48 protein-coding genes (2 of these 48 cut by a window edge) are annotated in these 57,164 nt (G+C 67.0%); 19 read left to right on the forward strand and 29 right to left on the reverse strand.

Translation table 11 applies throughout. The features are described from left to right. On the reverse strand, positions 1-911 hold the 5' portion of the coding sequence (locus ATO4_RS03130) for a glutathione S-transferase family protein (RefSeq protein ID WP_083589958.1). 82 nt of this gene lie to the left of the window's left edge; the window shows 911 of its 993 coding nt (coding positions 1-911); its start codon is at positions 909-911; its stop codon lies beyond the left edge, outside the window. 344 nt (positions 912-1,255) lie between these two features. On the opposite strand from ATO4_RS03130, the gene ATO4_RS03135 reads away from it, so the two are divergent. The 4 genes from ATO4_RS03135 to ATO4_RS03150 all read left to right on the forward strand — a co-directional run bounded on the left by ATO4_RS03135 (position 1,256) and on the right by ATO4_RS03150 (position 5,151). Then, on the forward strand, positions 1,256-1,756 hold the full coding sequence (locus tag ATO4_RS03135; protein WP_083589959.1) for an N-acetyltransferase: 501 nt from the start codon (positions 1,256-1,258) through the stop codon (positions 1,754-1,756). Positions 1,757-2,012: 256 nt separating this feature from the next. Next, positions 2,013-3,005 carry a tripartite tricarboxylate transporter substrate-binding protein gene (locus ATO4_RS03140; protein WP_083589960.1) on the forward strand — a complete coding sequence of 331 codons (993 nt, stop codon included), beginning with the start codon at positions 2,013-2,015 and terminating at the stop codon, positions 3,003-3,005. 154 nt (positions 3,006-3,159) lie between these two features. After that, on the forward strand, positions 3,160-3,591 hold the full coding sequence (locus tag ATO4_RS03145) for a tripartite tricarboxylate transporter TctB family protein (RefSeq protein ID WP_083590172.1): 432 nt from the start codon (positions 3,160-3,162) through the stop codon (positions 3,589-3,591). Positions 3,592-3,603: 12 nt separating this feature from the next. Beyond that, the gene (locus ATO4_RS03150) at positions 3,604-5,151 is read left to right on the forward strand and encodes a tripartite tricarboxylate transporter permease (RefSeq protein WP_083589961.1); all 1,548 of its coding nucleotides are present in this window, start codon (positions 3,604-3,606) and stop codon (positions 5,149-5,151) included. 416 nt (positions 5,152-5,567) lie between these two features. On the opposite strand, the gene ATO4_RS03155 is transcribed toward ATO4_RS03150, so the two are convergent. Further along, positions 5,568-6,128: an HNH endonuclease gene (locus ATO4_RS03155; RefSeq protein ID WP_083589962.1), complete on the reverse strand. Its 561-nt coding sequence runs from the start codon at positions 6,126-6,128 to the stop codon at positions 5,568-5,570. 93 nt (positions 6,129-6,221) lie between these two features. Next, complete coding sequence (locus ATO4_RS03160) at positions 6,222-6,986, reverse strand: DNA-3-methyladenine glycosylase (RefSeq protein ID WP_083589963.1); 765 nt, start codon at positions 6,984-6,986, stop codon at positions 6,222-6,224. Positions 6,987-7,135: 149 nt separating this feature from the next. Between ATO4_RS03160 and gluQRS the strand changes: the two genes are divergently transcribed. Beyond that, entirely contained in the window at positions 7,136-8,083 is a 948-nt protein-coding gene (gene gluQRS, locus ATO4_RS03165) for a tRNA glutamyl-Q(34) synthetase GluQRS (protein WP_083589964.1), read from the forward strand. Here gluQRS and ATO4_RS03170 read toward each other — a convergent pair. From ATO4_RS03170 to glgX, 3 genes are all read right to left on the reverse strand, one after another. Continuing rightward, positions 8,052-9,017 carry an AEC family transporter gene (locus ATO4_RS03170; protein ID WP_083589965.1) on the reverse strand — a complete coding sequence of 322 codons (966 nt, stop codon included), beginning with the start codon at positions 9,015-9,017 and terminating at the stop codon, positions 8,052-8,054. The genes gluQRS and ATO4_RS03170 overlap by 32 nt on opposite strands. Before the next feature lie 390 nt (positions 9,018-9,407). Continuing rightward, positions 9,408-10,409, reverse strand: a complete 1,002-nt coding sequence (locus ATO4_RS03175) for a GSCFA domain-containing protein (protein ID WP_176222840.1) — start codon at positions 10,407-10,409, stop codon at positions 9,408-9,410. A gap of 241 nt (positions 10,410-10,650) precedes the next feature. Then, entirely contained in the window at positions 10,651-12,729 is a 2,079-nt protein-coding gene (gene glgX / locus ATO4_RS03180; protein WP_083589967.1) for a glycogen debranching protein GlgX, read from the reverse strand. Positions 12,730-12,935: 206 nt separating this feature from the next. On the opposite strand from glgX, the gene ATO4_RS03185 reads away from it, so the two are divergent. The 7 genes from ATO4_RS03185 (at position 12,936) to ATO4_RS27585 (ending at position 17,609) form a co-directional block, all read left to right on the forward strand. Then, positions 12,936-13,340, forward strand: a complete 405-nt coding sequence (locus ATO4_RS03185; RefSeq protein ID WP_083589968.1) for a toxin-activating lysine-acyltransferase — start codon at positions 12,936-12,938, stop codon at positions 13,338-13,340. Beyond that, positions 13,337-14,134, forward strand: coding sequence for a hypothetical protein (locus ATO4_RS26845; RefSeq protein ID WP_139802220.1), 798 nt, complete (start codon positions 13,337-13,339; stop codon positions 14,132-14,134). Before ATO4_RS03185 ends, ATO4_RS26845 begins: the two co-directional genes overlap by 4 nt. Before the next feature lie 383 nt (positions 14,135-14,517). Continuing rightward, a complete protein-coding gene (locus tag ATO4_RS03190; protein WP_083589969.1) occupies positions 14,518-14,784 on the forward strand; it encodes a hypothetical protein in 267 nt (88 codons plus the stop codon). After that, positions 14,784-15,008 (forward strand): type II toxin-antitoxin system RelE/ParE family toxin, encoded by a 225-nt coding sequence (locus ATO4_RS03195; protein ID WP_245308538.1) that lies wholly within the window; start codon positions 14,784-14,786, stop codon positions 15,006-15,008. The genes ATO4_RS03190 and ATO4_RS03195 overlap by 1 nt, the downstream gene beginning before the upstream one ends. Before the next feature lie 163 nt (positions 15,009-15,171). Then, entirely contained in the window at positions 15,172-16,713 is a 1,542-nt protein-coding gene (locus ATO4_RS03200; protein ID WP_083590173.1) for a peptidase S10, read from the forward strand. Positions 16,714-16,870: 157 nt separating this feature from the next. Further along, positions 16,871-17,086 (forward strand): hypothetical protein, encoded by a 216-nt coding sequence (locus ATO4_RS03205; RefSeq protein WP_083589970.1) that lies wholly within the window; start codon positions 16,871-16,873, stop codon positions 17,084-17,086. Between the two features lie 307 nt (positions 17,087-17,393). Beyond that, entirely contained in the window at positions 17,394-17,609 is a 216-nt protein-coding gene (locus tag ATO4_RS27585; RefSeq protein ID WP_176222841.1) for a hypothetical protein, read from the forward strand. A gap of 146 nt (positions 17,610-17,755) precedes the next feature. Here ATO4_RS27585 and ATO4_RS03210 read toward each other — a convergent pair whose 3' ends face one another. The 19 genes from ATO4_RS03210 to ATO4_RS03295 all read right to left on the reverse strand — a co-directional run bounded on the left by ATO4_RS03210 (position 17,756) and on the right by ATO4_RS03295 (position 41,158). Then, the gene (locus ATO4_RS03210) at positions 17,756-17,938 is read right to left on the reverse strand and encodes a CsbD family protein (protein ID WP_083589971.1); all 183 of its coding nucleotides are present in this window, start codon (positions 17,936-17,938) and stop codon (positions 17,756-17,758) included. A gap of 273 nt (positions 17,939-18,211) precedes the next feature. Next, positions 18,212-19,840 (reverse strand): alpha-D-glucose phosphate-specific phosphoglucomutase, encoded by a 1,629-nt coding sequence (locus tag ATO4_RS03215; RefSeq protein WP_083589972.1) that lies wholly within the window; start codon positions 19,838-19,840, stop codon positions 18,212-18,214. A 3-nt stretch (positions 19,841-19,843) separates the two neighbouring features. Next, positions 19,844-21,289, reverse strand: coding sequence for a glycogen synthase GlgA (gene glgA / locus ATO4_RS03220; protein ID WP_083589973.1), 1,446 nt, complete (start codon positions 21,287-21,289; stop codon positions 19,844-19,846). A gap of 7 nt (positions 21,290-21,296) precedes the next feature. Continuing rightward, positions 21,297-22,571, reverse strand: a complete 1,275-nt coding sequence (glgC, locus tag ATO4_RS03225) for a glucose-1-phosphate adenylyltransferase (protein WP_083589974.1) — start codon at positions 22,569-22,571, stop codon at positions 21,297-21,299. Positions 22,572-22,854: 283 nt separating this feature from the next. Next, complete coding sequence (locus tag ATO4_RS03230) at positions 22,855-25,341, reverse strand: glycogen/starch/alpha-glucan phosphorylase (protein WP_083589975.1); 2,487 nt, start codon at positions 25,339-25,341, stop codon at positions 22,855-22,857. Then, positions 25,341-26,999, reverse strand: a complete 1,659-nt coding sequence (gene pgi, locus ATO4_RS03235; RefSeq protein WP_083589976.1) for a glucose-6-phosphate isomerase — start codon at positions 26,997-26,999, stop codon at positions 25,341-25,343. Before pgi ends, ATO4_RS03230 begins: the two co-directional genes overlap by 1 nt. 406 nt (positions 27,000-27,405) lie before the next feature. Then, entirely contained in the window at positions 27,406-28,764 is a 1,359-nt protein-coding gene (locus ATO4_RS03240) for an NAD-dependent succinate-semialdehyde dehydrogenase (RefSeq protein WP_083589977.1), read from the reverse strand. Positions 28,765-28,922: 158 nt separating this feature from the next. After that, complete coding sequence (locus tag ATO4_RS26855) at positions 28,923-29,162, reverse strand: hypothetical protein (protein WP_139802222.1); 240 nt, start codon at positions 29,160-29,162, stop codon at positions 28,923-28,925. Between the two features lie 383 nt (positions 29,163-29,545). Next, positions 29,546-29,785 carry a hypothetical protein gene (locus ATO4_RS03245; RefSeq protein ID WP_083589978.1) on the reverse strand — a complete coding sequence of 80 codons (240 nt, stop codon included), beginning with the start codon at positions 29,783-29,785 and terminating at the stop codon, positions 29,546-29,548. Positions 29,786-29,947: 162 nt separating this feature from the next. Then, positions 29,948-30,442, reverse strand: a complete 495-nt coding sequence (locus ATO4_RS03250; protein ID WP_083589979.1) for an ureidoglycolate lyase — start codon at positions 30,440-30,442, stop codon at positions 29,948-29,950. Next, positions 30,442-31,461, reverse strand: a complete 1,020-nt coding sequence (gene alc / locus ATO4_RS03255; protein ID WP_083589980.1) for an allantoicase — start codon at positions 31,459-31,461, stop codon at positions 30,442-30,444. The genes ATO4_RS03250 and alc overlap by 1 nt, the downstream gene beginning before the upstream one ends. Continuing rightward, positions 31,458-32,918: an allantoinase PuuE gene (puuE, locus tag ATO4_RS03260; protein ID WP_083589981.1), complete on the reverse strand. Its 1,461-nt coding sequence runs from the start codon at positions 32,916-32,918 to the stop codon at positions 31,458-31,460. Before puuE ends, alc begins: the two co-directional genes overlap by 4 nt. A 91-nt stretch (positions 32,919-33,009) precedes the next feature. Next, on the reverse strand, positions 33,010-33,468 hold the full coding sequence (locus tag ATO4_RS03265; RefSeq protein WP_083589982.1) for an NfeD family protein: 459 nt from the start codon (positions 33,466-33,468) through the stop codon (positions 33,010-33,012). A 5-nt stretch (positions 33,469-33,473) separates the two neighbouring features. Further along, positions 33,474-34,499 carry an SPFH domain-containing protein gene (locus tag ATO4_RS03270; RefSeq protein WP_083589983.1) on the reverse strand — a complete coding sequence of 342 codons (1,026 nt, stop codon included), beginning with the start codon at positions 34,497-34,499 and terminating at the stop codon, positions 33,474-33,476. Between the two features lie 203 nt (positions 34,500-34,702). Further along, positions 34,703-36,244 (reverse strand): alpha/beta fold hydrolase, encoded by a 1,542-nt coding sequence (locus tag ATO4_RS03275; protein WP_083589984.1) that lies wholly within the window; start codon positions 36,242-36,244, stop codon positions 34,703-34,705. Further along, positions 36,241-37,482 (reverse strand): Coenzyme F420 hydrogenase/dehydrogenase, beta subunit C-terminal domain, encoded by a 1,242-nt coding sequence (locus ATO4_RS03280; RefSeq protein ID WP_083590174.1) that lies wholly within the window; start codon positions 37,480-37,482, stop codon positions 36,241-36,243. The genes ATO4_RS03275 and ATO4_RS03280 overlap by 4 nt, the downstream gene beginning before the upstream one ends. Positions 37,483-37,741: 259 nt before the next feature. Further along, positions 37,742-38,803, reverse strand: a complete 1,062-nt coding sequence (hemH, locus tag ATO4_RS03285) for a ferrochelatase (RefSeq protein WP_083589985.1) — start codon at positions 38,801-38,803, stop codon at positions 37,742-37,744. A gap of 370 nt (positions 38,804-39,173) precedes the next feature. Beyond that, the gene (locus ATO4_RS03290; protein WP_083589986.1) at positions 39,174-39,539 is read right to left on the reverse strand and encodes a hypothetical protein; all 366 of its coding nucleotides are present in this window, start codon (positions 39,537-39,539) and stop codon (positions 39,174-39,176) included. A 173-nt stretch (positions 39,540-39,712) separates the two neighbouring features. Then, a complete protein-coding gene (locus ATO4_RS03295; protein WP_083589987.1) occupies positions 39,713-41,158 on the reverse strand; it encodes a homospermidine synthase in 1,446 nt (481 codons plus the stop codon). A 428-nt stretch (positions 41,159-41,586) separates the two neighbouring features. Here ATO4_RS03295 and ATO4_RS03300 point away from each other — a divergent pair, with 428 nt between their 5' ends. From ATO4_RS03300 to ATO4_RS03325, 6 genes are all read left to right on the forward strand, one after another. Further along, on the forward strand, positions 41,587-42,498 hold the full coding sequence (locus tag ATO4_RS03300) for a class I fructose-bisphosphate aldolase (RefSeq protein WP_083589988.1): 912 nt from the start codon (positions 41,587-41,589) through the stop codon (positions 42,496-42,498). A 91-nt stretch (positions 42,499-42,589) separates the two neighbouring features. Next, complete coding sequence (locus ATO4_RS03305) at positions 42,590-43,075, forward strand: thioredoxin family protein (protein WP_245308539.1); 486 nt, start codon at positions 42,590-42,592, stop codon at positions 43,073-43,075. A 145-nt stretch (positions 43,076-43,220) separates the two neighbouring features. Beyond that, a complete protein-coding gene (locus ATO4_RS03310; protein WP_083589989.1) occupies positions 43,221-43,997 on the forward strand; it encodes a tellurite resistance TerB family protein in 777 nt (258 codons plus the stop codon). 232 nt (positions 43,998-44,229) lie between these two features. Next, a complete protein-coding gene (gene putA / locus ATO4_RS03315; RefSeq protein ID WP_083589990.1) occupies positions 44,230-47,358 on the forward strand; it encodes a bifunctional proline dehydrogenase/L-glutamate gamma-semialdehyde dehydrogenase PutA in 3,129 nt (1,042 codons plus the stop codon). 356 nt (positions 47,359-47,714) lie between these two features. Continuing rightward, positions 47,715-49,394 (forward strand): formate--tetrahydrofolate ligase, encoded by a 1,680-nt coding sequence (locus tag ATO4_RS03320; protein ID WP_083589991.1) that lies wholly within the window; start codon positions 47,715-47,717, stop codon positions 49,392-49,394. A 22-nt stretch (positions 49,395-49,416) separates the two neighbouring features. Continuing rightward, positions 49,417-50,502: an ABC transporter ATP-binding protein gene (locus ATO4_RS03325; RefSeq protein WP_083589992.1), complete on the forward strand. Its 1,086-nt coding sequence runs from the start codon at positions 49,417-49,419 to the stop codon at positions 50,500-50,502. Between the two features lie 37 nt (positions 50,503-50,539). Here ATO4_RS03325 and ATO4_RS03330 read toward each other — a convergent pair whose 3' ends face one another. From ATO4_RS03330 to ATO4_RS03340, 3 genes are all read right to left on the reverse strand, one after another. Beyond that, a complete protein-coding gene (locus tag ATO4_RS03330) occupies positions 50,540-52,153 on the reverse strand; it encodes an iron ABC transporter permease (RefSeq protein ID WP_139802245.1) in 1,614 nt (537 codons plus the stop codon). 94 nt (positions 52,154-52,247) lie between these two features. Beyond that, complete coding sequence (locus ATO4_RS03335) at positions 52,248-53,231, reverse strand: ABC transporter substrate-binding protein (protein WP_083590176.1); 984 nt, start codon at positions 53,229-53,231, stop codon at positions 52,248-52,250. Positions 53,232-53,561: 330 nt separating this feature from the next. Next, a complete protein-coding gene (locus ATO4_RS03340; RefSeq protein WP_083589994.1) occupies positions 53,562-55,175 on the reverse strand; it encodes a glucan biosynthesis protein in 1,614 nt (537 codons plus the stop codon). 485 nt (positions 55,176-55,660) lie between these two features. Between ATO4_RS03340 and ATO4_RS27590 the strand changes: the two genes are divergently transcribed. After that, the gene (locus tag ATO4_RS27590) at positions 55,661-56,005 is read left to right on the forward strand and encodes a DUF2147 domain-containing protein (protein WP_176222842.1); all 345 of its coding nucleotides are present in this window, start codon (positions 55,661-55,663) and stop codon (positions 56,003-56,005) included. 18 nt (positions 56,006-56,023) lie between these two features. On the opposite strand, the gene ATO4_RS03350 is transcribed toward ATO4_RS27590, so the two are convergent. Further along, positions 56,024-57,164: the 3' portion of an amidase gene (locus ATO4_RS03350; RefSeq protein ID WP_245308540.1), read on the reverse strand. The gene runs 338 nt beyond the window's last position; only the last 1,141 of its 1,479 coding nucleotides appear in the window; its start codon lies off the right edge, out of view — the gene reads right to left on this strand; the stop codon is at positions 56,024-56,026.

A 57,164-nucleotide genomic window follows, 5' to 3' on the forward strand; every position in this document is an offset into this window, starting at 1 on the left:
TTGATGGTCTTGTGGCTGGTGTAATAGTGGCCCTTGATGTGCTCGAAATTCACCGTCTCGGCGATGCCGGGCCACTGGTAGAGCTCGCGCATATAGGCGTCGATCGCCGGATAGTCGGCGATGCGGCGCTGGTTGCACTTGAAGTGGCCATGATAGACCGCGTCGAAGCGGATCAGCGTGGTGAAGAGCCGCCAGTCGGCTTCCGTCGGCGCCTTGGAGGCGACCAGATAGCGCTGGCCCGACAGCCGCTCTTCCAGCCTGTCGAGGGTCTCGAAGAGTTCGTCGAAGGGCTTTTCATAGGCGGCCTGGGTGGTGGCGAAGCCGCATTTGTAGACGCCGTTGTTGACGGCGTCGTAGACGACCGCGTTGATCGCGTCGATCTCGGCCAGATGGTCCTGCGGCGTGACGTCGACGGAATTGTCGGCGAAGGCCGCAAAGCCGGTGTTCAGGATGCGGATGATCTCGGCGGACTCGTTGTTGACGATCGTGCCTTCCCGCTTGTCCCACAGCACCGGAACCGTGACCCTGCCGGTATAGGTCGGCTCGGCCTCGAGATAGACCTCGTAGAGCCGCTCTTTGCCGAGGACGCCGTCGGGGATGGCGCCGGGACGCTCGGAGAAGACCCAGCCCTCCTCGCCCATGTGATAGTCGACGACGGAAAGCGATATGACCTCATCGAGCTTCTTCAGCTTGCGGGTGATGAGTGTCCGGTGCGCCCAGGGGCAGGCGAGGGAGACGTAGAGATGATAGCGTCCGGCCTCGGCCGGAACGGCTCTCCGGCCGTCCGGGCCGGGCGAGCCGTCGGGGGTGATCCAGTCGCGGAAGGTCGTCGTCGTCCGCTTGAACTCACCGCCCGTCTTGTCGGTGTCGTACCACTTGTCCTGCCATTTGCCGTCGACGAGAAGTCCCATGGCGATCTGCTCCCGATTGTCCGGATGGATGGGCTGGCGGCGAAGGCCGCGCCGCCCGCAATGTCGTGCAGGTCTAACCCGGCGGCAACGACGGGCGTTCCGCGTTTCGGCGCGACAGTGCGTCACCTGCGAGGCGAGCCAGATGCGGCAACTGGTGGACCGCGCGGCGCGAAGGTGCTAACGGCGACGTCGCACATCCAGGGGAACGGCAGCAATGACCATCCAGCGACGACGAATGAGGCCGAGCGCACACCCGCGCTGACCACCCGTCGCCAGCTGCCGGTCGTCATCGGACGGGCATGCGAGCGGCGAGCCCGCTCGACACCCGCCTTCCGGATGCTTCCATGTTCCATCTCGACGACGTCAGGTTCCTGCCTGAGCAGTTCGACCACCACGCGGCCATCGAGGCGATCGCCGCCGAGGCCTTCGGGCCGGGCCGCTTTGCCCGGGCGGCCGAGCGGGTGCGCGAAATGGCCGCCCACGCCGCAGCCCTGTCCTTCGTCGCCGAGCATGAAAGCGCGATCATCGGCTCGGTCCGGCTGACGCCGATCCGGGTGGGCGCCGCACCGAGCCTGCTACTGGGGCCGCTGGCGGTGCGCCCGGATTACAAGAACCGGGGGGTCGGCAAGGCGCTGATGCGGCTTGCGGCGGAGGCAGCGCGGGAGGCGGGCGAGGGCTCGATCATCCTCGTCGGCGATCCGCCCTACTACCAGCCGCTCGGCTATCGCCCGCTGCCCCTGAACGCGGTGATCATGCCGGGACCCGTCGATCCGCGGCGGGTGCTGGGGCTCGAACTTCATCCGGGCGGGCTGGACGGCCTCGAGGGGCCTGTACGGGCCCGCTGAATCCCGCCAGGGCTGCGGGCCAAGGCTTTCCGCGAAGGATCCGGCGCCTTCCGCGCCGCGATCCCGGCTTCCCCAGCAGGCTGCCGGCGCACCTTTGGTTGGATATCTCATCAAAGATGAGAAAAGACTTGCATCCGCGTTGCGGATAAGGTCGCTTGGGACACGGCCCCGCCGGCTCGACATCGCATCGCGATCCGATCCATGATGTCGTCACCGGCCACGAAGAGCCGTCATGCTCCAGGGAGGACCAGATCTTATGCTCACATCTCGTTTGCGCGTCTGCGCGCTCGCGGCCGCGATGCTCTTGCCCGTCGCCGCGCCATCTGCAGCTCAGGACTTCACGCCGTCCAACCCGGAATGCATCGCCCCGGCGGCGGCCGGTGGCGGCTGGGACTTCACCTGCCGTCAGGTCGGCAAGGCGATGCAGGACCTCAAGCTCATCCCCGGCACCCTGCAGGTGACGAACCTTGCCGGCGGCGGCGGCGGCGTCGCCTATGCCGAGGTGGTCAACAAGCGCAATGACAGCAACGACGTCATCGTCGCGGCGTCGACGGCGACCTCGACGCGTCTCGCCCAGGGCGCCTATCCCGGCAACACCATGGACCAGGTCCGCTGGCTCGGCTCCGTCGGCGCCGACTACGGCGTCATCGGCGTCGCCAAGGACAGCCCCATCAAGGACCTCAAGGAGCTGATGGAGAAGGTCAAGGCCGATCCGACGTCGGTCTCCTTCGCCGGCGGCTCGGCGGTCGGCGGCTGGGATCATCTCAAGGTCCTGCTGCTCGCCAAGAAGGCCGGGATCGACGACGTCCGCAAGGTCAAGTACGTCGCCTTCGACGGCGGCGGCGAGGCCATGACGCAGCTGCTCGGCGGCTCCGTCCAGGCCTTCACCGGCGATGCCTCGGAGGCCAAGGGCTTCGTCGATTCGGGCGACCTGAAGGTTCTGGCGGTGCTGGCGCCGGAAAAGCTCCCCGGCGACTTTTCCAGCTTCCCGACCGCCAGGGAGCAGGGCTTCGACGTCACCGGCGCCAACTGGCGCGGCTTCTACGGCCCCGGCGGGATGAGCGAGGCGTCCTACGACTTCTGGGTCGACGCTCTCCAGAAGACCTACCAGTCCGACGAGTGGAAGACGATCATGGAACAGAACGGTCTCGCGCCGCTCGACTATTCCGGCGAGGAGTTCCAGAAGTTCGTGGCGGCGAGCGTCGCCGAGATCGAGGGCCTGTCCAGGGAAATCGGCCTGATCCAGTAGGCCTGATCCAGTGCGTTCGGCATCGCGCGTTTCTGAGCGATGCCGTGACGATCCGCGCCGGCGCGCCGCTCGAGAGGCGATGCGCCGGGGCCTCGACCATCGATGGGCCCTGGGCGGAGCCGTGCGCTGCGCCGTCCGATCACGGAGCTTCGACATGACCGATCGCATCTTCGGCGGTCTGATGGTGGCGCTCGCCGCCTTCTTCATCTGGGCGGCATTCCAGATCCAGCTGTCCTTCATCACCGATCCGCTGGGCCCGCGGGCCTTCCCCGTCGTGATCGGCGTCGTCCTCGGCCTCACCGGCCTGATCGTCGCGCTGCGGCCGGACCCGGAGCCGGACTGGCCGGCACTGCCGCGCATCCTCGAGATCGTCGCGGCTGCGGTGGTGTTCTTCGCCTATGGCCAGCTCCTGTCGGAACTCGGCTTCCTGATCTGCACCTTCGTCGCCGGCGGCTATCTGTCCTGGCGGCTCGGCGCGCCGCCGCTGAAGGCGGTGGCGGCGGGAGCGGCGATTTCCATCGGCATCTATGTCGTCTTCCACCTCATCCTCGGCCTCGCGCTGGCGCGCGGCCCGTTCGGCATCTGATCGGGGGCTTCGATGGACACCTTCACCCAGCTCGCCCATGGCTTCGCCATCGCGCTGACCTTCGAGAACCTGTTTCTCGCCTTCGTCGGCTGCATCCTCGGAACCATCATCGGCGCGCTGCCCGGCCTCGGACCGGCGAACGGCGTTGCCATCCTGATCCCGCTCGCCTTCAGCCTCGGCCTTCCCGCGACGCCGGCGCTCATCCTTCTGACCTCGGTCTATTACGGCGCCATGTATGGCGGGCGCATCTCGTCGATCCTCCTCAACATTCCGGGCGACGAACCGGCGATGATGACCACCCTCGACGGCTACCCCATGGCCCAGAAGGGACAGGCAGGCGAGGCGCTGGCGATCTCCGGCATCGCCTCCTTCGTCGGCTCGTTCTTCGCCACCTGGGGGCTCGTCTTTCTCGCGCCGTCCCTCGTCGCCCTGGCGCTGCTCTTCGGCCCGGCCGAGTATTTCGCCCTCTACCTCCTCGCCTTCGCAACGCTCGGAGGCCTTGCCTCCGCCAACCAGGCGAAGGCCGCGCTGGCGGCTGCCCTCGGCCTCGGCATCGCGATGATCGGCGTCGACGGCCAGACCGGCGTGCCGCGCTTCTCCTTCGGCGAAGTGCATCTCTATGACGGCATCGACTTCCTGGTGGCGATCGTCGGCCTCTTCGCCGTCGCCGAGGTCTTCGTCTTCCTCGAGCACAAGGGCGAGCGTGAGGCCGCCGACGAGGGCGACAAGCTCTCGGTCACCGGCCGCACCATCCCGCCGGTCTCGATGCTGAAGGAGACCGCCGGCTCGATGGGGCGCGGCACGATCGTCGGCTTCTTCGCCGGCGTCCTGCCGGGCGCGGGAGCTTCGCTCGGTTCCTTCCTCGCCTATGGCTTCGAGAAGAAGCTGAAGAACAAGAACGACACCTTCGGCAAGGGCGATCCGCGCGGCGTCGCCGCGCCCGAGGCCGGCAACAACGCCTCGGCCGGCGGCGCGCTGGTGCCGATGCTGGCCCTCGGCGTGCCGGGCTCCGGCACGACGGCGGTGCTGCTCGCCATGCTGATGACGCTCAACGTCCAGCCGGGTCCGCTCTTGTTCCAGCAGAACCCGGACGTCGTCTGGGGCCTGATCGCCGCCCTGTTCATCGGCAACATCATGCTCCTGATCCTCAACCTGCCGCTGGTCGCCGTCTTCGCGCGGGTGCTGCTCATCCCGGTGCGATACCTGATGCCGGCGGTGGCGATGATCTCCTTCGTCTCGGTCTACGGCATTTCCGGATCGAGCTTCGACGTCATGATGATGGTGATCTTCGGCCTTCTCGGCTGGCTCTTGCGCAAGATGGAGATCCCGACCGTGCCGGTGATCCTCGGCATCCTGCTCGGCAACGCCATGGAGGTGAATCTCAGGCGCGAGCTGACGATCTCCGACGGCAATCTGATGGCGCTGTTCGATTCGCCGCTGGCGATCGTCCTGTGGCTGATGGCGATCGGCGGGTTCCTGATCCCGATCTTCGCCGGACGGTTCTTCCGCCGGCCGGAGAGTGTCACGGAGAAGGAGGCCGAGGCCAATGTCGGGGATTGATAACGGGGGCTCCATGGCATGGGCCGGGCGCAATGCGTCGCCCGGTCACTCAGGCTTGTGGCCGACCGTCCTGCAGGCTTAAGTTGATCGAAGAGGGCGCGAGCAGCAGCGTCATTCCCAGCCGGCGCATCGCGGAGGATGAGCCATCGCGGCCGAGGCAACGGCTTTGCTCTCTTGAGGAGTGACGGCGATGTGGATGATTCCGCTGAGCGTCACGCTTAGAATGAAACGGACCCGGACCGGCTGGGAAGTCGTTATCCGGGGCCATCTGGTGTTCTAATCGAAGGGTGTCGGAGTTACCGCTCCGGCACCCACTCCGAAAACATAGTCGAATTCGCTCCCCACGACAACGCCGGCACATTGCCCGGGGCTCCCGCCGATCGCTCTCCGGCCGTGCCACCAGGCCGCCGCGCTGGTCATTCCGGATCGAGTTCGGAATCCCAGTACAGGTAGTCGAGCCAGCTCTCGTGCAGGAAGTTCGGTGGAAACAGCCGGCCGTTGTTGTGCAGATCGTGGACGGTCGGCTGGAACGGCGTCTGGTGCGGGATCATGCCCGCTTCCCGCGGCATCAGGCCGCCCTTCTTCAGATTGCAGGGGGAGCAGGCGGCGACGACGTTCTCCCAGGTGGTCAGGCCGCCCTTCGAGCGGGGGACGACGTGGTCGAAGGTCAGCTCATGGGGCGAGCCGCAATACTGGCACTGGAATCTGTCGCGGAGAAAGACGTTGAAGCGGGTGAAGGCCGGGTTGCGGGCGGGCTTGACATAGGTCTTGAGGCAGACGACGGAGGGAAGGCGCATGGAGAAGGTGGGACTTCGCACCGCTCGGTCGTATTCGGCCAGGATCGTCACCCGGTCGAGGAACACCGCCTTGATCGCATCCTGCCAGGACCAGAGCGAAAGCGGGTAGTAGCTCAGGGGCCGGAAGTCGGCGTTGAGAACGAGGGCTGGGGATAAGTCCTGGCTTACCGCAATCGTCACCGTATTCTCCTTAGGCTGACGCCTTCATACGTTGCCTGCGTCGGCGGGGACTATCGTGCTCTATCATGTCGCCTTTGTGAAGCCTGAAGCCAGTCATGACAGGGGCTTGGCGGTTCTCGCCTTGCGCGGGCGCGCGGGGGACGCAGTCTTTGCTGTGGATATCTCCGTCGATATCGGCTTGTCCGCGGCGGCCGCCGGCACCACCTCGCGCCTGTGGATCGTCGCGTAATAGGCCCAGAAGAGACGGGCGGCGACGGAGCGATGCGGCCGCCACGCCTCGGCGATCTCGGTGAGTCGCTTCGCCGACGGGCGGCTCTCCTCGTCGAGGGCATGGGCGACGGCGGCCTGCAGGGCGAGGTCGCCGGCGGGAAAGACGTCGCGGTGGCCAGCACAGAACAGGAGATAGCATTCCGCCGTCCAGACGCCGATGCCGCGCACCGCGACGAGTTCGGCGATCGCCTCTTCCGCTGCGGCCAGTTCGCAGCGCGCAAGGTCGACCCGGCCCTCGGCGATCGCTTCCGCGATCGACCGCACGGTCCGCTGCTTCGGCCTGGACAGGCCGGCCGCGCGCAATACTTCGTCGTCGGCGTCGAGGATCGCACGGGGATCGGTCAGGTCGACGCTGGCGGCGAGCCGGCCGAAAATCGCGTCGGCGCTGGCCTTGGACACCTGCTGGGCGACGACGATGGCGATCAGCCCCTCGAGCCCCGACCGCGAGCGTCGCAGCGGCACCGATCCCGCCTTGTCGAGGATCGCGGCGAGGCGTGCGTCCGCCGCAGTCAGCGCCGCGAGCGCTTCGGCGATGTCGGCTTCGGTTCTGATCACCCGTTTCAGCTCCTCGTCATTTTCCTCACGCATTCCGGCAATAGCACCGGGGCCGACATCCTGATGAGCCGAAGCCGGGACCGCTCTTCCATCATCCGCAACCATAAGAAGACGATCAACCGGGGGGAAGGGGCGTTGGCAGGAGCCGATCGCCCGACCGCCCGACGAGGGAATCGCCGACCATGTCTTCCACCGACGCCGTCTTTCGCTTCGCCCCCAGCCCGAATGGCGAGCTGCATCTCGGCCACGCCTATTCGGCGCTGGTCAATCACGCGCTGGCACGTGCTTCGGCCGGGCGGTTCCTGCTGCGCCACGAGGACATCGACACGGCCCGCTGCACGCCTGCCTTCGAGCGGCAGGTGGAGGAGGATCTAGGCTTTCTGGGGATCGCCTGGGACGAGTCGCCGCGCCGCCAGTCGGACCACATGCAGGATTACGCGGCGGCGCTGGAGTCGCTGGCGGCAGAGGAACTCGTCTATCCGGGCTTCATGTCGCGCGGCGAGATCAAGGTCCATGCGGAGCGCTTCGAGGAAGAGGCAGGCCGGCCCTGGCCGTGCGATCCCGATGGCGCGCCGCTCTATCCCGGGCTCGACCGGCATGCGAGCACGAAGGAGCGCGAGACGCGGATGAGCGAGGGGGAGCGCTTCGCCTGGCGGCTCGACGTCGAGCGGGCGATCGAGATGGTGCCGGCGCTGACCTGGGACGAACACGGCGCCTCGCCGGTGGGCGAGAGCGGGACGATCGTCGCAAGGCCGCTGGAATGGGGCGATGTCGTCCTTGGCCGAATGGACATCCCGACGAGCTATCACCTGTCGGTCGTGGTCGACGATGCGATCCAGGGGGTGAGCGACGTCGTGCGCGGCCGCGACCTGTTCTATGCGACGAGCATCCATCGGCTGCTGCAGGCGCTGCTGGGGCTGCCCGTCCCGCGCTACCACCATCACGGCCTCATCCTGGGAGATGACGGCCGCAAGCTGTCGAAGAGCGCCCAGGACACCTCGCTGCGCTCGCTACGCGCGGCCGGCATGACGGCGGAGGACATCCGCCGGATGGTCGGACTGCCCGGACAGCCGGGAGACGACGACGCTGCGGCGGAGGTCAGACGCCCAGGATCGTCAGCCACAGGCTGAGCGTCACCACCGAGGCGACGGTCGAGATCAGGATGGTCGTCGCGGCGAGCTTCTCGCCGGCCTTGAAATAGGTGGCGAAGAGATAGGCGTTGATGCCGGCCGGCGCCGCCGCCGTCAGCACCGCGCCCTTCAGCCAGAGCGGCGGCAGGCCGGCCTGTCGGGCGAAGAGCCAGACGCAGAGCGGCATCACCACCAGCGACAGGACGGTGATCAGCGAGGAGGCGAGGAGGTCGCCGCGCAGCCCGTAGCGGGTCAGCGACATGCCGAGGGAGAACAGCGCGAGGCCGCCGGCGGTGCCGCCGAGAAGCCTCGTGACCTCGTCGAGCGAGCCTTCGAGCGGCAGGGCCAGTGCGCGCCAGCACACCCCGATGACGATGCCGACGATGATCGGGTTGGTGACGAGATTGACCGCCATGCGCCGCGCCATCTGCGCCAGCGGAACCGGCTCGCGGGCGAGATCGGCGCCCACCGCCGCGTCGAGGGCCGCGGCGCGCTCGACCAGCAGCGTCGAGGCGATCATCATGACCGGCAGGTGGATCGAGATGATGATCAGCAGCGGCTCGAGGCCGGCGTCGCCGAAGGCCCGCTGCAGCATCGGGATGGCGACGAAGACCGTGTTGGCAAAGCTCGACGAGATGCCGGCGATCACACCGGTGCGATGATCGGCGCCGGCGAACCGGCGGACCGCCAGCGTGCCCAGCGTCCAGGCGATGGCGACGCCGCCGAAATAGCTCAGCCACAAATAGACGGGATTGGCCTCGCCGACGGACATGGTGGCGAGCGTGCGGAACAGCAGAACCGGCACGGCCACCACGAAGACGAAGCGCGCCAGCCCTTCGCCGACCGCCTCCGACAACAGCCCGAACCGCGCCGCGGCATAGCCGAGCGCGATCAGGCTGAAGATCGGGACGATGATGTCGAGGATGGTCTGCATGGTGGGAAACTCCGATGCCCGGCGGCCTCTCTCGAGCCTGGCGACGTTGTTGCAGGCCGAGCCATGAGCGGGGGGCGAGGCACTTCGTGGCGATCTGAAGAGGCTCGGCGCAAGGTGAGGGAGTGTGCGGGTGGGCATCGTGTCAGCCGCGAAGCCGATACTACGTAGTACAATGCCGTATCACTTTGGCAATCCGCTTCGCCGATGGTGGGTCTGACAGTGCTGGAGAGTGCAATTTTTCGGAATGCGAACAGTTTCTCCCGATGCGCCAGCCTGGATCGGCTGGGTGCATCGGACTGCTTCGACGGGAGGGCACCGTCTGAAGCGCGTCGCCAGACAAGACGTCGGCAGCGAATCAAACTCTGCAGGCACGGCTTCAAGCGGAGATTTTCACCGCTCATCTGCGCTTGTTGGCAACTTGTCCAGGCGCGTTCGTTGATCACCCGACGAGATCATTCTGTCTCTGCCGCGCAGGATGCGTTTCTTCAGCCACTGAGCGGCCTTGGCCAGGTTGAAGCGACGCCGTCTCCCTTCAAGGTACGGGTGAACCGATGGCCTTGCTGCGACATCAGGCTCGGCTGATGCCTCTTCCATGGGAACGATCTTCGGCTGGTTGACCGCCGGGGCCACGTAGTGGTCGATCATGTTGCCGACGACGCGCGCAATGACACTTTGCCGGACGTGCATGTTGTCAGGGCCGAAAGCGGGATGTCCGAATGCGGAGACAATCTCATAGGAAGGGAAATAGTCGACGTTGCGATACTGCCGGCAGATGCGCTCCGCGCATATTCGGAGCGTGGACTTCGAATACATGTTTGCGATGATGCAATCGACATCCGTGAACGTTGCATTCATAGGCACAGGCGAGACCGTCAGCAGGACATTCTTGTCGCCAAGCGCGTCGATGATCTGCGAGACGATCTCCGTGCAGCGGTCTACATCGAGCTGATGAAAGGTGTAGCGGCCGGCGCCAGTCCTCAAGTGACCGATATAGACGTCGTTGAGCCAGAGCTCATGCACTTCGTCGTACCAGCATTCCACCATCCCCAGCGTGATGATGACGGTCTGCGCTCTGTTCAGCCCGTCCTCATAGAGCGCAAGGATCTGCCGACGCCTCTCCTTGGCTCGCTGGAGGCTGACCGTATGGTGTCCGGTAGCGAGCAAAAGGTCTGCGTAGCCTGACGGGGTTTTGACGATCCCGCGAAAGTCAGCGGCGTTTCCGACGGCCCGTATCGCCTGCAGCATCGTCCCAGGATTGTACTGGTTCAGAACGCGGTTGGGCTGGCCAGGCAGATTATCCTGCGCGGCCGAAAAGCGGGTCGCCGGAACGTCGACACCCTGCAGGGCCAGAGCTCGCTCGACGTTGCGCGCAAAGCACGAACCGATCGTCATCACACTCGACCCGGGCTCGATCGAGAAACTCGGCTTCACTGCGGGGAATAGCAGACCCTGGTAACGAGGGTCATTCCTGTCAGGAAATCTGCGAGACTTGTTCTGCGCCGCTCGACGAAGGACCTCTTTGCCAGGGTCGGACATTGAGAGATGATCCAATCCATTGGTGGATAAAATCCTATACCATGAACTTGAGCCATCGCGGCACGATTATTCCGCAAGGGTAAATCCGGAGGTGGATTCAGCAAGCTGCCGCCGGCGCTATCCTTGCTTTCGCTTGAACTTCTATCAGCACGACGACTGACCGAGCGGCGATGGTCATCGTTGAGCTTGCTGGTGACACGATCGACGAATGGTCGGTCAGCGAAGAATCCAGAATCTGGCGCAACCGATGGCCGGGCCGCGGGGCCGGCAGGGTGGCCTCGACGATGAGATGGCCGGCGTTGAGATAGACGATCACCCGCTCGCTCTCCTCGTCCCCGGCGCGGCGGGGCGCGTAGACGCTCATGCCGAGGAAATGGCGTTCAGGGTCGTGCCAGTCTGCCTCGCCCATCGGCTCGCCGGTTTCCGCCAGCCAGACGACGTCCTCGACCGCGCCTCCGTCGACGACGCCGCCGGTGAGGAAGCGGTCGGCAGACAGCGCCGGGTGCTCGCGTCGCAGCTTCGCGAGGCGTGCGACGAAGGCCGAGAGGTCGCGGTCGGCATTGTCCCAGTCGAGCCAGAGGATCTCGTTATCCTGGCAATAGGCGTTGTTGTTGCCGCGCTGGCTGCGGCCGATCTCGTCGCCGGCGACGATCATCAGGCTGCCGCGGGAGACGAAGAGCGTCGCCAGAAGCGCCCGGACGTCGCGCCGTCGCGCCTCGACGATACCCGCATCGTCGCTCGGTCCCTCGACGCCGTGGTTCCAGCTGAAGTTCTCGCCATGGCCGTCGCGGTTGTCCTCGCCATTGGCCTGGTTGTGCTTCTCGGCGTAGGCGGTGAGATCGGCCAGCGCGAAGCCGTCATGGGGGGCGATCATGTTGACGCCGACGGAGGGTTTTCGCCCGTTGCCGCCGAAGATGTCCGCAGACCCCGCCAGCCGCGTCGCGAGATTGCCGACGCTCTCCTCATGGCCGCGCCAGAACTTGCGGACGTCGTCGCGGAACCGGTCCTGCCATTCGAAGAACGGGGGCGGAAACCGGCCCACCTGATAGCCGCCGGGGCCGATGTCCCAGGATTCGGCCACATGCATGCGGTCCTTCAGGACAGGATCGCTCGCAATCGCTGTCAAAAGCGGCGCGTCCGGCGCAAAACCCTGGTCGTTGCGCCCGAGGATCGGGGCGAGATCGTAGCGGAAACCGTCGATGCCCATGGTCTCGACGAAATGCCGGAGCGTATCGACGACGAGCCTTGCGACGGGCGCCCGGTCGCAGGCGAAGGTGTTCCCGGTGCCGGTGTCGTTCACCAGCGAGCCGTCCTCGGCGTGGCGGTAGTAGAGCGCATTGTCGAGCCCGCGATAGGAGATCGTCGGCCCTTCCACCGGGCCCTCGCCGGAATGGTTGAAGACGACGTCGAGGAGGACGCGGATGCCGCGCTGGTGAAAGGCCTCGACCGCCCGGCGCATGTCGGCAGGCCCACCCGGCGCCAGCCGCGGATCGAGCGCCATGTGGGTGATCGGATTGTAGCCCCAGGCATTGGTGAGGCCGAGCCGCGTCAGATGCGCCTCGTCGATAAAGGCGGCGCAGGGCATCAGCTCGACCGTTTCGACACCGAGCGCCTGGATGTGATCGAGCAGGGCCGGTTCGGCGAGCGCCGCGAGCGTCCCGCGGATGGGGTCGGGAACGTCCGGGTGGCGCTGGGAAAAGCCGCGCACATGCAGCTCGTAGATGAAGCCTGGCGTGGAAAAGGGCAGCGGCTCTGCGTCGCTCGGCGCGTCCGTCACGATGGCGCGAGGCACCCATGGCGCGCTGTCGAGCCGCTGCTGCGGCGGCGCGGCAAGGGCCGGGTGGTAGACGAACGGCCGGTCGAGCCGCAGGGCATAGGGATCGACCAGCAGCTTCGACGGGTCGAACCGGTGGTTCCGCCCCGGATCGAACGAGCCGTGAGCCCGCAACCCGTAGCGCGCGCCGGGCTTCAGGTCCGGCACGAAGCCGAAGCGCACGCCGCCCCTCTCGCCGGGCAGGGGGATGCGCTGGAGCTCCTCAGTCCCCGTCTCGTCGAACAGGCAGAGTTCGACGCGGTCGGCATTGTGCGAGGTGACGGCGAAATCGACGCCGCGCTTCGTCGGGGTCGCGCCCAGCCGCTTCGGCAGCCCGCGCTCGGGAGTGATGGTGAAGGACATGGAGACGGTTTAGCGGCTTGGCGGGGGCTGCGCCACTGGGGCGATAGGGGTGGAGGCAGGGATTGGCGAGCGGCGGATCAAAATGAGGGGCGATCATGAACCGAAGCGGCACGGAAGGGGCAGAGGGCGCGAGCGCCAACACCCGCGGCTCGCCCTCGCGGTGACGGCTCCACGCCCATCGACATGTCGAAAAGACGGTCGCGGAAGTGCTTGGCGAGATCGTCTGGCTGATGAGCCAGGACAAGGTCGAGCGTCACCGGCCGATCAGCGATCTGGAGCGCCAGGTGATGCCGGCGATCCTCTATCGCGAGTTCCGGATTTTCTACATACCCCAGGAGATGGGGCTGGACAGCCAGCCTAGGTTGGTCAAGCCGGAGGCGGGGAAGCCTGCGTTGGAGGCGGATGGCGACCCCGGCTTGCCGCTGATGCCGATCGGGGCGGTGCTTTGGGCAATGGTTTCGGATGCGGTGGCGAAAATGATCGAAGAGAATCCGAAAGCGCTCGAAAAATTGCGGCCGGAGCAATGGCGATCTGGAAGCCAGAAAGTCATTGTGCGGATCATTGCGGCCATGGGCGGGGCGAACGAAATGGTTCGAGAGGCATCGAAATGAAATTCTCCGTGACTCGAATTTTCGCGACCGTAACATCTGCCATTCTGGTTGTTATGTCCACTTCTTGTGCAGATGGTTTCGCCCAAGGCTCCTGCCTCGAATCGAGTATGGAGAGAGTTGACGATACGCAATATGATAAATCTGAATCCGATTCTAAAGAAATAATCATAAAAATTGGCGAAGAGATTCTTCAAGTGCCGAGCGGGTATTTTCAGATGCGGCCAGGACACGATATGTGGAACAAAAGCGTAATTGATCAGAATGATATCAGTTCACTAGTTTCGTGGGATAGATTTAGTGCCGCGTTTTGGATGCCCAGTCTAAAATGGCCTGAAGGCTATCCCGTTCATTCCAAGATGCGGAATCTTTGTGGAAGCTCAAAGGCTCAAGCGCGTCGAAACAAATATATAGTGGAATTCAGAGTGCTGCTCCCTTGGGGGGAACTAAATAAGAATAATTCAAATTTTACCACACCATCAGAACGCTTAGAAAATGGTATAAAATACGGATTAAATCCCCCAAAAGTTAAGATCACTGAATTTGGGATTCTGAGGTATCCAAGGATAAACGGAAAAAAAGTCGATTATTTCTACAAAGATGTCGATTTATTTGAACTTAAGCTGATATGCTCTAATGATTCTGGTGTGCCTAATCCTTTATGTTATGGGTATGTATTGTATTATGAGGAAGGGCTCGGTTTCTTTATTCGTTTTCCCGAGGCATATTTGCCAGAATGGCGCGATAACGTCGAAGCTGTGCATTCATTGTTGGCAAAGTGGCGTGCAAAAATCTAGAAATTGTATTTTATTGACTTGGCCTCAGAGTTTGAAGCGCGCGATTTCTAGTAGCAGTGATTTCATCCGGATCGGCGCGCCAGGCGAAGGGTTTGGGATCGTTCGCGTGTATTCCGCCAGGAAGCGTTTGATGGCGGCCTGTGGAGTGGACCCCATTTCGCCAGACAGGCGGCAGTTGGGACCAGAGTATCGGCTGCGTCGTGGATCCGGTGTCGAAGGGCGTAGACGCTCGTCCGGACGGGCATGAACTGCTGCGGGTCGTCCGGCCCGCCTTCCGTCATACGTCCGAGAAGACGCGCTTGAAGAAGCACCCGGATGCCTCCGCCGATTGCCGGCCCTCCGGTCTTCTGGTCAGTCTGCGGCGTTCGAGCTAGAATGGGCGCATGACGATGCGACTGACCCCGGAACAAGAGGCAATCGTGGCCACGGCGCTGGCCCAAGGTTTGGCGAGCAGCGCCGAAAATTTCGTTTCCGAGGCCCTGCGCAAACAGGCCGCAGAGTTGGGGCGGAAGGCCGAGGTGGATGCCTGGCTTCGTGACGTCGTGGTCCCGGCGCATCATGAATTCATGAAGAACCCGTCAGGGGGTGTCCCGGCACGTGACCTTCTGGCGACCATCAGGGCGCGGCGCAGGTCCGAAGAAGACGGCTAGTGGACGTCTTCGTCACGCCGTCGGCTATCGCCGATCTCGACAAACTCCATCGCTACATTGCCGGACAGTCTTCCGAAGAGCGCGCTGACGGTTATATCGCGCGCATTCAGGCGTATCTGAGGGGATCGCGACGTTCCCGAAACGGGGCACCGCCCATGACGATCTGCTGGCCGGCTTGCGCACGGTCGGCTTCGAGCGTGGTGCGACGATTGCATTCGTCGTGACCGAGCAAGTGGTCTGGATCCAGGGCGTGTTCTATGCGGGACGGGACTGGTGAGCCCAGTTTCAGCCCGGCGGCATTTGACGGACGACTCACCTGACGCCCTTGTGATGCCGCTTTGCCACGCCCGTCACACCCCTGCCCGGCTGATCGGCGAGAACGGCGCCATGACGAATTCGCTCCGCCTCCTCCGCCGCGGCCTTGCCGCCATGCTCTTCATTGCCGCAGCAGTCGTCGCTTCGCCCCAAGGAGCAGGTGCGCAGGCCTCCAATGAGACCGGCATCCTGGCGCTGCTGCCCGAGACCGCGACCAGCCGGCACAATGTGTCGCTCGGCGAGACGCAGCTCGACTACACGGCCGAGGCGGGCACGCTGCCGATCCGCCAGGGGGACGGCACCACGACGGCGAAGATCTTCTATGTCGCCTACACTGCCGACGAACCCGACGAAGCACGAGCCTCGCCCCGGCCGCTGACCTTCGTGTTCAATGGCGGGCCCGGCGCCGCCTCGGCCTATCTGAACATCGGCGCCCTCGGGCCGCGCATCGTCGCCGACACCGGCGACGGCAGCATCCCGCCGCCGCCGGCGCGGCTCGTCGACAACCCCGATACCTGGCTCGCCTTCACCGATCTCGTCTTCGTCGATCCGGTCGGCACCGGCTACAGCCGCGCGGCCGATCCGAAGAACGACGGTGACTTCTGGGGCGTCGAGGCCGACCGCGAGGCGATGGCCGCCTTCATCCGGCTCTATCTCACGCAGAAGGAGCGCACGACCTCACCGATCTTCCTGGCCGGCGAGAGCTATGGCGGCTTCCGCGCGGCGCTGCTCGCCAAGGCGCTGCCGGACAAATCGGGGGTTGCGGTGAGCGGCGTCGTGATGATCTCGCCGGCGCTCGATTTCTCGCTCCTCTTCGGCCATCAGACCGCGCAGATCCTCCCCTTTGCCGTCGGATTGCCCTCCATGGCCGCGGTGAACTTCATGCGGCAGGGCGTCGCCGATCGCGCCGAGATGAAGGACCGGCTGAAACCGGTGGAGGACTATGCCCTCGGCGATTATCTCACCGCACTGGCGGCGGGGCCGGAAGCGACGCGGCAGCGCGCCAGCGGCCGGGTCGCCAAACTCACCGGCCTTTCGCCGGATCTCGTCAGGCGCCGGTTCGCGGCGATCTCGCTCTCGACCTTCGCCAGCCTCTTCGAGCGGGACGGAGGCAAGGTCCTCAGCCGCTACGACGGCGCGGTCTCGGGGCCGGGGACCGGCGCGGACATGTCGTTCGCCCACGGCCCGGACCCGATCCTCGACCGCATGGGGCCGATCTGGACCTCGGCCTATGTCGGCTATCTGCGCGGCGAACTCGGTTTCCGGACGGACATCAGCTATCGCCTCCTCAATGGCGAGATCAGCCGCGGCTGGGACTATGGCAATGGCGGCTCCGACCAGGGTTATGCCGACGCCATGGGAGACCTGCAGGAGGCGCGGGCCTACAATCCGGCGCTGCGGGTGCTGATCGCCGGCGGCTACACCGACCTTGCGACGCCCTATTTCGCCTCGCGCTATCTCGTCTCGCAGCTGCCGCCGCTGGCCGGCGCGGCGCCGATCGAGATCGAGGACTATCTCGGCGGGCACATGATGTATCTGAGGCCCGACAGCCGGCGGGCGCTGACGCAGGACGTGAGACGGCTCTACGGGCAGGCGGCGAATGCTCGTCCGTGACCCTTCATCCGCAGCCGCGCCATCGCCGCGCCTCAGCTGTATGGACGAGGCCGGTTTCCCCTGTGATCCCCATCACGGATGACGGGGCGGGCGAGGGGTAGCTTCCGGACATGGGCGGCGCCGGAAGCGCCGCCGTCAACGAAGAGGAAGCCGACCGATGACCAGCAGAGCCATTCTCGCGACCGCCGCCATCCTCACCACTGCCGGTTTCGCCCTCGCTCCGGTTCCCGCTGCGGCCAGCATGAAGACCGCTGCCGCCGTCGTCGTCAGTGTTCCAGGAACCGACGCCTTCGACGGCCTGACGATGGGAAGCCGCGTTTTCGAGAACTGCAGGCAGCGAAACCGGCGGGTGGAGATCGTCGTCCGCCCGTGACGGTGGGCGACGAGAACGGGCCGGGATGGGCCGGCCCGGCAATCTCGGTGGACCATCGCGCAGATGCGCTGCCGAGGCTTTCGCCGGAACGGTGATCGGCGGGACCGCTAGGCCGTCGACTGACGCCATGGGGGGGTAAGCTGAAGCGCTGCGCGGGCTTGAAACCAGCGGGCAGGGCTCCTTGTCGCTGGCGCGGCTGCGTCGACGGCTGCGCTTGCGACAGAACGACGATGGTTGCCTGCAGGAGCGTGTCGATACTCGGGGATGGGCTCGGCGACGGATCCACCGCGGAAGGGACGGACGCCGGATGATCCACGATCTCGGCCATGACAAGGTCGCGGGCTTCAGATTCGCAACGCTCGCGGCTTTCCGGGATCTCGTGGACCCGATGCTGCGATCAGCACGTGATGCAGCGATCGGTGTCGATCACGGCCTGACCGAGCCGGCAGCCTGTTCCGGCGTCGCCGCACCGTTGCTCAGAAGATCAGCATCAACAGGCCGACGACGACCAGAAGGCCGATGAGAAAGATGATTCCGATGGTTCCGCCGATGAATTTCAGCATGATGTTCCGATCTGATCGTTTGCCGTGATGGCCTTGGCGATAGCGTTCTCACGCGGACCTTCGGCTGCATCCGGGACATTTCTGGCCGCAAGATTCCGGCTGGGGATCAATTCTTGAACTGATCCTTGATGGCATCCTTGGCCTTGCCGTAGTTCTTTTCGGTCTTTCCCTCGGTTCGATCTGCGGTCCCTTCGTTCTGGACCTCGCGATCGCCGGTGGCGTTGCCGACCGTTTCCTTGATCTTTCCGCCGATTTCCTTGGCCGTGCCTTTGGTCTGATGATCCGCCATGCCGTTTCTCCTGTCCGCTTCCAATAGGTGATCGCTGCGAGACGATGCCCGCACTCGTGGCGAACGGGCGTCGGAACCGACGGTTCCGGACGGCGGCGTGCTTTTTCGCGGAGCGGACGCCCCGGCCACGCTGCCAGCGCGGTCGGGGCGTCCGTCCGATCGTCTCACTGGATCTGGAGGAAGCGAGGTGGAAAGAGCGGCTGCAGGTTGCGGAACGCGTCGGCGCGGATGCCTATGCCGCGCCCGTCATCCCGCCGCTCGGCAGCCTGGGGCTCAGGTCACCACGTCGGGCTCGCTGCGCCCGGTGCGCTTCTTGATCTCGCCGATGACGTCGGCGGTATCGATCAGTTCCTTCAGCGCCTCTTCCGGCGCGAGGGCGTGTTTTGCCGGATCGGACTCGAAGCGCTCGATATAGACGCGCAGGGTCGCGCCGGCGGTGCCGGTGCCCGACAGGCGATAGACGATGCGCGAGCCGCCGGAGAAGATGATGCGCACGCCCTGGCTGGTCGCCACCGAGCCGTCGATGGGGTCCTTGTAGGAGAAGTCGTCGGCCTCGGAGACGACGAGGGTGCCGAAGCGCTGGCCGGCCATCGAGGCGAGCCGGTCCCGGAGCGATTCCATCAGCCCGTTCGCGGCCCTGGCGTCGATCTCCTCGTAGTCGTGGCGCTGGTAGAAGTTGCGGCCGAACTCGGCCCAGTGCTCGTCGAGAATGGCCTGAACACTCTCGCGCCGTTCGGCCAGGATGTTCAGCCACAGGAGCACGGCCCAGACGCCGTCCTTCTCGCGCACATGGTCCGAACCGGTGCCGGCCGATTCTTCGCCGCAGATGGTCACCTTGCCGGCGTCGAGCAGGTTGCCGAAGAACTTCCAGCCGGTCGGCGTCTCGTAGATGCCGATGTTGCGCTTGGCGGCGACGCGATCGGCCGCCTGGCTGGTCGGCATCGACCGCGCGATGCCGGCGATCCCGCCGGCATAGGCCGGGGCGAGATGGGCGTTGGCGGCAAGCACCGCGAGGGAGTCCGACGGCGAGACGACGACGCCCCTGCCGACGATCAGGTTGCGGTCGCCGTCGCCGTCCGAGGCGGCGCCGAAGTCCGGCCCGTCCTTTGCCATCAGATGGGCGATCAGATCGGCCGCGTGGACGGCGTTGGGGTCGGGGTGGCCGCCGCCGAAGTCTTCCATCGGCACGGCGTTGACGACGCTGTCCGGCGCCGCGTCGAGGCGGTTCACCAGGATCTCGGTGGCGTAGGGGCCGGTGACCGCGTGCATCGCGTCGAAGCGGATCCGGAAGCCCGAGGCGATGAGATCGCGGATCTTTCCAAAGTCGAAGAGGCTCTCCATCAGCTCGGCATAGTCGGCGACGGGATCGACCACCTCGACCACCATGTCGCCGAGCCTGGTCTCGCCGAGCTTCGTGATGTCCGGCGCGGTGGATGCAAAGACGCGGTAGCGCTCGATCGTGCGCGATTTCTCGAAGATCCTGCCGGTGACGCTTTCGGGCGCCGGGCCACCGTTGGAGCCGTTGTACTTGATGCCGAAGTCGCCGTCGGGACCGCCGGGATTGTGGCTGGCCGACAGGATGATGCCGCCGGAGGCGCCGCGCTTGCGGATGAGGTTGGAAGCCGCCGGGGTCGACAGGATGCCGTTCTGGCCGACGACGACGCGGCCATAACCGTTGCCGGCGGCCATGCGGATCGCCATCAGGATGACGTCGCGGTTGTAGTAGCGGCCGTCGCCGCCGATCACGAGGGTCTCGCCGCCATCGAGGGGGAGCGCGTCGAAGATCGACTGGATGAAGTTCGCCGCGTAGTTCGGCTGCTGGAAGTGCGGGACCTTCTTGCGCAGGCCGGAGGTGCCGGGCTTCTGATCGTCGTAGGGTGTGGTGGCGATCGTCTCGATCATCGTCTATTCTTTCGTCAGATCGCGGTAGAGGCCGGCATAGAGCGCGGCGCTCTTGTCCCAGGAAACGTCCGCCTTCATAGCGGCGACTTGCATCTTCCGCCAGACGGCGGCGTCCGCGTAGAGCTCCAGCGAGCGGTCTATCGCCTCGAGAAGGGCGTCCGTAGTGGGCGACGGGAAGATCACGCCTGTCGCCGCCCCGGCATTGACGGCGGCATAGTTGGCGTCGACGACCGTGTCGGCGAGGCCGCCGACCTTGGCGACGATGGGAATGCAGCCGTAGCGCAGGCCATAGAGCTGGGTGAGGCCGCAGGGCTCGAAGCGCGACGGGATGAGGATCGCGTCGGCGCCGGCCTGTACCCGATGCGACAGCGTCTCGTCATAGCCGATCCTGACGCCGACACGGTCCGGATGGCGGGAATGGGCGGCCTGGAAGGCGCCTTCGATCATCGCCTCGCCGGAGCCGACGACGACGAGGCGTACGCCGCGCGCGACGATCTCGTCGCAGATGTCGGCGACGAGATCGAGCCCCTTCTGCCAGGTCAGCCGGCTGACCACGGCGAAGATCGGACCGTCCTCCCGCCTGAGGCCGAACTCGCCCTCGAGCGCCCGCTTGTCGTGGACCCGCGGTTTCAGGTTCCGCGCCGAATAGGGCGCGGCGATCGCCGGGTCGCCGGCGGGATCCCAGACCGTCGTGTCGATGCCATTGACGATGCCGACGAGGCGCGAGCCGCGACCGAGCAGGAGGCCGTCGAGCCCCATGCCGCCGCCGGGCGTGACGATCTCCTTGGCATAGGTGGGGCTGACCGTGGTGACGACGTCGCAGGCGTGCAGGCCGCCCTTGAGGTAGCCGACATTGCCGTAATACTCGACGCCCTCGATCGACCAGCTCGTCGGCGGCAGCTCCAGCTGCGGGAAGATCGCCGCCGGATAGTTGCCCTGGAAGGCGAGGTTGTGGATGGTCAGCGCCGTCTTCGGCCGCGGCCGGTTGGAGGCGGCGAGATAGACCGGCGTCAGCGCCGCCTGCCAGTCGTGGACGTGGACGATGTCCGGCAGGAAGCCCGGAACCGCCCCTTGCGCCACCATCGCACCGGCCTTCGACAGGGCGGCGAAGCGCCGCCAGTTGTCGGCGTAGTCGTGGCCGCCGGCATCGGTATAGGGCCCGCCCAGACGGTCGTAGAGCTCGGGCATGTCGAGGACGAAGAGCTTCAGGCCGTGAAGCGTCACCGCGAGGATGCGCGCCGCCCCGCCGAGGACCGGCTCCAGCGGCAGGACCGCGACGTCGGCACCGGCCGTCTCGATCGCCTTCAGCACGACGGGGTAGCCGGGCAGCATGGTGACGACGTCGCAGTCGTGAGCGGCGAGGGCGAAGGGCAGGGCACCGGCGACGTCGGCCAGCCCCCCGGTCTTGATCAGCGGGAAGGCTTCGGAGGCAATGGCGAGAATCTGCATGGGGTGGTCAGTAACTCAACCGCTCGATCATCGGCTTGGTGACGAGGCAGATGCCGGCCTCCGTACGGCGGAAGCGCTTGGCATCGAGTTCGGGATCCTCGCCGATCACCAGCCCGTCGGGAATGTGGACGCCGCGATCGATGATGGCGTTGCGGATCCGGACGCTGCGGCCGATGTCGCTCTGGGGCAGGACGACGGCGTGGTCGAGCTGCGAGTAGGAATGTACCCGGACGCCGGTGAACAGGAGGGAGCGGTTGAGCGCGCCGCCCGAGATGATGCAGTCGCCGGAAACCAGGGACGAGATCGCCATGCCCCGCCGCCCGTCCTCGTCGTGTACGAACTTGGCCGGCGGGTTGATCTCGGCATAGGTCCAGATCGGCCAGTCGCGGTCGTAGACGTCGAGGGGCGGCACGATGTCGGTCAGGTCGATATTGGCCTGCCAGTAGGCGTCCACCGTGCCGACGTCGCGCCAGTAGGCCTCGCTGTCCGGCTCCATCGCCGAGCGCACCACCGAGCGGTTGAAGCGGTGGGCGACCGCCTTTCCGTGGCGCACGATGTGGGGGATGATGTCCTTGCCGAAGTCGCGCTGGGAATTGGGGTCCGACGCGTCGCGGCGCAGCTGGTCCATCAGGAAGTTGGTCTCGAAGACGTAGATGCCCATCGAGGCGAGGGCGACGTCGGGCCGTCCCGGGATCGACGGCGGATCCTTGGGCTTCTCGACGAAATCGGTGATCTGGAAGTCCTCGTCGACATGCATGACGCCGAAGCCGACCGCCTCCATGCGCGGCACTTCGAGGCATCCCACCGTCACGTCGGCCCCCGAGTCCACATGCTGCTGGAGCATGATCTCGTAGTCCATTTTATAGATATGGTCGCCGGCGAGGATGACGATGTATTTCGGCGCGTAGGACTCGATGATGTCGATGTTCTGGTAGACCGCGTCCGCCGTGCCGGCATACCACTGGTCTTCGGAAACGCGCTGGCTGGCGGGCAGGATGTCGAAGCTCTCGTTGCGGCCCTGACGCAGGAAGTTCCAGCCGTTCTGCAGGTGGCGGATGAGGCTGTGGGCCTTGTACTGCGTCGCGACGCCGATGCGCCGGATGCCGGAGTTGATCGCATTCGACAGGGCGAAGTCGATGATGCGGGTCTTGCCGCCGAAATAGACCGCGGGCTTGGCCCGCGCGTCGGTCAATTCGAGCAGCCGGCTGCCGCGCCCGCCCGCCAGGACATAGGCCATGGCGTCGCGCGCCAGCGGCGCGAACGGTCGTCTTTGATCTGCCATCGTTCCTCCCTGCTGGCGATCTTTCGGCCGGAAAGGCCGTCTCGTCACCATTCTGGATCGTCCGAAGCGCGGCGACCCGTGCCTGTTTTCGCCCTCGTCGGTATCGAAGAGTGAAGATAGTGCGGCAACTGTCAAGGAGGATGGGCCGCGGCGGGGAAAGCCGCTGCGCGAAAGTTAGTCCCACACCAGTCCGTATGCAGTTTTGGCGGGCCCGCCGCGAGGACGAGCCCACCCTGCGTTCGCGTCAGAGGCGAGGCCGATGCCCGGTCTCGCCCTGGTCGGCTCAGACGACCTTGCCGGGGCCCGCCTGCCAGATGTCCGAGGCATATTCGCGGATCGACCGGTCGGACGAGAACCAGCTCATCCGCGCGGTGTTGCGGATCGCCTTGGTCTGCCACTCGTCCTGCCGCAGGAACAGGTCGTCGAGGCTGCGCTGGGTCTTCCAGTAGGCCTCGAAGTCGGCACAGATCATCCACCAGTCGTTGTTGTAGAGATTGGAGACGAGGGTGTGGTAGCGGGCCGGGCTCTCCGGCGCGAAGACGCCGGTCGAGATCGCATCCAGCGCCTCGCGCAGGAGCTGCGTGCGCTCGATGATCGAGCGACCGCTATGGGTCTCGCGCCGGCGCTGGGCGACCTCGTCGGCCTTGAGGCCGAAGATGAAGATGTTCTCCTCGCCGACATGTTCGAGCATCTCGACATTGGCGCCGTCGAGCGTGCCGATGGTCAGCGCCCCGTTCAGCGCGAACTTCATGTTGCCGGTGCCCGACGCCTCGAGGCCCGCCGTCGAGATCTGCTCGGACAGATCGGCGGCCGGCATGATGATCTCGGCGAGGCTGACATTGTAGTTCGGGATGAACACCACCTTCAGGAGGTCGCGGACCGACGGGTCGGAGTTGATCAGCCGGGCGACGTCGTTGGCGAGATGGATGATCTCCTTGGCCTGGACGTAGCTCGGCGCGGCCTTGCCGGCGAAGATCTTGACGCGGGGCGTCCAGTTCTTTTCCGGATGGGCGCGGATCTGGTTGTAGAGCGCGATCGCCTCGATGATGTTGAGGAACTGCCGCTTGTATTCGTGGATGCGCTTGACCTGGATGTCGAAGATCGCATCCGGGTCGAGGCTGATGGCGAGCCGGTCGGAGATGAGGTCGGCGAGCCGGGCCTTGTTCGCCCGCTTCACGGCGGCGAAGCGATCCCGGAACGCGGCATCCTCCGCCAGCTTGTCGGCCTCGGCGATCTTGCCGATGTCGTCGAGGAAGCCCGGCCCGATCGCCTCGGTGAGCAGGCCCGTGAGCCCGGGGTTGCACTCCATCAGCCAGCGCCGCGGCGTCACCCCGTTGGTCTTGTTCTGGATGCGGTCGGGATAGAGCTGGTGGAGGTTCTGGAACACCGTCTCCTTCATCAGCTCGGTATGCAGCGCCGACACGCCGTTGACGGCATGGCTGCCGACGAAGGCGAGCTGGCCCATCCTGACGCGCCGGCCGTGGCCCTCGTCGATCAGCGAGATGGCGGAGATCTGCGCGCCGTCGAAGCCCTTGTCCTGGGACGCCTCGCGAATGACGTCGGCATTGATCTGGTAGATGATCTGCATCTGGCGCGGCAACAGCCGCTCGAAGAGGTTGATCGGCCAGTGCTCCAGCGCCTCCGGCAGGAGGGTGTGGTTGGTATAGCCGAAGGTCGCGCGGGTGATCTTCCAGGCCTTCGCCCAGTCGTAGCCGTGGACGTCGACGAGCAGCCGCATCAGCTCGGCGACCGACACCGCCGGGTGGGTGTCGTTGAGCTGGATCGCGACCTTGTCGGGCAGGTTGTCGAGGCTGTCGTTCTCGCCGAGATGGCGGCGGATGATGTCCTGCAGCGAAGCGGCGGAGAAGAAATACTCCTGCCGCAGGCGCAGTTCCTGGCCGGCCTGATGGGAATCGGCGGGGTAGAGGACGCGGGTGATGGCCTCCGCCTTGTTCGATTCGACCAGGGCGCCGATGTGGTCACCGGAATTGAAGGCGTCGAGCAGGATCGGGTCGATCGCCTGGGCGCTCCACAGGCGCAGCGTGTTGACCTGATTGCCCCGCCAGCCGACGATCGGCGTGTCGAAGGCGACGGCGAGCACCCGCTCGGCCGGCCGCCAGACCTGGCGCGACGGCTTGCCCGGCTCGTTCTGCGTCATCACCTTGCCGCCGAAACCGATCTCGTAGGACGATTCCCGCCGCTCGAACTCCCACGGGTTGCCGTGGACGAGCCAGGTCTCCGGCAGCTCGACCTGCGCCCCCTCGGCGATTTCCTGGCGGAAGAAGCCGTGGACGTAGCGGATGCCGTAGCCGACGCCCGGCACGCCGGTCGAGGCCATGGATTCCATGAAGCAGGCGGCGAGGCGTCCGAGGCCGCCATTGCCGAGTGCCGCGTCCGGCTCGAGCAGCTCGACCATGTCGATGTCGACATTGTAGCGCTTGAGGGCCTCGCGGATCGGGCCGGTCAGCTGGAGATTGTTGATCGCGTCCCGCAAGAGCCGGCCGATCAGGAACTCCATCGACAGATAATAGACGCGCTTTTCCTTGGATTCGCGCACCCTGTCGGTGGTGGCGAACCAGTGGTCGATGATGTGGTCGCGCACGACGAGGGTCGTGGCACGCAGCCAGTCGTATTTGCGGGCCTGCTCGGGATGCTTGCCGATCGAGTAGGTCAGCTTCTCGACGATCTGCCGGGCCAGGGTGTCCGGGTCGTTTCGGCGCGGCTCGGGGACTTTCGCGCCGACGGCTTCGATCTCGGGACTAGCTGACATCAGGCATTCCTCATGGATTGAATGGCGGCGACGAGCCCTTGGGTGGAGCCGTCGCGGCCGGTGGCTGCTGCGTCTCCGGTGACGATCGGAACGAGGGCGCTCGCCAGTTCCTTGCCGAGCTCGACGCCCCACTGGTCGAAGGCGTTGATCCCGTAGAGCTGCGCCTCGACGAACACCCGGTGCTCGTAGAGGGCGATCAGGGCGCCGAGGGTCCGCGGGTCGAGCGTGGCGTAAAGGAGGGTGAGGGACGGGCGGTTGCCGGTGAACACCCGGTGCGGCGCGATCTCGTCGGCCTCGGCGGCGGATTTTCCGGCATCGAGAAGCTGCTGGCGGGCTTCTTCGAGGGAGCGGCCCTTCATCAGCGCCTCGCTCTGGGCGAGGCAGTTGGCGAGGAGAAGATCCTGGTGGACCGCCATGTCGGCGCCCTCATGGGCATTGGCGCCGACCATGAATTCGACCGGGATGACGTCGGTGCCCTGATGGATCAGCTGGAAGAAGGCATGCTGGCCGTTGGTGCCGGGCTCGCCCCAGACGACGGGCCCGCTGATCGCCACCGGCTGTCCCGCGAGATCGACGCCCTTGCCGTTGGATTCCATGTCGAGCTGCTGGAGATAGGCCGGGAAGCGGGCGAGGCGCTGGTCGTAGGGGATGATCGCGCGGGTCGGATAGCCCATCAGCGCCCGGTGCCAGTAGCCGACGAGGCCGAGAAGCACCGGCAGGTTCGTCTCCAGCGGCGCAGACTTGAAATGCTGGTCGACGTCGCGGGCGCCGGCGAGGAATTCGCGGAAGTCTTCCGGTCCGATGGCGAGCATCAGCGGCAGGCCGATCGCCGACCAGATCGAGTAGCGTCCGCCGACCCACTCCCAGAAGCCGAAGGTCCGGTCCGCGCCGATGCCGAACGCCTTGACCTTGTCGAGGGCGGTGGAGACCGCGGCGAAATGATCCCCGACCGCGGCTTCCCCGAGCGCGGCGACGATCCAGCGCCGGGCCGTCGCCGCGTTGGTCATGGTCTCGATGGTGGTGAAGGTCTTGGAGGCGACGATGAACAGCGTCGTCTTCGGATCGAGGCCCTTCAGCGTATCGGCCATGTGGGCGCCGTCGACATTCGAGACGAAATGCGTGCGCGGGCCGTCATGATAGGGGGAAAGGGCGAGCGTCGCCATCACCGGGCCGAGATCGGAGCCGCCGATGCCGATATTGACGACGTCGGTGATCAGGTCGCCGCCCGAGCCGGCGATCTCGCCGTTGCGCACCTTGGTCGCGAAGTTCGACATGGCCGTCAGGACGTTCATCACGTCGGCGCTGACCGGATCGCCGTCCGCCCGGTAGGCGTCCGCGGGCTCGGCGCGCAGTGCGACATGGAGGACCGAGCGGTTCTCCGTCGCGTTGATGCGGGCGCCGGCGAACATGGCGTCGCGCCTGGCCTCCACCTGGCGCGCCCGCGCGAGGTCGAACAGCGCCGTCAGCGTCTCGGCATCGATCGCCGTCTTGGAATAGTCGAGCAACAGGCCCGCGGCGGATGCCGAGAATGCCGCAAAGCGCGCCGGATCCGAAGCGAACAGCTGCCGGATTCCGGTGTCCCGGGCGGCCATGGCCCGTGCGGCGAGCACCCGGGCGGGATCGCCGGAAATCTCATCGTGCGGTTGGGTCGTGCTCATGCGCCGTGTCCGTTCGCTTGTCGAGCGCGGCAGCGACCGCCCCGTGTCAGGTCAGAGGCGCCGATCCCGGACGCTTGTCGACGTTGGATTTATGCCTTGTCCGTAGGCAGCCGACAAGGCTGCCGTGAAACTGTTCGGCCGCCTGCCGAGGGTGCCTTCCAATGCTTTCCCGAAGCGCTCCAGATGTCACCGCATGGGTGCTCGGCACCGCTGCGGAAGCCCTATCTGCACGGCCTCGTCACCGCTGCCCCCTCTGCGCCCGACCCTTTGTTCCGACACCTGCCGCAGGGCAGGAGCATCTCACCCGACTGCGTAGCCAGGACGCGGTGTTCCATCCTCGGCAGCCGGCCGTCAAGTGGGTCGGCGGCCGGCGTGGCGGGAGGGCGATCGCCGGGGTGCTGCGCCCTCAGTCGATCGTGACCGTCTTGGCGTTCATGAAGGCGTGGATGCCTTCCTTCGACAGCTCTCGGCCGTAGCCGGAGCGCTTGACCCCGCCGAAGGGCAGGCGCGGATCGGAGGCGGTCATCCGGTTGACGTGGGTGCCGCCCTGGTCGAGCTCGCGCACGAAGCGCTCGATCTCGGGCGCCTCGTTGGTCCAGACCGACCCGCCGAGGCCGAAGTCCGAATCATTGGCAAGGGTGATCGCCTCGTCGATCGAGGCCACCTTGAAGAAGATCGCGCAGGGACCGAACAGCTCCTCGCGGTAGGCCGGCGCCTCCTCGCCGACATTCTCCAGCATCCCGGGCTTGAAGTAGAAGCCCTTGCCCTCGACCGCGCCGCCGGTTGTGAGCTTCGCACCGGCTTTCACCGAGCGCTCGATCTGGTCCTCCAGATCCTCGACGCCGGACTTCATCGCCACCGGCCCGATGTCCGTCGCGGCGTCCATGGGGTCGCCGACGGTCATCGCCTCCAGCTTCGCCCGGTAGCGGGCGGCGTAGTCGTCATAGACGTCTTCATGGACGATGAAACGCTTGGCGGCGATGCAGCTCTGGCCGTTGTTCTGCATGCGGGCGGTGACGCCGACGTCGACCGCCTTGGCGATATCGGCCGATGGCATGACGATGAACGGATCCGAGCCGCCGAGTTCGAGGACGGTGGTCTTGATCTCCGAGCCCGCCGTCGCCGCGACGGCCGAACCGGCGCCCTCGCTGCCGGTGAGGGTCGCGGCACGGATCCGGCGATCGCGCAGGATCGGCTCGACCTTCTTCGACGAGATCAGCAGCGTCTGGAAGACACCCTGGGGCGCATCGGCTTCGAGCAGCACCTTCTCGATCTCGAGGGCGCACTGGCTGACATTGGAGGCGTGCTTGAGGAGCCCGACATTGCCGGCCATCAGCGCCGGGGCGATGAAGCGGAAGCACTGCCAGTAGGGGAAGTTCCAGGGCATTACCGCCAGCACCGGCCCGATCGGCAGATAGGCGACGTAGTTCCTGCCGGCAGGACCGGGGCGCTCGTCGTCGGCGATCATCGCCTCGCCGTGCTCGGCATAGTAGCGGCAGCCATTGGCGCATTTCTCGACCTCGGCGACGGCCTCCTTCAGCCGCTTGCCCATTTCGAGCGTGGCGATGCGGGCAAGCTCGTCCTTGCGTCGTTCCAGGACGTCTGCCGTCCGCAGGAGGAGGTCGGCGCGCCGGCTGTAGGGTGTTTTGCGCCAGTCCCGATAGGCGAGTTCGGCATTCTCCAGCGCCCGCTCGACGTCGGCGTCGCTGTGGTCGGCGTAGTCCTCGATGACCTCGCCCGTCGCGGGGTTGATGCTTTTCGGCATGGTCGATGTCCCGGTCCCGTTGATCGCTGGCCGGCCGCTGCCATTCGGGCGGCACGGTCGCTCTTCTCGCAAGCTAGGGTGACGGAGCCAACGAAAAAGGCGGCGAATCCCGAGATCGACGCCTTTTTTATCAAGTTGATTGATTTATTTGCCGCAGTTCACGTCTTCCCGGCGGCCAGACGTTCGGCGGCAGTGTCCAGGGAGCGGAGGGTCGAGGGAATGAGCTCTTCGTCCCCCTCGTCGGCGGCGCCATGCTCGATGAAGGAGCGCCAGGCCTCGATGACCATCTGCTTCTCGGTTTCCGAAAGGCGGCCGTCGGCCAGCACCTCGCTGGGGGAGCCATAGAGCCCGTGCCTGGGGTGGCTGTACTGCGCCCATCGGGGAAATTGCATCGACATCGAAAGGGTCCTGTCTGCGCCCCGGCCAACGACCGCGATCGGGCCGGGTGCGAAATCGTCGTTATCGTGGCGAGGACGCGATCCCCGCCGACGGGAAAGAGGTCATGACCGCTGCCGCTCTGACGGTTGATCGACTTGCGAGCCGACGATGCGCCCTGCCTGCCCATCGACGGGATGGGCGACGATGGCCGTCGCGGCTTCCCTTTCCAGGCACAGAACGATCCCGCCGCCTGCTTAGGCGAGAATCATGGGATCTCTCGGCAGGGTCTCGGCAGGCGATCGGAATCTCGCACGCCGGATGGACGCTGAAAACGCCTCGCCGTCGAGCGTGCCACTATGCCGCAGGTCGTGTAGTCCAGCAACTCTGCCACCTTGGCGCGTCGTCAGCTGCGCATGCCGGCTAGGCGCTCGACCGCTTCGTCGAGGGAGCGGCTCGTCGCCTCGACCTGCGGCGCATCCGGATCGTTGTTGAGGATGTGCTGCAGGGAGGACCGCCACTCTTCGAGGATCGCCTGCTTCTCGGTGGCCGACAGGCGATCATCCTTCAGGACGTCGTCCGGACTGTCGTAGTTGCCGTGTTGCGCGTGGTCGAAACGGGCGTGCTTGAGGGCTTCGGTCGCCATCGGGATGTCTCCTGAACTCGTCGTCTTCGCTCGGCCGCCTCCCGCCGGTGGTTGCCACCGCTGGTGGGCAAAGCCGTCATGAATTTGCAACGAGGAAGCCGCCGGATGGTTTCGCCGCGCCTTGCATCTGTCGGTCAGCGCTTTCGGCGCCAAGACGCGCGGTCAGCGCTCGATGCGGTAGGGCGCGTCGAGGAAGACCTCCTCGAGATTGGCGTCCGAGGCACCCCGGTCGACGATGAGAAAATCCGACGTCGCCTCGAGGGCGAGCAGCGGATGATGCCAGACCCCGGCCGCATAGTTGACGCCCTGGGTGCCGCTGGCGAGGAAGGCGAAGGGCTCGCCCGGCTTGCCCCCTGCATCCTTGGCGACGACGACGAGCCAGGGGCGGCCGGCGAGCGGAACGAAGGCCTGGCTGCCGAGCGGATGGCGCTCGAACATCGCGATCTCGACCGGCAGGGCGAAGGCCTGGCCGCGGAAGATCGAGATCAGCGGTCGGCCCCCGCCAGCCGCAACGTCGACGCGGGCGAGATCGTGATAGCGGGTGGTGGTGCCGGCGTTGATCAGCCGCTCCTCGGCACCGTCGGTCTCGATGACGTCGCCGAAGGGAGCGAAGGCGCTCTTGGTCAGCGGGCGGGGCCGGACGATGCGATCCGCCATCAGGCCTTCTTTCCGTACAGCCTCAGGCGCGAAACGCCGCCGTCGGGGAAGATGTCGAGCCTGACATGCGTGACCGGCTCGCCGACCGGCTCGGCCGCGAACTTCTCCACATGATGGGCCGAGAGCTTCGCCTCTGCGACGATCAGCGGCCAGTCGCGGCTTGCCGCATCGACCGCTTCCACGCTCGCCTCGTCCCCGAGGCGGCCGGCCCGCAGCGTGAAGCGATCGGGATAGTTGCCCTTGAAGTGATTGGTGTCGATGGCGATGCGCTCGATCTGGCCGGCATGGCCGAGCTTCAGGACGCACCAGTCGTTGCCGGGCACGCGCCGGCGCGCCGTCTCCCAGCCGTCGGCCATCACCGGGGCCCGGCCGGGCGCCAGCATGTTGGCCGGATGGCCGTAATGGGCATCGTTCCAGGCGACGGCCGTGCCGCCGTTCTCCATCGCGCCGAGGTCGATGGTCTCGTCCGGCGCAATGCTGCTCCAGTCCTTGGCGATCGTGCCAAAGACCCGCAGCCGCGCGACGCCGCCGTCGGGGTAGATGTTGAGGCGCAGCCAGCGGACCGGCGCGTCGCTGCCGACCGTGAAGAGGTTGTGGCTGTCGCCCTTCAGGGGCGCGCGGGGGACGATCACGGCCCAGTCGGCCTCGCCCGGTTCCTCCGCCGTGTCGGCCGCCTCGATCATCGCCTCCGGCGGGAAGTTGCCGGTGAAGAAGGCGGTGTCGACGTCGATTGCGGCGATCGTGCCGCGCTGGCCGAGGCGAACGACCGCGTGGTCGTGGCCTTGGGTGCGCTTGCGCCGCGATTCCCAGCCGTCCATCCACTTGCCGTGATCGTCGAAGCGGTCGGGATAGAAGACCGGCGGTGCCGGATCCAGCATCCGGGACTTGTCGGCGAAGAAGTCGTCGGTGGCGAACGTCACCACGGTGCCGAGGCGGGGCTGGGCGAGGTCGACATAGCGCCGGGTGAGGTCTTGCGCCTCCGGCAGCGGGGCGGCGGTGACGAAACGCTCGGAACTCATCGCTCGGAACTCATGGGCTGTCTGCTTTCGAAGATGGATTTTATTCGGATGCGGGCGATCGTCTCGACCTCGCGGCAGGCGGTTGAAAATTCCTCCTGCGGCTCGTTCGCCACGCGTCGCTCGAAGGCTGCGAGGATCGCCGCCTTGTCGAGGCCCTTCACCGCGACGATGAAGGGGAAGCCGAAGCGCTTCACATAGCGACTATTGAGATCGGCGAAGCGGGAGAGTTCGTCGGGCGTCAGGCGGTCGAGGCCGGCGCCGGCCTGTTCGGCCTTCGAATCCTCGGTCAGGTCGCCGGCGAGCGCCAGCCTGCCGGCGAGATCCGGATGGGCCTTCAGCACGTCGCGGCGTTCTTCCTCGCTGGCCTGGCGGAACGCCCGGTTCATCGCGGCCGACAAAGCGAGGGGCGTGTCGTGGGCGTCGCCGAGGCCGGCCTTGAAGCATCGTTTGGCAACGAAGGGCGAATGCTCGAAGACGCCGCCGAAGGTCGCGACGAATTCGGCCTTCGTCAGCCGGCTCGGCCGGAACCGCGGCGCATAGGGAAACCGCTCGCGCCAGTGCCGGGCGATGTCGATGCGCCGCGCCACCCAGACGTCGGGCTTCGACTTCACGTAGTCGAGGAAGCGGGCGAGCGCCGCGGCGCGGGCGGGCCGGCCGACCAGCCGGCAGTGCAGGCCGACATTCAGCATCTTCGCCTGTCCGGCCGCGCCTTCCTCGTAGAGCGCGTCGAAGGCGTCCTTCAGATAGGCGAAGAACTGGTCGCCCGAGTTGAAGCCCTGGGGCGTTGCGAAGCGCATGTCGTTGGTGTCGAGGGTGTAGGGAATGATGAGATGCGGCCCGTGCGGGCCCTCCACCCAATAGGGCAGATCGTCGGCATAGCTGTCGGAGGAATAGGCGAAGCCGCCTTCCTCCATGACCAGCTTCAGCGTGTTGGCGGAGGGCTTGCCCTGATAGATGCCGAGCGGCCGCGAGCCGGTGACCGCCGTGTGGATGCGGACGGCATCGCGGATGTGCCGGCGTTCCTCCTCCTCCGGAAAGTCCTTGTATTCGAGCCATCGGAGCCCGTGGCTGGCGATCTCCCAATCGGCCTCGAGCATCGCCTCGACCGCTTCCGGATTGCGCTGGAGCGCGAGCGCGACGCCGTAGACGGTGACCGGCATGCCCCGTTCGGTGAACATCCGCCACAGCCGCCAGAAGCCAGCCCGCGAGCCGTATTCGTAGAGCGACTCCATGTTGAGGTTGCGCTGCCCGGGCCAGGGCTGCGCGCCGACGATTTCGGACAGCAGCGACTCGGAGGCCGGATCCCCGTCGAGGATCGAACTCTCCCCGCCCTCCTCGTAATTGACGACGAACTGGACGCAGATCCTGGCATGACCCTCGCCGGACGGGTTCGGCCATTGCGGATCGGGCGGCGTCCGGCCGTAGCCGAGGAGATCGCGGGGATAGCGCTCTGTCATGGGGGATCGCTTCGTGGACTGTCGACCGACAAGGGGTAGCGGCAGACGCGCGGCGGATCAATCGGGGAGGGCGGCCGTCACGAGACTTCCCTCACTCCACCGGCTCGACCTGCAGCACGGACCCGTCGGCCCCGACGATCCGCACCCGGGCGCCCAGCGGCAGTTCCGGCCCGGCGACGCTCCACCAGCTGTCCTCGAGCGCCACCCGGCCGCGGCCGTCGACGATCGCCTCGGACAGCCGCACCTCGCGGCCGATCAGGCGGCCGGTGCGGCGGTTGAGCGGTGCTGAATCCTCGCTCTCCTTCGCCGTGCCGTACCAGCGCCGGCCGAGATAGACGCAGACGGCCGAGACGACGATGAAGGCGATCACCTGTTGCGGCCAGTCGAACCAGCCGGTGGCGCCGAGCAGGAAGGCGTTGGTGCCGACGACGAGCGCGGCGATGCCGAAGAATACCAGATAGACGCCCGGAACCACCGCCTCGAGGATCAACAAGAGGAGGCCGGCGATCCACCAGCCATAGTTCGCGAGGGTTTCGAGGAGCGTTTCCATGACGGCTACTCGGCCGCCGGCTCGCCCGCCCCGCTCGGCGGCACGGAAAAGCCGGGTCGGCCCTGGCGGCCGGGCCGCGGGCGGGGCGGCGACGGCGACACCGCCGGGCCGGCGTCTTCCCCGAAGGCGGCGCGGGCGATCTCGGCGATGCCGGCGACCGAGCCGATCAGCGAGGAGGCCTCCAGCGGCATCAGGATCACCCGCTGGTTCGGGGCGGAGGCCAGCTTGGCGAGGGCTTCCGTGTATTTCTGGGCGACGAAGTAGTTGATCGCCTGGACGTTGCCGGCGGCGATCGCCTCGGAGACGAGCCGCGTCGCCGTCGCCTCGGCCTCGGCCAGCCTCTCGCGCGCCTCGGCCTCGCGATAGGCGGCCTCGCGTTTGCCTTCCGCCTGCAGGATCTGGCCCTGCTTCTCGCCTTCGGCCCGCAGAATCGAGGCATTGCGTGAGCCCTCCGCCTCGAGAATCTCGGCGCGCTTCTCGCGCTCGGCGATCATCTGCCGGGCCATGGCGTCGACGAGGTTCTTCGGCGGGTTGATGTCCTTGATTTCGATGCGGGTGATCTTGATGCCCCACGAATGCGACGCCTGGTCGACGACCCGCAGGATCTTTTCCGAGATGGTGTCGCGGTTGGACAGGAGGTCGTCGAGGTCCATCGAGCCCATGACCGAGCGCAGGTTGGTCATGACGAGGTTGAGAATGGCGTTTTCGAGGCCGGAAACCTCGTAGGCCGCGGCCTTGGCGTCGAGGATCTGGTAGAAGGCGACGCCATCCGCCGCGACCGAGGCGTTGTCCCGGGTGATCACCTCCTGGGTCGGCACGTCGAGCACCTGTTCCATCATGTTGATCTTGCGCCCGACGCGCTCGACGAAGGGGATCAGGATGGACAGTCCGGGATTCAGCGTCCGGGTATAGCGGCCGAAATTCTCCACCGTGTAATTGTAGCCCTGCGGCACGATCTTGATCGTCGACAGAAGCACGACGATGCCGAAGACCAGGACCACCAGGACGAGAATGCTGCCGGATGTGAGCATAGGGATCTCCAGGGGGCGCCGACGCCATCGCCGGACGGGCATTGCGAGAGGCCCCAGGTGACTATCGTGCGATCAGCCGGGAAGGCAAGCGCAGGCGGTTCCTTGGATCTGTCCGGACGGCAATGCGGACGGGGCGGAGCGAGCGCTGGGGAGCGGCGGGCGCGATGCCAACTTCCGGTTTCACCTCGCGCAGTCTCCCGGCCTCATCCCGCGAGCAGCGGGAACGTCACGCCGATCGCCCAGGCGAAGGCCAGCGCATTGGCGAGGGCCGCGACGAGCGGCTGGCCCGTCGCCCGGTGGATCCAGGCGCTGAAGGCGCCGAAGACCAGGAAGAACAGGGCGATGACCGGGACGATGATGATCAGGAAGAACAACCGCTCGAAATCGAGGGCGACCGCGAAGGCCAGCGAGACGACGAAGGCGAGCTTCGAGGCCGCATAGGCAAAGCGCGCCGATCCCGGCCCGCGCGTCGCCCATTCGTCGGCCAGGAAATAGGCCAGCGTCCCGACCAGCATGGCCAGCACCAGCGCGGCGCGGGCCGGCGTCGGCACGAAGGAGGTCATGAAGCTGTCGATCGGCCAGACGAGGGCGGCGAGGTAGAAGGCGGCGACCGCGAGCGCGGCACCGATGGTCGCGGGGGATAGAGCACTCTGCCCGAAGCGCTGTCCCTCGCCGCGCCGTTGCCAGCGCAGGCAGAGCGCGGTGAGGAGGCCGTAGACGAGGAAATGCATGGCGAGATAGTCGCCGACGAGGACGGGCAGGAAATGCGTCGGCAGCACTCGCAGGAGGAGCGGCGTGGCAATGGCCGGCACCAGCAGCGCCGGCCACAGGCGCCGCCACCTCAGGCCGGCGCCCGCCGGCGGCTCGGCGAGGCGGGGAAGCATCGGCGTCAGCTGGCGCGCGAGCAGCGTGCAGCCGGCGATCAGCAGCATGATCCAGGGGCCGCGCCCGGCGATCATCGGCGGCTCCTGCCTCTCGACGGCGAAGACCGCGTCGAGCCAGCCGAAGGCCTCACGCAGGCTCGCCTGGCTGAACAGCACGCTCGCATGCTCGACATTCGGGCTGAAGGCGGCGCGCCGTGCCGTGCCGGCGGACGGATCGCCATAGGTGACGCCGGGCTCGGCCGCGGCAGGCGCGGTCGCCAGCTCCACCACACGCAGCGCCTCGCGCTTCAGCATGCCCTCCCATTCGCCGACGATGACGAGGAGGTTGCGGGGCGCGTCCGCCGTCACCTCCGGCGAGAACATCGAGACGGCGATCGTTGCCGCGACGTCGGGCCGCGCCGCGGCGAAGCGGACGACGATGTCGGAGGCCATGGAATGCCCGAGCACCGCCAGTCGCCCGTCTCCCAGCGTCTTCGCATGGGCCGCGACCTCTGCCGTCTCGTCGACGAGGGCGCGGGTGGCGCCCTGTTCCTCGGTGATGCTGCCGGCGAGCGGGGCGGGATTGCGGCCATGGCCGAGGAAGTCGAAGGTCACCGCACCGTAGCCATTGCGCGCGAAGGCGAGGGCGAAGCTCTGCATCAGCTGCTGCGAGCCGGCAAAGCCGTGGGCGATCACGACGACGGGCCCCAGCGCCCGGCCTTCCGGCCGGAAGATCGTCGCCGGCGTCTCGGCGATGATCGCCGGTTCGATGGTCACGCCGGTCTCCGTGGCATGGAGCTTCAGGAGCGACAGGCCGATGGCAGCGAGGGCGAGAAGCGCCAGCAGCATCGCAACGATCGGACGCAGGCGAGCCGCCGTCATCGCGGCTCCGCGCCGTCCGTCCCGGCGGGTTCGCCGGGTGCGCGCTCGCCGGGACGTGGTGTGAGCCCGTAGGGAGCGACGAGCGTCCAGACGTGCGCCGGGATCATGCTGCGCATCCGGCGCGGGACCTGGCGGCGCAGATGAAGCACGGTCTCGATCGCCTTCATCTCCACGCGGGCGCGGGCGAATTCGAGGCCGCGCGGGCCGATCCTCGGCATCAGCCAGCCGACGATCGGGCGCAGCCAGGGCGGCATGCGGCGGAGCGGCATGCCGCCGGCGGCCAGCTCGGTATTGGCCAGGAAGCCCTTGACGGCGCCCTGGCGCCTGCCCCGGCTGCGAAGATCTCTGGTCTCGAGTTCCGTGCCCAGGAGTGCGACGAGCTCTTCGCCGCGCTCGTTGCGCACCAAGAGCCACTGGTCGCCTTCACCGGCCATGTAGCCGACGGTGACGTCGGCAAGGACGTTGGTGTAGTCCACGCAGGTCCGGCAGGTCAGCGGGAAGAAGTCCGGCGGCAGCTGCGAGATCGGCAGCTTCAAGAACGGGATCGCCTTCACCCGGCCGTCGGCAAAGCGCAGCTCGACGTGGTAGTCGGCGCGAAATTCCAGATAGGTGATGCTGTCCGGATCGTCGGCGAGCAGCGCGAGAAAGTCGTGGAAGCGCTCGGTGGTCGTGTTGTCGGAACAGGGCGTGCCGATCACGTAGAGCTTGTCGAGGCCGAGTTCGGTTTCCAGCGCGCGCAGCGCATAGACTTGGCAGGGAATGCCGATCACCGCCAGCCGCTTGTAGCCCTTGTCGCGGGCCGGCTCGACGAGGGAGAGAAGCGGCGCATAGCCCATCCGCATGCCCCGGCAGGCCGCCATGCCCTCGGCCGCCGTGACGATGACCGGGATCGGCCGCCAGCGATCCGCCGGGTCGGGCGCCATGGTCAGCACCGCGTCGACGGCGCCGGTTTCGAGCAGGCGCTCGGCGATGCGGGTGGTGATGCCCGTCCACTGGGCGCCGCCGCGAGGGGGCGCGAGCCGTGCCCGGACCATCCGCCGGAACGGGCCGAAATGCCGCTCGTCCCGCCGTCCGGGGTCGCGGGCGCGGCCGTGGACCTCAGCTTCGAGGGCCGGGTAGTCGGGCTTGATGAACTGGCACGCCTTGCCGCAGCGGCCGGGCTCGGCGGTGCGGGAGATCCCGCAATCGGTGCACAGGGAGCGCGGAACGGCCGGCATGACCGGTGGAGCCCACGCCATGCCGGCGTCCCGCCCCGTCCCGGCCTCGCAAGCGTCGTCGATGCGCACCAATAATCCACCCCGTCGCCGCCCAGTGGACCCGGCTCGCCGGGTTCCGGCGCCTGGCTTGCGGAAACTGGCGGCGCCGCGAGGCTTTCACACTTCGCGGCCCGTTCCAAGACGGGCTGTCAAATAAACTGGACAGGCGGCTGCGGAGCAGAAACAGGCGGCTACGGCGCGGAAACAGGTCGGCCGTCGATCGCGGCGGCCGACGCTCCGGTCATCCCAGCCAGCCGCGCAATTCGCGGCGGACCATCGCCTCGATGACGTCCATGCCGGCCTCGGAATCGTTGAGGCAGGGGATATGGGAGAAGTTCTCGCCGCCGGCCTCGTGGAAGATCTCGCCCGCCTCGCCGGCGATCTCCTCCAGCGTTTCCAGGCAGTCGGAGACGAAGCCGGGATTGAGGACGGCGATGTTCTTGACGCCCTCCTTCGCCAGCTTCTCGATGGTCTTGTCGGTGTAGGGCTGCAGCCACTCCTCCGGTCCGAAGCGGGACTGGAAGGTGGTGATCAGCCGGCCCTTGGGCCAGCCGAGCCGCTCGTCGAGCAGCCGCGAGGTCTTCTGGCAATGGCAGTGATAGGGATCGCCCTTGCGGAAATAGCTCTGCGGAATGCCGTGATAGGAGCAGATGACGTGCTCGGGCTCGAAGTCGAGGGTGGCGAGATGGCTCTCGATCGAGCGGGCGAGGGCGTCGATATAGACCGGCTCGTCGTGATAGGCGGGAACGGTCCTGACCGCCGGCATCCAGCGCTGGGCCATCATGTGCTCGAAGAACTTGTCGTTCACCGTCGCCGTGGTCGAAGCCGAATATTGCGGATAGAGCGGATAGACGAGGATCCGGTCGCAGCCCTGGCTCATCAGGTAGTCGGTCCGCTCGGCGATCGACGGATTGCCGTAGCGCATCGCCCAGTCGACGACGATCTCGCCATGGCCGGCCATCCGCACGGCGAGCTTTTCGCCCTGGGCGCGGGTGAAGGTGCGCAGCGGCGACTCGTTGCGCTCCTTGTTCCAGATCTCGGCATAGGCGGCGCCGGATTTCTTCGGCCGGGTGTTGAGGACGATGCCGTAGAGGATCGGATACCAGGCGATGCGCGGCCACTCGATGACGCGCTTGTCGGAGAGGAACTCCTTCAGGTAGCGCCGCATCGGCTTGAAGTCGGTGCCGTCTGGGGTGCCGAGATTGACGAGGAGAACGCCGATCTTCGCCGTCTTGACCGGAGGGTGGCCGGCTGGGAGAGGGCCGGTCGCCCGCTCGGCGACCGTCTGGGTAAGGGCGTTCATCCTGTCATCCCGCACATGGTTCGTTGTCGTCGTCGGCCATAAGGACGAGGTGCTTCGCACGCCTCGCCGAAGGCCGGTCGGCGCGAGGGCCGGTGTCGTGGCACTCGCCGGCCGTCCGGCCGCCGCGCGTTTCCGATATAGGTGGCGCGGGCGGGATTTGGAATGCGTCGAACGACCCGGTGATGCGGCTCGAGGCCGCACGGCCGGGTCGTTTCGGGCATCCGGTATGTCGCAAGTCGCCCGCCGTTCTCGATCGGCGCGGTATTCGATACTGCTGCTCTGTGCCTTCGGCTTCCGGCACGTGCCGGAGCTGCCGCGGTCCCATGTCCCGATCGGCACGTCCTCGTCCTGCCGTCCGCCGGGCGATCCGTCAGGCGCGGGTGAACTCGAAGCGCGTCCCGCTGGAGGCGGCACAGGCGAGCCGGTTCGTCTGGACGAGGTTGCAGTTCGCGGACTGCTGCTGGTTCGTCGTTCGCGAGGTATAGAGGATGTTGATCTGGCCGGGCCCGAGCTGGGAATAGGTTCCGGTGGCGAGCACGCCGCCGGTTCCCTGCTCGACCGAGGCGAAACGGCCGTTGTTGAACGTCGCGCTGTAGGCCACCGGCCCGCCAAGGGCGTTCCACCGGCCATCGACGCCCTGGGGCTGCGGCGCGACCGAGGCGCGCTCGCTGGTCGTGCAGGCACCGAGCACCGAAGCGATGAGCGTGGCTGCGACTGCCGTCTTGCGTGTCCGCATCAAGAATACCTCATACTCGGCGAGCGGGGCACATTGCACCGTGCCGGTTTGTGTCTTGTCGTCAATGTTTCAGGACGAGACGGTGCTTCGGTCAAGGGGCAATCGGGACAAAACCGCAGCTTTCGACCGGTTCCCCCAAACAAAGACGCGAGGAGGAACCGGCCGATGATTTTTCAGCGCACGAGAATGTTCTTGAACTGCCAGGGATCCTTGTCGTCGATGTCCTCCGGGAACAGGCCCGGCCGGTCCACCAGCGGCGTCCAGTTGGTGTAGTAGCCCTTGACGGGGCCGAGATACGGCATCTGGATCTCCAGGCAGCGCTTGTAGTCCATCTCGTCGGCCTCGACGATGCCGGCCTCCGGATTCTCCAGCGCCCAGACCATGCCGGCGAGCACCGCCGAGGTCACCTGCAGGCCGGTGGCGTTCTGGTAGGGGGCGAGCTGGCGGGTCTCCTCGATCGACAGCTGCGAGCCATACCAGTAGGCATTCTTCTCGTGGCCGTAGAGCAGGACGCCGAGCTCGTCGATGCCGTCGACGATTTCGGTCTCGTCGAGGACGTGCAGCTCCGGCTGGATCTTGCCGGCGGCGCCGAAGAGTTCGTGCAGCGACAGAACGGCGTCGTTCGCCGGATGGTAGGCATAGTGCGAGGTCGGGCGGTACGTGACCTCGCCGTCCTTGTTGTGATGGGTGAAGTAGTCGGCGATCGAGATCGATTCGTTGTGGGTCACCAGGAAGCCGTACTGGGGGCCCGGCGTCGGGCACCAGGAGCGCACGCGGGTGTTGGCGCCGGGCTGCTCCAGATAGATCGCGGACTGGTGGCCCTTCTTGTGGCGGTTGGCGTTCTTCGGCATCCACTTTTCATGGGTGCCCCAGCCGAGTTCCGCCGGCTGCATGCCTTCCGACAGGAAGCCCTCGACCGACCAGGTGTTCCAGAACACGTTCATCGGCTTGGGGGACTTGGCGCGCTGGGTGTCGCGCTCGGCGATGTGAATGCCCTTGACGCCGGCCTTCTTCATCAGCTTGGCCCAGCCTTCGCGGTCGTCCCACGCCGGCTCGGTGAATTCCATGCCGATCTCGTTGGCGATGTCGACCAGCGCCTTCTTGACGAACCAGGACACCATGCCGGGATTGGCGCCGCAGCAGGAGACGGCGGTGGTGCCGCCGGGATGCTTCTTCTGCTCCTTGCGAACGGTCTCGCGCAGCGCATAGTTGGTGCGCTCGGCATTCGACATGTTCTTGTCGAAGTAGAAGCCGAGCCACGGCTCGACGACGGTGTCGATGTAGAGGACGCCGAGCTCGCGGCACAGCTTGATCAGGTCGAGCGAGCCGGTGTCGACGGAGAGGTTGACGCAGAAGCCCTGGCCCTCGCCCTCGGTCAGGAGCGGCGTCAGGAGCTCCTCGTAGTTCTTGCGCGTCACCGCCTCGTTGATGAAGCGGATGCCCTTTTCGTCGAGCAGGCCGCGCACGCTCTCGTCGGGATCGATGACCACCATGCGGCTGCGGTCGTAGTCGAAGTGGCGCTCGATCAGCGGCAGGGTGCCCTTGCCGATCGAGCCGAAGCCGATCATCACGACGGGGCCGGAGATCTTCCCATGGACCGGATGCTGTGTATCAGCCATGTTCGCTTGCAACTCCTTGGGCGCGATTTCGAGGCGCCGGGCGAGATCCCCGACGCGTTGAGGTCAGGGAACGGTTGGCGCCGCGCTAGACGGTTTCCGCGTCAAATAAAAGCGAAATGTCGGCTTCAACCCGAAAAAGCCGATCGGCGGGCTCGAGCACCCGGCACAGGCCTCCGCCGGCCACCGAAGGAACGGGATCGCGCGGCCTCCGCCACGCCCTGCACGAGGCCTCCGCCCGCCGCCTGAGACCGCGGCGAACGCCGAGACGGCAGCTTTTTTCAAGACTCTGGTGGGACAGGCGGATTTTAATCGATTGGCATCCGCGGCGTCGTCTGGACGCCGCAGAGTTATGCCTACAAAAGAAGCGGCAGGCATCGCTCCGCCATGCGCTCTCGTTTCCCCGTCGTTTGCCGAAGGACACCGATATCATGCTCAGAACTGAAGTCGTGCGGAACATTCTCTCCTGGTACGAGGGCGAGACCCCGGGGCTGAAGAGCAACCTTTCACGGCTCCTGATGCATGGCCGCCTGGGCGGCACGGGCCGGATGGTGATCCTGCCGGTCGACCAGGGCTTCGAGCATGGGCCGGCGCGCTCCTTCGCGCCGAACCCGGCGGCCTACGACCCGCACTACCTCTACGAACTGGCGATCGAATCCGGCGTCTCCGGCTATGCCGCGCCGCTGGGTCTCCTCGAGCACGGCGCCGACACCTTTGCCGGCGAAGTCCCGCTGATCCTCAAGGTCAACAGCGGCAACGCCCTCGTCTCCAGCCAGGACCAGGCGATCACGGGCACCGTCGAGGACGCCATGCGCCTCGGCTGCGTCGGCGTCGGCTTCACCATCTATCCGGGCGCGGATGCCTCCTACGACATGATGGAGGAGCTGCGCGAGATCAGCCACGAGGCGAAGTCGCGCGGCCTGATCTCGGTGGTCTGGTCCTATCCGCGCGGCGGCAAGGTCACCAAGGACGGCGAGACGGGCCTCGACATCATCGCCTATGCCGCACACATGGCGGCGCTGATGGGCGCGACCATCATCAAGGTGAAGCTGCCGACGGCGCATGTCGATCTCGACGCGGCAAAGCCGATCTATTCGAAATACGAGATCGCCGGCGACACCGCGGCCGACCGGGTCCGCCACATCATGCAGGCGGCCTTCAACGGCAAGCGCATCGTCGTCTTCTCCGGTGGCGCCGCCAAGAACACCGACGAACTGCTCGAAGAGGTGCGCGGCATCCGCGAGGGCGGCGGCAACGGCTCGATCATCGGCCGCAACTCCTTCCAGCGCTCCAAGGCAGACGCCATCGCCCTGCTCAACCAGGTGATGGACATCTACGCCTGATCAGGGCGAACCTCGCCCGGTGCCGCGCGCGCCGCCGGCCAAATCGTCGCGGCGGCTAACTTTTCGTCGGCCGCCGCGCTATGATCGGCAAATGGCGAAGGCGCGGACCATCGGCTGGCATGGCTTCGGGACGAACGGTCCCGTGACTATCGGGCGGCGGCTGTCATGGCTCGCCGCCGTTTTTCTGCCGGTTGCCCTGCTGTTCCCGTCCGCCTTGCCCGGGCCGGCAAACGCCGCCGAACTCCTGATGTTCGAGCAGCCGGGCTGCCCGTTCTGCCGCAAGTTCGACGCCGAGATCGCGCCCGACTACCCGCAGAGCCGCATCGGCATGTTTGCGCCGCTCCGCCGGGTGAACATCTGGACGGACCGCCGGGGCGGCATCCCCGGGCTGACGCCGGCGGTGTTCACGCCGACCTTCGTGCTGATCGGCGACGACGGAACCGAGATTGGCCGCCTCGAAGGCTATCCCGGCCGCAGGTGGTTCTATCCCGAGATCGAGGCGTTGCTGGACGGGCGGGATCCGTCGCCCGCAGATGGGGATCCGGCGGGCCGGTCCGAAGCGCCGGCGGGGCGGTGATCGCGACCGTGCGCTCGGCAATTTCGGGTTTCGACCCGTCCAGGCCGTCGTGAGCCACGATGGCTCGCCTGAAAGCGCTATTGCCAATTGCATCTGCCGTTTCGATATCCGGGGTCAGCGACCGCACTCATGAGGACCCGACCCAATGGATATTCAGCGCCTTCTCTCCGATTTCCTCGGCAGCCAGACGCAGGGGGGCTCGTCCTCCCGCCGCGATCCCCATCGCGACGGTGACGGGCCGCGGGGCGGAAGTTCGGGCGGCTCTCTGATCGATCAGGTTGGCGGCATGCTTCAGGGGCGGGGTGGTTCGATGGTGACCAGCGCCGTTGTCGGCGGTCTCGCCTCGCAGCTCTTCAAGAAGAAGCGCGGCAAGTCCTTCGGCGGCAGCGCGCTCAAGCTCGGCGGTGCCGCGCTGGTCGCGGGCCTCGCCTACAAGGCCTACCAGAACTACCAGACGAAATCCGGCGCCACCGCGCTGCCCGGCGCCGAACCCGTGCGGAGCCTGGCCCCAGCGCAGAGCCCCGACGAGGTGCCAGAGCCCCATGGCACCGCCTTCATGCCCTCCGGCGAGGAGGATGATCGCGCCCGCCTGATGCTGTCGGCCATGATCGCCGCCGCCAAGGCCGACGGCTATATCGACGCCGATGAGGAGAATGCGATCTTCGGCAAGATCGACGACATGGATCTGGCGAGCGACGAAAAGGCCCTCGTCATGGACGAACTGCGCCGCCCCAAGACAGTTGACGACCTCGCCTCCGAAGCGAAAACGCCCGAGGTCGCGATGGAAATCTACACCGCCTCGGTGCTGGCCATCGACGCCGACCACCCGGCCGAACGCGCCTATCTCGACCTGCTGGCGGCAAGGCTCGATCTGCCCGCCGAGCTCGCGCGGGAGATCAGGCAGACGGCGGGCGCGGAGTAGGGGGCGAAGCGGCCACGGCCCCGCATGCGTCGTCGCGGCGGTTTGCTGAACTAGGCCCGAGCGGCGGCATTCGACCCATTGCGGTCGTTCATGGGGCTCGCAGCGAATGTCCGCTTCGAGCCCAAAGCCGAAATCCCTTTCCCACGTCCCGCCCGATTGCGTGTCGTCCCGGACGCTCCTAAATTCGATCGATTCGCGTGAATCTCTTGGTCTTTCGAACTCGGAGCGGCCCATGTCTGCGACTGCAGCTTCCACCCGCGCGGGCGGCAACTATCCGCCGGCCTTCTGCGCGCCGTTCTCCATCGACGACCAGGCGGCGGTCTCGGCGCTGCTCAAGGCATCGAGCCGCTGGACCCATGACGAGGACAGGGTCGACGAGCGCGCCCGCGGCCTGATCGTCGGCATCCGCAAGGCGGCCGGCGGCATCGGCGGCGTCGAGGATTTCTTGCGCGAGTTCGGGCTGTCGAGCCGTGAGGGGCTCGCCTTGATGATCCTTGCCGAGGCGCTCCTTCGCGTCCCCGATGCGGCCACCCAGGACCGGCTGATCGAGGAGAAGATCGGCGCCGGCGACTGGGCTCATCACGAGGGCGGCGAGGACCGGCTGATGACCGCGGCCTCCGCCTGGGCGCTCGGAATCTCGGCGCGGATCATCCGGCCCGGCGAGACGCCGCAGGGGGTGATGGCGGGCCTCGTCAAGCGCCTCGGCGGCCCGGCCGTGCGCCAGGCGACGCGCCAGGCGATGCGCTTCCTCGGCCGGCACTTCGTCCTCGGCGAGACCATCGAGGACGCGCTGGAGCGGGCGCGGGCCTACGAATCCAAGGGCTACCGCCATTCCTACGACATGCTGGGCGAGGGCGCCCGGAGCATGGAGGATGCCGAGCGCTATTATCGCTCCTATGCCGGCGCCATCGAGACGATCGGCCGCAGGGCCGGCAACAAGACGCTGCCCGACCGGCCGGGCATTTCCGTGAAACTCTCGGCGCTGCATCCGCGCTACCACCCGCTGCAGCGCGAGCGGGTCCTCGAGGAACTGCTGCCGAAGGTGATCGCCCTGGCCGAGCAGGCGCGCGGCTACGACCTCAACCTGACCATCGACGCCGAGGAGGCCGAGCGTCTCGAACTCTCCCTCGACGTCATCGACGCCTTGGTGAAGCGCTTCGACTTCCAGGGCTGGGAGGGCTTCGGCCTCGCCATACAGGCCTATCAGAAGCGCTCGCTTGCCGTCATCGAGCATGTCGACGGGCTCTGCGAGGCGGCCGGCATTCGCATGATGGTCCGCCTCGTCAAGGGCGCTTATTGGGACACCGAGATCAAGCACGCCCAGGAAAAGGGCCTCGAAGGCTATCCGGTGTTCTCGCGCAAGCCGGCGACGGACCTGTCCTATCTCGTCTGCGCCAAGGCGCTGCTCGACCGCCGCGCGCGGATCTACCCGCAGTTCGCCACCCACAACGCCCTGACCGTCGCGACCATCCTCGAAATGGCCGGCAAGGACCCGGCCGGCTTCGAGTTCCAGCGCCTCCACGGCATGGGCGAGGCGCTCTACGAGACGCTGCGCCGCTCCGGGCAAAAGCCGGTCGCCTGCCGCATCTACGCGCCGGTCGGCGGCTACCGCGATCTCCTCGCCTATCTCGTCCGCCGGCTGCTCGAAAACGGCGCCAACTCCTCCTTCGTCGCGATGGTCGGCGACGAGGACATTCCCGTCGATGACCTTCTCCAGCGGCCACGGGCGATGCTGGAAGCCGGCCCGGCGCGTCATCCGAAGATCGGCCTGCCGAAGGATCTCTTCTCGCCGCGCCAGAACTCCGCCGGCATCGAGACCGGCGACCGGCGGGCGCTGGGCAGCCTGATCTCCGAGCGCCGCAGGGTGCCGGTCGACCGGCTCGAGGCGCTGTGCGAGGCGGCGGCGGCGAAGGGCGGCTCGACGCCGGTCGCAATTCTCTCGCCGGTCGACGGCGCAAGGCTCGGCACCAGCCATCATCTGTCGGCGCAAGCCGCGTCCGCCCTCGTCGCCGAGGCCGCGCGCCATGCCCGCTCGGCCGAAGCGGTGCCGGCGGCGCGGCGGGCCGAGGCGCTGCGCAAGGCGGCCCAGATGATGGAAGCGAAGGAGGCCGAGCTTCTCGCCATCCTCGCGGCGGAAGGCGGCAAGACGCTCGACGACGGCATCGCCGAAGTGCGCGAGGCGGTGGACTTCCTGCGCTTCTATGCCGACGAGGCGATGCGGCTTTTCGCCGCGCCGGTGCCTCTCCCCGGGCCGACCGGCGAGGAGAACCGCCTGACCTACCGCTCGCGCGGCGTCGCCGTGGCGATCTCGCCGTGGAACTTTCCGCTGGCGATCTTCACCGGCCAGGTCGCGGCGGCGCTCGCTGCCGGCAACGTGGTCATCGCCAAGCCGGCCGAGCAGACGCCGCTGATCGCGGCGAAGGCCGTCGAGCTGCTGCATCAGGCGGGCTTTGCGAAAGAGCACCTCTATCTCGCGCCCGGCGATGGCAAGACCGGCGCGGCCCTGACCTCCCACGATCTCACCGCGGTTGTCGCCTTCACCGGCTCGACCGAGACCGCCTTTTCGATCAACCGGGCGCTCGCCGCCCGCAACGCACCGATCGCGCCGCTGATCGCCGAGACCGGCGGCATCAACGCGATGATCGCCGACGCCACCGCGCTGCCCGAGCAGGTGGCGGACGACGTGGTGATGTCGGCCTTCCGCTCGGCCGGCCAGCGCTGCTCGGCGCTGCGCCTCCTGTTCCTGCAGGAGGACGTGGCCGACAAGATCCTCGACATGATCGCCGGGGCGGCGAAGGAGCTGACCGTCGGCGATCCGCGCGAGCTTGCGACCGACATCGGTCCGGTGATCGACGCCGAACAGCTCGCCATGCTGAAGGGCCATGTCGAGCGCATGGGGCGCGAGCAGAAGATCCGCTACAGCGGCGAGGTGCCGGCGGAGCTGGCCGGCAAGGGCCACTACTTCGCTCCGCACATCGTCGAGCTCGACCGGCCGGAGGCGCTGGATCGGGAGGTGTTCGGGCCGGTGCTCCATGTCGTGCGCTGGAAGGCCAGGGACTTCGACAGGGTCCTCGACGCCATCGATGCCACGGGCTACGGCCTGACCCTCGGCGTGCACAGCCGGATCAATCAAACGGCGGAAAAAGTCATCGCACGCCTAACGGTCGGTAACCTCTATGTGAACCGCAATATCATCGGCGCGATCGTCGGATCGCAACCCTTTGGCGGATCGGGACTTTCCGGCACGGGACCGAAGGCTGGCGGCCCCAATTACCTGGCGCGTTTTGCTCGCGAGCAGGTGATTTCGGTCAATACTGCCGCAGCGGGAGGCAACGCCAGCCTGATTGCGATGGAATCGTAGCAACCCGGACACAGTCGAGCGGCGGAACCCGTGCTACATTGTTGGAGTTAAGTCAGGGCTTGCAGCGGCCGTCGCTTTCCTCCCATGCGGACCGGCCGCGTTTCCTGACCGAGTAGCAAGCAGTGGCCAACGGCATATCCTCCTGATGCCTGAAGCCGACATTGCGCGTAGAAGAAGAGCCCGGCGATCTCCTCCCACGCCGGGCTTTTCTTTGTCCGCCGGGCGGTTGCGCCAGCGATACCGTCGTTTCCGAACCCGTCTTCGAGATCCCCGGTCTTCCGGCGCATCGGCCTGTGGCCATGCGCAGGCGCCTTGCGTATGCTGATCCCAAAATCATCGATCCTAGGGAGACAGCCTTGAGCGCATTCAACTCCGACATCGCCATTGCGCGCGCCGCGAAGAAGAAGCCGATCAAGGAGATTGCCGCGCGCCTCGGCATGTCGGAGGAGGACATCGTCCCCTACGGACACGACAAGGCCAAGGTCTCAGCGCCGTTCCTGAAATCGCTCGAGAGCCGCCCCGACGGCAAGCTGATCCTCGTCACCGCCGTCAATCCGACGCCGGCCGGCGAGGGCAAGACGACGACGACGGTCGGCCTGGGAGACGGGCTGAACCGCATCGGCAAGAACGCCCTCATCTGCATCCGCGAGGCGTCGCTCGGTCCCTGCTTCGGGGGCAAGGGCGGGGCCGCCGGCGGCGGCTATGCCCAGATCGTGCCGATGGAGGAGATGAACCTCCACTTCACCGGCGATTTCCACGCGATCACCACGGCGCACAACCTGCTCTCGGCAATGATCGACAACCACATCTACTGGGGCAACGATCTGCAGATCGACAGTCGCCGGGTGACGTGGCGCCGCGTCCTCGACATGAACGACCGGGCGCTGCGCCAGATCACGGCTTCCTTGGGCGGTGTGGCCAACGGCTTTCCCCGCGAGACCGGCTTCGACATCACCGTCGCCTCCGAAGTCATGGCGATCCTGTGTCTGTCGAACGACCTGAAGGATCTGGAAAAACGCCTCGGCGACATCATCGTCGCCTATCGCCGCGACAAGACGCCGATCACCGCCCGTGATCTCAAGGCCGACGGCGCGATGGCGGTGCTCCTGAAGGACGCGATCCAGCCGAACCTCGTCCAGACGCTGGAGAACAACCCGGCCTTCGTCCATGGCGGTCCCTTCGCCAATATCGCCCATGGCTGCAACTCCGTCGTCGCCACCAAGGCGGCGCTGAAGCTTGCCGACTACGTCGTCACCGAGGCCGGCTTCGGCGCCGATCTCGGGGCGGAGAAGTTCTTCGACATCAAGTGCCGCAAGGCCGGTCTGAAGCCGGCGGCGGCCGTCATCGTCGCGACGGTGCGGGCGATGAAGATGAATGGCGGCGTCGCCAAGGCCGATCTCGGCGCCGAGAATGTCGAGGCGGTGAAGGCCGGCTGCGCCAATCTCGGCCGCCATGTCGAGAACGTCAAAGGCTTCGGCGTCCCCGTCGTCGTCGCGATCAATCACTTCTCCGCCGATACCGAGGCCGAGATCCAGGCGGTGAAGGACTATGTCGCGACCCTTGGCACCGAGGCGATCGTCTGCCGCCACTGGGCCGAGGGCTCGGCCGGGATCGAGGGCCTCGCCCACAAGGTGGTGGAGCTTGCCGATGGCGGTACCGCCGACTTCAAGCCGATCTATCCGGACGAGATGGGCCTGTTCGAGAAGATCGAGACGGTCGTGAAGAAGATCTACCGCGGCTCGGAGGTGACGGCCGACCAGTCGGTGCTCGACCAGCTTTCCGCCTGGGAGGAGGCCGGCTACGGCCATCTGCCGGTCTGCATGGCGAAGACGCAATACTCGTTCTCCACCGACCCGACCAAGCGCGGCGCGCCGACGGACTTTTCCGTCCATGTGCGCGAGGTGCGGCTGTCGGCCGGCGCCGGCTTCGTCGTCGCCATCTGCGGGCAGATCATGACCATGCCGGGCCTACCCTCGCAGCCGGCGGCCGAATCGATCTATCTGAACGATCAGGGCGAGATCGAAGGCCTGTTCTGACGCGTTCCGGAGCCGAGCACGGATGACTGCCATTTCTGTCCGCGGGGCGGTCAAGCGCTTCGGGAGCGCCGCCGCCGTCGACGACGTCACCCTCGACATCGCCAATGGCGAGTTCGTGGCGTTGTTGGGGGCGTCCGGCTGCGGCAAGACGACCCTTTTGCGGCTCATCGCCGGCTTCGAGACGTTGACTGAGGGCGCGATCCGCTTCGGCGACCGGCTGGTCGCCGGTGAGGGCGCCCATGTGCCGCCGGAAAAGCGCAACGTCGCCATCGTCTTCCAGTCCTACGCCCTGTGGCCGCATATGAACGTCGCCGAGAATGTCGGCTATGCGCTGCGGGTGCGTGGTCTGAGCAAGGCGGAACGCGACGGCAAGGTGGGCGAGGCGCTCGAAGCCGTCGAACTCTCCGGCTTCGAGGACCGGCGCCCGGCGGATCTCTCCGGCGGCCAGCGCCAGCGGGTCGCGCTCGCCCGCTGCCTGGCGATGAATCCGGATGTCATCCTCCTCGACGAGCCGCTGGCCAATCTCGACGTCCATCTGCGGGCGTCCATGGAAGAGACCTTCCGGGCCTTCCACGAGCGCACCGGCGCGACGATGGTCTACGTCACCCACGACCAGGCCGAGGCGATGGCCATGGCCGACCGCATCGCGGTGATGGAGAAGGGCCGCATCCTGCAGGTCGCCGATCCCGCAACGCTCTATGCCGAACCGTCCGGGGAACGCGTCGCGCGCTTCGTCGGCAATGGCCGGGTGGTGGGTTGCACCGTGCTCGGCATGGCGGAAGGCGGGCGGTACAGGGTGTCGCTGTTCGGCGGCGACGCGCTGGTGCGGGCCGGTGCGCAGGCACCGGCCTCCGGCGAGGCCCGGCTGGCCGTCAAGCCGGAGGGGCTGGCGATCGGCACGGAGGGTTTTCCCGCCAGGGTCCGCAAGGCGGTATTCAAGGGCGCGCACACGCTCTACGAGGTCGAGCCCGACGCGGCTCCCGGATTGCTGCTGCCGGTTCCCGACACCCGGCGCCTCGCCATCGGCGAGGTCGTGCGGGTCGCGGTGCGCGATGCCTGGCTGATGCCGGCCGAGCACGGAGCATCCGGTCTCGCCGAGGCCGCCTGACGACGGCGCTTCGGCGCCGCTCCCGTCGCGGTCGCGCTCAGTCGGCCCAGGGCAGGACGCCGCGCGGCAGCCGGCGCGCGAAGAGCGCCGTCGCGCCCATGATGGCGACGATGGCGACCACCGTCACCACCGCGACCGCCGAGGCGAGCACCGTGGAGCCGCCGTCGTCGAGATTGAAGACCACGACCCCCAGCGTCTCGTTGCCCGCCGACCAGAGCAGCGCCGAGACCGTCAGCTCGTTGAAGCTGGTCATGAAGGTCAGCACCGCGCCCGCCGCCGCCGCCGGGGCGAGCAGCGGAAACAGCACCGTGCGCAGCCGGAAGAGGTAGCCGGCACCGGTCATCCGCGCCGCCTCGTCGAGCCCCCGATCGAGCTGCTGCACCGCGCCGACGACGGGCCGCAGCGACAGGGTCAGGAAGCGGGCGAGATAGGCGAAGAAGATGATCCAGATGGTGTTGTAGAGGCTGAAGCCGAGGATCGGCAGCGGCCGGATGAAGATCAGGATGGCGGCGATGCCGAGGACGATGCCGGGCAACGCGTAGGGCACCTCGGCCAGCATCGCGAGGCTCTTCAGGAGCCGCCCGCCGCGCCAGACGATCATCGCGGCGAAGGGCACGGCAAGCAGCATCAGGAGGAGCGAGGCGCCGGCGGCGAGGAAGAAGGAGTTGCGGAAGGCCCTGACCGTCGCATCCTGGCGAAACAGCACCTCGGCGTAGTTGCCGAGCGTCATGGTGGCGTTCGACAGCGGCACGCCATAGGCGGTGACCAGCGAGGTCGCGACGAGGGCGAGGAGGGGAACGACGAGGATCACGACGATGATCCCCCAGGCGCCGATCTCGGCCGGCAGCCGGGCCTTGCCGAGCCGGTAGCGGAGCGCCTGCGACGGCGCGCCGACGCTGCGGAAATCGCGCCTGCCGATCAGCAGCGACTGCACGGCGAAGCCGGCAAAGGCGAGCGCGCCCACCAGGATCGAGAGCACGGCGACGTCGGAGATGATCGACGGGCCGAAGCTTGCCAGCCGCTGGTAGATGAGGGTCGGCAGCACCGTGTAGCCGGCCGGGATGCCGAGCAGCGCCGGGATGCCGAAATTGCCGATGGCCGAGACGAAGGCGAGGGCGGAGCCGGCGACGAGCGCCGGCGTCATCATCGGCAGGACGACGGTGCGCAGCACGAAGAGCCGGCCGGCGCCACAGGCCCGTGCCGCCTCGATCATCTCCCGCGGCAGGCCGCGCAGGCCGGCCCGCACCGCCAGGAAGACCAGCGGCGCATGCTGGATGCCAAGGAGGAGAATGATCCCTTCGGCGCTGTAGAAAGGGTTCGGCGCCCCGAGCGGCGGGGCGAGGCCGAGGGTGATCAGCAGCGGGCTGGACGGGCCGGCGAGCTGCGCCCAGGACAGGGCCGTCACCTGCGGCGGGATCATCAGCGGCAGGAGAAACGCGAAGACCAGCGCCGCCTTGGCCCGGATGTCGGTCAGTGCCACGGCCAGCGCGAAACCCGTCCCGAGGACGAGCGAGATCCCCGTCCCGAAGATCGACGTGACCAGCGAGTGCCAGGTCGCCGTCCAGGTCGAGCCGGCGGCGAGCACCGAGACGAGGTTCGACGGGTCGAGCCGGCCTCCCGGGGCGATCGCTTCCAACAGGAGGCGCGCCATCGGCAGGACGGAGACGAGCAGGATGAAGACGACGAGGACGGCGAGAGCCAGGCCCTCGCCGTCCTGTCTGCGCTTGACGAATGCGATCAAGCGGTCAGCCGCCGAAGATGTCGGCGAAGCGCTTCTTGTTGGTCTCTTCGTCGGCCAGCGCCTTCTCGGCGTCGAAGGACATCAGCTTGATCTGGTCGCGGCCGGGGAAGCCGGCGGGCCCGGCGACGCCGTCGCGGGCCGGCAGATAGCCCTGCGAAGCGGCGAGCTTCTGGCCCTCCTCGGAGAGGAGGAAGTCGACGAAGGCCTTGGCGGCTTCCGGGTTCTGCGAGGTCTTCAGGATCGCCACCGGCTCGGTGACCGCCGAGACGCCCTCGGTCGGGAAGACGAAGTTCACCGGCGAGCCCTTGGCCGCCTCGCGGATCGGCAGATAGTCGACGATGACGCCATAGGCGGACTGGCCGCCGGCGACGGCCTTCAGGATGCCGCCATTGCCGCCGGCCGCCGTCGCGCCGTTCTTTGCCAGCGCCTCGACATAGTCCCAGCCGAGATCGGGGTTCTGGGTGATCGCCGCGAGATGGACGAGGGCGGCGCCGGAGGTCAGCGGGCTCGGCATCGTCACCTGGCCCTTCGCTTCCTCCTTGGTCAGGTCCTTCCAGGAGGTCGGCGTCATTCCGGCGCGGGTGTTGTTGACGATGCCGGTGGTGATCAGCTTCGTCGAGAAGTAGGTCTTGTCCTTGTCGTGGAGGCCGTCCTCGAAGCCGGTCGTGTCGGCGTCCTCATAGGCCATCAGGCGGTCGTCGCGCTTCAGGCCTTCCATCGTCACGCTGTCGGCGATGAGGAGGAGGTCCGGCTGCGGGCTGCCGGCGGCGAACTCGGCCTGCAGCTTCGCCATCACCTTGGTGGTTCCGTCGCGCACCCACTCGACGTCGACGTCGGGATTGGCCTTCTCGAAGGCGTCGACGGTCGCCTGGGCGTCCTCGTTGGGCTGGCTGGTGTAGAGCACCAGCTTGCCCGAGGCGGCGAGGGCGGGGGCGGCGGCGAAAAGCGCCGCGAGCGAGACGGCGAGAAGGCTGGCTTTGCGGATCATGGGACGCATCTCCGAGATCGGGTTCAGGATCGGCGCCAGGGCCATAGCACCGTTCGAGCCTGCGGAGTAACCGCTGCGCCATGACAGGGGCATGACAGGGGCATGACCGCGCCGGAGCCCTCGGTGGCCGGGCCGCCGAGGCGGGGCCGGTGGCCGGGATGGAGGCGGCCCCGTCGTCCCGCGGCATTCGCCCGCCATCACCCGGCCCGTCTCCTGCGGATCGGAGACGGCGCGATGGGTGGCGGAAGTCGGCAAAGGTGGTCGGTATCCTCGCTCCCCCCGTCGCCAGAAAGGCCGAAGGCCCAAGCGCCCGAGTGCTCGCGACACCCGTCAGGCCGCCGAATCCCGCTCCGGCAGGAACTGGTAGAGCCAGGTCTCGGTCAGGGTCTGGTCGCCGCGGCGCAGATAGGCGCGAAGATCCACCGGGTCGATGTCCTCGGCCTTGAGATCGAAGGTCATGCGCCAGGCGGTTCCGACCTTCACCGAGTAGCAGTCGATGTTCGACAGCTCGCCCCGCGAGGTCGAGACCACGGCCTTGACGCCCTTGGCGTCGCGATCGAGCTTTGCGACGAAGCCGCCGTCGAAGTCGACCGCGAACTTGACGACGCCCTTCGGCCTCGGCTGGCCGGCGATGCCGCCGCGGCCGATGCGGGTCGCGGTGACGGCGCTGACCTCTGCCGGCCGCGGCTCGTCCTTCGCCCAGGTCAGGCGGTAGGACAGGGGGATCTCGTCGCCTTTCCGGACCGGCTTGCCGGAGACCCAGTAGACGACGATGTTGTCGTGGATCTCGTCGTCGGTGGGGATCTCGACGAGCTGCACCTCGCCCTGGCCCCAGTCGCCCTTCGGCTCGATCCAGACGCTTGGCCGCTTTTCGTAGAAGACGCCGTCGTCCTCGTAGTTGGAGAAGGCGCGGTCGCGCTGCAACAGGCCGAAGCCCTTCGGATTCTTGTCCGAGAAGCTGGAGGTGCGTACGGCGGACGGGTTGTTCAGCGGCCGCCAGATCCGCTCGTTGGCGCCGGTCCAGATCGCCAGCCCGTCGCTGTCGTGGACCTCGGGGCGCCAGTCGACGCGGTCCGGCCGGTCGGTCTCGGAGAACCAGAACATCGAGGTCAGCGGTGCGAGGCCGACGCGGTCGATCTTCTCGCGGGCGAAGAACCGGCTGTCGATGTCCATGACGACCGGGCCGTGCTTGCCGACATCCATGCGGAAGACGCCGGTCATGCGCGGCGAGTCGATCAGGCAGGTGATGACGAGTTCGTGGCCGGGGGTCGTCGAGCGTTCGAGGAAATAGTCGGTGAAGCGGGGAAACTCCTCCGGCGTCGGCATGGCGACGTCGAGGGCGAGGGCACGGGCGGAGAGGCCGAACTGGTTGAGTTCGCCGGACGAGCGGAAATAGGCAGCGCCGAGGAAGGCCAGCCAGTCGGTCTGCTGGTCGGGCGCCATGACCCTCAGGCCGGCATAGCCGATGTCCTTCGGCAGCTTGCGCGCCGGGCTGTCCTCCGGCATATCGAACACCGCCGGGTCGTAGCGCAGCTGGCGCGACTTGTCGCCGTCGACGACGTGGATGCCGACGGGAAGCTGGAAATAGCGGCCGAGATGGAAGAGGCGGACGGGTGCCTTGCCGCCGGCGACCTCGAGTGTCGCCTCCGGCTTGAACTTGATCTTCCAATGGGCGTCGAAGTCGATCTGGTCGAGGACCTCGGGATCGCGCGAGCGCGTCTCGATGAAGGGCTGCATCGCCATGCGCCGGGCATGATCGGCGAGAAGGTCGAAGGAGAACGGCTTTTCCGCCGCGAAGGACAAGAGGTCGTCCTCGGCGAAGGCTCGGCCTCCCGTCGGCAGCAGGCCGAGGGCTGCTGCGGCAGCGAGGAAGGACCGACGGCTCAGTCCGGACGAGCGGTGCGGATGCGCCGCGCCCTCGGGCGCCGCGGAATGGTGTCGCATATGTCTGCCCCTACGCATGGATGCGGACGCTTGGCTGCGTCCTGTTTTGTGGCCGCAGAGTCAGCGGCATTTTGTCAGCGGTAAGGCGAAAACTGCATTTGCGCCATGCACTCGGTGACCGTGCTCATAAGTTCTGCAGGGATGATAAATCCGACTGCCGATACGCCCGAAACGCCCGGCTTCCGCCGTCCTTCCGCCAAGTGCTTGGGATAAAATCGCAAACTCCCGGAAGCGTCGGACGGCCGATCCAGCATCAGGGAGCAAGGTCGTCAGTTGCCGGGCGCCGTGCGCGGAGTGTCGGGCATCGGATGTTCAGCGACGCAGAACCGCCCGGCCGGATGGCCCGCTCCGCCCGATGCGGCGACATCTCGCCGCGCCGGTGGCGCTTCTTGGCCGGTCGTCGCATTTTCATCAGAGTGACGCGCGATGGTCCGGCGAGACCGGAGCCGCGAAAGCCGGCTTCCGGCACAAGGAGATCCCGCATCATGACAATCGCTCGTTTCGCCCTCGTGGCGGTGTTTTCCGTCGGCCTTGCCGGCACCGCCTCCGGCCAGGCCATCACCGGCGACTGGCTGACCGAGAATGGCGAGCGGGTGACGGTCGAGCCCTGCGGCAAGTCCTATTGCTCGGTGGTCGCCACCGGCACCTATCGGGGACAGCGCATCGCCGAGGTCGCCGGTTCCGGACCGGAATATCCCGGCACGATCACCGATCCGCGCGCCGGCAAGACCTACAAGGGCTCGATGACGGTCCGCGGCGCGCAGCTCGACCTGAAGGGCTGCCTGATGGGGATGTTCTGCAAGACCGTCCAGAGCTGGCGCCGCCCGTAAGCGTCGGGGCGTGGCGCGCTACCCTTCACGCCGCCGCGCCAAAGCGAGGAGGTCGGCCTCCCGCCCGTGCGGCGCGATGAGCTGCAGGCCGGCGGCCAGCCCGTCCCTGAAGCCGGCGGGCATGGCGAGGACGGGGCAGCCGGACAGGGTGCCGGGGGCGACGCATTCCATCCAGCGATGGTAGCTGTCCATCCGCCGTCCGGCGATCTCCTGCGGCCAGCGCCATCCGGCCGGGAAGGGCCAGACCTGCGCGGCCGGCAAGGCGAGGACGTCGAAGCGCGCGAAGAGGTCGAGGAGCCGCAGGTGCCACGCGGTGCGGGTCTCGCCGGCGGCAAAGACGTCGAGGGCGCTGAGCCCCCTGCCGCCCTCGATCTCCCATTGCAGCTCGGGCTTCAACAAACCGCGGGTCGCCGGATCGTCGAAGAGCGGGCCGAACTTGCCGGCGACGGCGACATGGCGCTGGACGACGAAGTTGTGCCACAGCCGTTCGGCCTCGAAGCCGAGATCGGCGGGTGCGGTGTCGGTATCGGGGATGGCGGCAAGCGCGGCGAGGCAGGTGTCGAGGATGCCCGGCTCGAAGGCGAGGTGGCCGCCGAGATCGCCGAGCCAGCCGATGCGTACCGGCCGGTCGCCGGTCGGTGTGGGGCGCGAGACGTCCGGCAGTCCCGCCGACAGCGGCTGGCGCGGGTCCGATCCGGCCTGGACCCGAAGCAGCCGCTCCATATCGTCGATCGTCCGGGCCATCGGGCCATCGGTCGACAGCGACGCCTCGAAGACGTTGCCGGCGGGAAGGCTCGGCACCCGGCCGAAGGAGGGGCGAAGGCCGTAGACATTGTTGAAGGCGGCGGGATTGCGCAGCGAGCCGCCCATGTCCGAACCGTCGGCGACCGGCAGCATGCGCGTCGCCAGCGCGACGGCCGCGCCGCCGGAGGAGCCGCCGGCGCTGCGTGACGGATCGAAAGCATTGCGGGTGGTGCCGAAGACCTCGTTGAAGCTGTGCGAGCCGAGGCCGAATTCCGGCGTGTTGGTCTTGCCGATGACGATGGCGCCGGCCGCCCGGATCCTTGCTGTGGAAAGCCCATCGAAGTCGGGCACGTGGTCGCGGTAGATCGGCGAGCCGAAGGTGGTCGTCAGGCCCCTGGTCGGCGACAGGTCCTTG

The organism is Aurantimonas sp. 22II-16-19i, assembly GCF_002088275.1.
In the GTDB taxonomy this organism is placed as follows: Bacteria; Pseudomonadota; Alphaproteobacteria; order Rhizobiales; family Rhizobiaceae; genus Jiella.

Excerpts from the sequence above, each read along its gene's own strand:
- ATO4_RS03305 (WP_245308539.1), top strand. The coding sequence starts at position 42,590 with ATGGCGAAGGCGCGGACCATCGGCTGGCATGGCTTCGGGACGAACGGT.
- ATO4_RS03295 (WP_083589987.1), bottom strand. The coding sequence starts at position 41,158 with ATGGCTGATACACAGCATCCGGTCCATGGGAAGATCTCCGGCCCCGTC.
- ATO4_RS03275 (WP_083589984.1), bottom strand. The coding sequence starts at position 36,244 with ATGACGGCGGCTCGCCTGCGTCCGATCGTTGCGATGCTGCTGGCGCTT.
- ATO4_RS03150 (WP_083589961.1), top strand. The coding sequence starts at position 3,604 with ATGGACACCTTCACCCAGCTCGCCCATGGCTTCGCCATCGCGCTGACC.
- ATO4_RS03210 (WP_083589971.1), bottom strand. The coding sequence starts at position 17,938 with ATGGCGGATCATCAGACCAAAGGCACGGCCAAGGAAATCGGCGGAAAG.
- ATO4_RS03135 (WP_083589959.1), top strand. The coding sequence starts at position 1,256 with ATGTTCCATCTCGACGACGTCAGGTTCCTGCCTGAGCAGTTCGACCAC.
- ATO4_RS27585 (WP_176222841.1), top strand. The coding sequence starts at position 17,394 with ATGATCCACGATCTCGGCCATGACAAGGTCGCGGGCTTCAGATTCGCA.
- ATO4_RS03270 (WP_083589983.1), bottom strand. The coding sequence starts at position 34,499 with ATGCTCACATCCGGCAGCATTCTCGTCCTGGTGGTCCTGGTCTTCGGC.
- glgX (WP_083589967.1), bottom strand. The coding sequence starts at position 12,729 with ATGTCCTTCACCATCACTCCCGAGCGCGGGCTGCCGAAGCGGCTGGGC.
- alc (WP_083589980.1), bottom strand. The coding sequence starts at position 31,461 with ATGAGTTCCGAGCGTTTCGTCACCGCCGCCCCGCTGCCGGAGGCGCAA.
- puuE (WP_083589981.1), bottom strand. The coding sequence starts at position 32,918 with ATGACAGAGCGCTATCCCCGCGATCTCCTCGGCTACGGCCGGACGCCG.
- ATO4_RS03245 (WP_083589978.1), bottom strand. The coding sequence starts at position 29,785 with ATGGCGACCGAAGCCCTCAAGCACGCCCGTTTCGACCACGCGCAACAC.
- ATO4_RS26845 (WP_139802220.1), top strand. The coding sequence starts at position 13,337 with ATGAAATTCTCCGTGACTCGAATTTTCGCGACCGTAACATCTGCCATT.
- ATO4_RS03240 (WP_083589977.1), bottom strand. The coding sequence starts at position 28,764 with ATGCCGAAAAGCATCAACCCCGCGACGGGCGAGGTCATCGAGGACTAC.
- ATO4_RS03265 (WP_083589982.1), bottom strand. The coding sequence starts at position 33,468 with ATGGAAACGCTCCTCGAAACCCTCGCGAACTATGGCTGGTGGATCGCC.
- ATO4_RS03190 (WP_083589969.1), top strand. The coding sequence starts at position 14,518 with ATGACGATGCGACTGACCCCGGAACAAGAGGCAATCGTGGCCACGGCG.
- pgi (WP_083589976.1), bottom strand. The coding sequence starts at position 26,999 with ATGAGCACGACCCAACCGCACGATGAGATTTCCGGCGATCCCGCCCGG.
- ATO4_RS03340 (WP_083589994.1), bottom strand. The coding sequence starts at position 55,175 with ATGCGACACCATTCCGCGGCGCCCGAGGGCGCGGCGCATCCGCACCGC.
- ATO4_RS03330 (WP_139802245.1), bottom strand. The coding sequence starts at position 52,153 with ATGGCGCGCCTCCTGTTGGAAGCGATCGCCCCGGGAGGCCGGCTCGAC.
- ATO4_RS03310 (WP_083589989.1), top strand. The coding sequence starts at position 43,221 with ATGGATATTCAGCGCCTTCTCTCCGATTTCCTCGGCAGCCAGACGCAG.
- ATO4_RS03205 (WP_083589970.1), top strand. The coding sequence starts at position 16,871 with ATGACCAGCAGAGCCATTCTCGCGACCGCCGCCATCCTCACCACTGCC.
- ATO4_RS03230 (WP_083589975.1), bottom strand. The coding sequence starts at position 25,341 with ATGTCAGCTAGTCCCGAGATCGAAGCCGTCGGCGCGAAAGTCCCCGAG.
- ATO4_RS03280 (WP_083590174.1), bottom strand. The coding sequence starts at position 37,482 with ATGGCGTGGGCTCCACCGGTCATGCCGGCCGTTCCGCGCTCCCTGTGC.
- putA (WP_083589990.1), top strand. The coding sequence starts at position 44,230 with ATGTCTGCGACTGCAGCTTCCACCCGCGCGGGCGGCAACTATCCGCCG.
- ATO4_RS26855 (WP_139802222.1), bottom strand. The coding sequence starts at position 29,162 with ATGTCGATGCAATTTCCCCGATGGGCGCAGTACAGCCACCCCAGGCAC.
- ATO4_RS03160 (WP_083589963.1), bottom strand. The coding sequence starts at position 6,986 with ATGCGTGAGGAAAATGACGAGGAGCTGAAACGGGTGATCAGAACCGAA.
- ATO4_RS03250 (WP_083589979.1), bottom strand. The coding sequence starts at position 30,442 with ATGGCGGATCGCATCGTCCGGCCCCGCCCGCTGACCAAGAGCGCCTTC.
- ATO4_RS03175 (WP_176222840.1), bottom strand. The coding sequence starts at position 10,409 with ATGACGATCGGTTCGTGCTTTGCGCGCAACGTCGAGCGAGCTCTGGCC.
- ATO4_RS03200 (WP_083590173.1), top strand. The coding sequence starts at position 15,172 with ATGACGAATTCGCTCCGCCTCCTCCGCCGCGGCCTTGCCGCCATGCTC.
- glgA (WP_083589973.1), bottom strand. The coding sequence starts at position 21,289 with ATGCAGATTCTCGCCATTGCCTCCGAAGCCTTCCCGCTGATCAAGACC.
- ATO4_RS27590 (WP_176222842.1), top strand. The coding sequence starts at position 55,661 with ATGACAATCGCTCGTTTCGCCCTCGTGGCGGTGTTTTCCGTCGGCCTT.
- ATO4_RS03300 (WP_083589988.1), top strand. The coding sequence starts at position 41,587 with ATGCTCAGAACTGAAGTCGTGCGGAACATTCTCTCCTGGTACGAGGGC.
- ATO4_RS03335 (WP_083590176.1), bottom strand. The coding sequence starts at position 53,231 with ATGATCCGCAAAGCCAGCCTTCTCGCCGTCTCGCTCGCGGCGCTTTTC.
- ATO4_RS03290 (WP_083589986.1), bottom strand. The coding sequence starts at position 39,539 with ATGCGGACACGCAAGACGGCAGTCGCAGCCACGCTCATCGCTTCGGTG.
- ATO4_RS03215 (WP_083589972.1), bottom strand. The coding sequence starts at position 19,840 with ATGATCGAGACGATCGCCACCACACCCTACGACGATCAGAAGCCCGGC.
- ATO4_RS03145 (WP_083590172.1), top strand. The coding sequence starts at position 3,160 with ATGACCGATCGCATCTTCGGCGGTCTGATGGTGGCGCTCGCCGCCTTC.
- gluQRS (WP_083589964.1), top strand. The coding sequence starts at position 7,136 with ATGTCTTCCACCGACGCCGTCTTTCGCTTCGCCCCCAGCCCGAATGGC.
- ATO4_RS03325 (WP_083589992.1), top strand. The coding sequence starts at position 49,417 with ATGACTGCCATTTCTGTCCGCGGGGCGGTCAAGCGCTTCGGGAGCGCC.
- glgC (WP_083589974.1), bottom strand. The coding sequence starts at position 22,571 with ATGGCAGATCAAAGACGACCGTTCGCGCCGCTGGCGCGCGACGCCATG.
- hemH (WP_083589985.1), bottom strand. The coding sequence starts at position 38,803 with ATGAACGCCCTTACCCAGACGGTCGCCGAGCGGGCGACCGGCCCTCTC.
- ATO4_RS03140 (WP_083589960.1), top strand. The coding sequence starts at position 2,013 with ATGCTCACATCTCGTTTGCGCGTCTGCGCGCTCGCGGCCGCGATGCTC.
- ATO4_RS03170 (WP_083589965.1), bottom strand. The coding sequence starts at position 9,017 with ATGCAGACCATCCTCGACATCATCGTCCCGATCTTCAGCCTGATCGCG.